Origin of the sequence: Pseudomonas sp. LjRoot277, from assembly GCF_964253845.1 — a bacterium.
Classification (GTDB): Bacteria; Pseudomonadota; Gammaproteobacteria; order Pseudomonadales; family Pseudomonadaceae; genus Aquipseudomonas.
The window spans coordinates 2,435,122-2,489,327 of sequence record NZ_CAXURI020000001.1 but is presented as its reverse complement, the minus strand read 5'-3'; the positions used below and the strand labels follow the sequence as shown (position 1 = coordinate 2,489,327).

The following is a 54,206-nucleotide window of genomic DNA, read 5'->3' as shown; positions in this document are numbered from 1 at the left end:
AGCGCTGTTCATCCAGCACTTCAAGGCGACCTACGAGCGCCCCTTGATGGAGATCTTCGAATGAGCGCCTTGCTGTCGAACGCGATCCTGCTGAGCCTGTTCATCTTTTCCCTGGCGATGATTCTGACCCTGATCCGACTGTTCAAGGGGCCGTCGGCTCAGGACCGGGTTCTGGCGCTGGATTACCTGTACATCATCGCGATGCTGATGATGCTGGCGCTGGGCATTCGTTATGCCAGTGACACTTACTTCGAAGCGGCGCTGCTGATTGCGCTGTTCGGCTTCGTCGGCTCGTTTGCCCTGGCGAAATTCCTGCTGCGTGGCGAGGTGATCGAATGAGCGCTGAACTGTCTGTGTGGGTGGAAATTCCGGTGGCGATCCTGCTGGTGCTCAGCAGTCTGTTTGCGCTGATCGGCGCCATTGGCCTGGTGCGGATGAAGGACTATTTCCAGCGCATGCACCCGCCGGCGCTGGCGTCGACCTTGGGCGCCTGGTGCGTGGCACTGGCTTCGATCATTTACTTTTCGGCACTCAAGTCCGGGCCGGTGCTGCATGCCTGGCTTATTCCGATTCTGTTGTCGATTACGGTGCCGGTGACCACGCTGTTGCTCGCGCGGGCGGCGCTGTTTCGCAAGCGCATGGCGGGGGATGATGTGCCGGCTGAGGTGAGTAGTCGGCGCACGGAGAGCGGAAGATAGACATCTTGCTTTGCCTCAGATCCAGGCAACGGCCAACAACCCGGCCCCCAACACCACACACAACGGCGAATACGCCCAGGTGTCGAGCCGGGCAAACTTCGAATTCTTCACCTGCTTGAAGAACCCTATCAAATTCGAATCGCCGACCGCCCTGGCGAACATCAGCATCGCAATCGCGCTGATCACCCATTGCAGCGACCAGTGATGCACCGTCGGCAGATACAGGCCGACTCGCAAGCACACCAGCATCGCAATCAGCAGCAACCCGACCGCCACCAGCAACGTGGCGAAGCCCGAAGGCTTGAAGGCCGGCCTGGATCCCCCGCCATCCTCCGCGGATATTCGCGGGACCGCCGCCTCGCTACCTAACTTGCCACCTGCCGCCCAGTACAGGTGGATCAGGCTGATCAACAGGAAGATGGCAGCCATCCATTGCGCGATCAATAGGCTCATGTTCGGACTTCCAGCGTGAAATGTCGCAGCAGAATGAACTTCCTTGAACGATTTTGTAAGGGTATTCGTCATCGGCGATGATAAAGTGCCGCCCCATGAAACTCGCCCGAACTGATCGCACATTGATGGCCTGGATGCTTTATTGCTGCGTCCTGTTCAACGTGTTCGCCTGCAGTATCGGTCACGGGCAAATGGTCGGGATGCAGCTCAACGGCATCGGCGGCCAGTTCTGTACAGTCGACCCGGCCACCCAGCTGCCGGCCTCGTCGAACACCTCCGAAGACAAACTGCCGACCTTGTCCAAGGCCTTCGGCTGCCCGTTGTGCTCCACCGGCGGCATGGGCCCGGCGCTCAATTCCAGCCTGACCCTGGCGATCCTCCCGCAGCAACACAGTCCGCCCTTGGCCGTCGTCGCCAATGCTGACCTCCCTGCCCGCTTCACCTGGCCCTCGGCCAATCCTCGCGCTCCGCCTGTCGCCTGAATTTCTTCGTCTTTTCCGATCAGCCCACCTCGCCAACGCGTGGCGTTGGCGTGTGCGCTGCTTCCTAGTCAAGCATTCAGGATTCATCGATGAAACGCATTCCTTTACTGGCAAGCCTGTTCGGCTGCCTGTCTGTAAACGCCTGGGCGCAATCCACGATCGACCTCGCGCCCATTACGATTGACGGCGAAGCGGCAGCTGAGCCGGGGCTGAGTCTGGATCAGTCCAGCGGCATGGCCTCGCGGCTTGGCCTGAGCGTGCGCGAAACCCCTGCCTCGGTGGCCGTGGCCAACCGCAACGACATCGAGCGCCACGGCGCGCAGAACTTCCAGGACGCCGCCAACACCCTACCGGGCGTCAACGCCAGCGCACCGCCGGGTTTCGGTGGGTTCGTCTCCTATCGCGGTTTCACCAGCAGCCAGATCACCCAGATGTTCAACGGCATCAATGTCTCTGGCGGCCTCGCCCGGCCGGTAGACGCCTGGATCTATGATCGAGTGGAACTGGTGGGCGGCCCGTCATCGCTGATCAATGGTGCGGGCTCCGTGGGCGGTTCGCTGAACTACGTGACCAAACTGGCGACACGTGAAGAGCAAGCCATCGAAGGCCGGGTCAGCTACGGCAGTTACGACACCACCGAGACCGCATTCGGCCTCAACCACGCCCTGAGCGATGCCAGCGCGGACGTGCAGCACTACGCGCGGCTCGACGTCAGCCACAACACCGGCAACGGCTACATCGACCGCCAGGAGCGTGATGCATGGAGCGTGGCGTTCTCGCTACTCAGCGACCTGACGCCCGACCTGTCCCACACCCTGGCCCTGGAATATCAGGATGAACACGAAGACAGCCCTTACTGGGGCACCCCGGTGCTCAACCCCAAGGCCGGCGAATTGAAGATCGACAAGCACAACCGATTCAACAACTACAACGTCGAGGACGGCCGCTACGAGCAGCGCACAATCTGGGTGCGCTCGATCATCGACTACCGGATCAACGACAGCACCACCCTGCGCAACACCCTTTACCACCTCGACAGCCAGCGCGATTACCGCAACCTCGAAACCTACCAGTACAACGCCGACAACAGTGCGGTGAATCGCTCCACGGCGTATCAGGTCCGGCATCAGGGCGAGCAGAACGGCAACCAGTTCGAACTGCGCCACGACAACACGTTGTTCGGGCTGGACACGACCTGGTCCGGTGGCTTCGAGTACAAGGTCAACCAGACCACCAACTCACCGCTGAACGTCAAAGGTGCCAGCACCGTCGACCCGAATCACTTTCAGCCGGGTCACTTCTACGACATCCCCGGTACCAAACCGGGGTTTGTCAGCGACAAGACCAACGAAGTCACCACCAAAGCCCTGTTCGCCGAGAACCGTTTGGCACTCACCGACAAACTCGCGCTGCTGACCGGCCTGCGTTACGACGACATCGACCTGGACGTGACCAACCACCGGGTCGTGACCGCCAGCAATCCTCGGCACCTCAAGCGCAGCTGGGAGCCGGTGACCGGTCGGGTCGGCTTGACTTACCAATTCATTCCCCAAGCCAACGTCTACGTGCAATACAGCACCGCCGCCGAACAGCCCAACGGCACGCAAGACTTCGACGTGTCCACCGGCAAGCAATGGGAAGTCGGCAGTAAATTCGATTATCTGGACGGCCGCGGCTCGGCGACAGTGGCGGCTTACACGATCGAGCGAAAGGACTTCGCAATCACCGATCCGCTGGACCCGACCAGCAGCATTCCAGTGGGTCAGCAGACGTCCAAAGGGATCGAACTGGCCAGTTCGTTCAGGATCACCGACAAGCTGTTGGCCGAAGGCAACTTCGCCTGGGTCGATGCGCAGTACGACGAATTCAACGAGAAGAATGCGGCGGGTGTGGTGGTTTCACGCAAAGGCAACACTCCGACCAACGTGCCGGAGCGGGTCGGCAATCTGTGGCTGACCTATGACTTCGCGCCGCAGTGGCAGGGCGGTGTCGACGCGCGGTATGTGGCCTCGGTGTTTGCCGACAGCGCCAACACCCTGACCGTGCCGTCGTACACGCTCTACGGAACGTTCCTCAGCTACAAGGTCGATCAACACACCACCGTCACCGGCCGGGTGCGCAACCTCACCAATGAGGTGTATGCCGAGTTTGCCCATGTGTCACCGGCGTATTACCTCGGCACACCGCGTACCTTCGAGTTGGCGGTGCAAACCCGATTCTAAAAGCAAAAACAAAAGTATCGCGAGCAAGCTCGCTCCCATAGTTGATCGCGTACTCCTGTGGGAGCGGGCTTGCTCGCGAAGGCGGCATCAGCCTCACCCCATCACTTCAACTCGGCAGAGACTTTATCCGCCACATCCTTGGGCACCCAGGCCTGCCACACGTCCGGGTGCGCCTTCATGAACGCCTGCGCCGCTTGACGTGGCGGGGTGTGTTTTTCGCTCATCTCGGCCAGCGCCCTGTTCAATGGATCGATCGGCAAGTCGACCTTGGTGAAGAACTCGGCAATCTGCGGATACTGCTTCTGGAATGGCGCGGACACGCCAATGGACAGCTTCGAGGGCAGTGAGCGAGTCGGTTTCGGATTCGGGTTGTCGGCGTCGGTCAGGGTTTTCCAGGCATCGGCGTCGAACGGCGGCTCTTCGAGCTGAATCAGTTTGAAGCGGCCGAGCAACGGCGTAGGCGACCAGTAATAGAACAGCACCGGTTTGCCGCGACGAATCGAAGAACTGATCTCCGCATCCAGCGCTGCCCCTGAACCGCTGCGAAAATTCACATAGCTGTCATCCAGCCCATACGCCTTGAGTTTCTGTTTGTTGACTACTTCCGACGTCCAGCCGATCGGGCTGTTGAGGAAGCGCCCCTTGCCCGGCGTTTCCGGATCGCTGAACACGCCCTTGTATTTCGGCAGGTCGCTGACACTGCGCAGGCCCGGCGCCAGCGGCTTGATGCCTTTCGCCGGGTCGCCCTTGATCACGTATTCGGGCACCCACCAACCTTCGGTGGCGCCCTTGACCGTATCGCCGAGACTCGCGACTTTGCCTTCGGCCTCAGCCTTGACCCAGACCGGACTGCGACCGGCCCATTCTTCGCCAATGACCTGAATGTCATTGTTGGCCAGTGCGGTCTCCAGGGTGATGGTTGTCCCCGGCAAGGTGTCGGTCGGCAGCCCGTAGCCCTTCTCGACGATGATCCGCAGGATATCGGTAATCAGGCTGCCGCTTTCCCAGTTCAGGTCGGCGAAGTGGATCGGCGCCTGGGCAGCGAACACCGGAACGGGTGAAGCCAACAAACCGAAAGTGGCCAGGGTAGCGGCCAGCAACCGTCGAAATCCGTTCATGCTTTTGCACCTCGCGCTGTTCACAGCAATAGCAGGATGGCCTGGCAGAAGACCGCAAAGCCTCTGAATACTCAGTCCACTGACTGTAGTAGAGGTTCCTGCTTTCGAGGGAGGTCAATCAGTTTTCGGGAGGTTCCTGCAAGCGCGCCAGCGCTCTTCGTACCATGCTGGCGTACTCCGCCGGACGCAACGTATAGATCTGTGACGCCACCCAACCCAGCCATGCACCTTGCAAAACAGCCTTCTGGCCGAACAGCCGCTGGGCTTCGGCTTGCGCACTGGCCTGGTTCTGTTGGTGGAAGTCGGCGCGGGTCAGGGTCATTATTCGCTGGCCTTGAAGGTGACCAGTTCCCCTTTGCGCCACTTGGCCGCCTTGGCGGTCACGGCTTTCAGGGTTTTGGTCAGGCCTTCCTGCAACTGTTGGTGAGCGGCGAACACCATCACCACGCTATGCCCTTCCTTGAACACGATCCCGTGACCATCAGCGGTGGTGACGAAGGCGTAATCACCCAGGCCGTAAACCGTCAATTTGATTTCGCGGAACTTGATGTCCAGCTTGCCGCCTTCGCGACTGGGTAATACAGAGGCGCTGAAATGATCGCCGACCTTGAGTTTAAGCCCTGGTTTGTCATCAACCACCAGCGCCTCTTCGGTATCGATCTCGGCAATGTAAATGCCTTCAGCGTTCTGTTCGGTGATGTAAACAAAACGAGACTGGAACTGTTTAACCAGCTTTGCGCGCAAATCACCCAGCACGAACAAAGCATGCATATCGAGATTACTTACTGCCAAGGAAACATCCCCACATCTGAAAATGATGCTGCACGCAGGAAAACAGCGCACAGCAGAAAAAAGCGGCAATGCCGAAGGTGTAGCCAAATGACCCGGGTTGAAATCCTGAAACGAGCAGAGGGCTCATCCATCGCGAGGTTTGAGAAGACTACTGGAACAACACTCACGTCGTCTTGCCTGGCGTTCGTCAGAGGTTGAAGGAAAAAGCCCTTCTGACGGCCAGAAAAACGGGACTACCAACTTTAGGGAAAAAACTCTTTAAAAAAAGCACTTTTCCGACATATCGCCAGCAAAAAATTGCTTTAGATGAACATCGATCGCCAAACACTGACGGTGATTCTAGAGCAGCGATGCTCATCGAGACTACCCAAAACCACGTACGCACGTCGGTAAAACAACGAAAAGGACTTCATATGTGCACGCTGACACATTTTGCTCACCCTCAGGCGCCCAATACAAACAGCTCGAGGACACTGCCCCCAGGGATGTTTCAACCACATGAATACTACCCTGAAGAGCTCGCCCGGCCACGCTTTCAGGTCATTTTGGCCGGCAATGCCTTTTTTCATATCAAGGAAATTTCCACCGGCCGCGTCAGAGGTTTCCGCGGCAATCATAACGAAGCCTGCGCCCTTGCCCGCTCGCTCGAATTACGCGGTTGACGGTCCCGCCACATTCATTTCCATAGACGCTTCGTCATGCCGGCGACTTAACTCAGCCGCCAGCATGCAACTACTGCCATACTGCCCGACCAATGAAACCCGTCCCCAGGGTGGGCGGCGTTCAAAACAACAGAATATTTCAAAGGAAGGCTGCTACGTGACGGAATTTGATATCGGTGAATTTTTTATCCGGGGCGAAGCCAGAGAAGTCGAAGGCGAATTCCAGGCAGTCATTATCATGCGCGCCAAACCACCGCTAACCACCGTGACCTATCACCAGGTCGAGAAGGATCGCTGGTTCAAGACCTCGGACGTCGCCGCCGTTGCCGCCCAGGATGCCGCCAAGGCGCTGAAGGTTGCGGTCGATGAAGGCGCATTGAAAGCCTGATAGTCGGTTTGCAGTCTATGCTCATTTTTGCTTACGAACATCGCCATCGAACTCCTGAAGCGCGGCTCCCTCAGATGCAATGAAGCCGCGCCTCAGATCTCGCACTCGACGCGACCCGCAAGGAGATGAACATGGATTCACCGACACATGACTTGAAAGGCTTGTTCGACCAACTCGGTCTGGACTCCAGCGAGAAGGCCATCGACGATTTCATTGCCAGTCATTCACCCCTGGCCGACGACAAGAAACTCATTGATGCCGAGATCTGGACCCCGCAGCAAGCCGGCTTCCTGAAAGAACAATTGCGTGAAGACGCGGATTGGGCGCGGGTGGTCGACGACCTGAACCTGCGCATGCATCAGATCCACTAGCCTGCATCGCGACTAGTGCATGCATTCCCCTGTAGGAGCTGTCGAGTGCAACGAGGCTGCGATCTTTTGATGGTTTAAAAGCGAAGATCAAAAGATCGCAGCCTCGTTGCACTCGACAGCTCCTACAGGGAGGGGCCTCAACGAGGGCTTTCCGGCTTGTAACCCAATCGCAAACCACCCCAATGCCGGCCCTTGAGCATGATCGGCACCGAGAGGTCGTGCATCAGCTCACCGGTATCGCGGGTGTAGGTTTGCAGCAGTACAGCCTGCTGATGGCTACCGCAGCGAATCCCGGTGCGATCGGCGAATTTGCGTTTGGTGCGGTTTTGCAGGGTATCGACCTGCGCATCACCGGTCAGGGGTTGACTGAAGACCTTGTTGTGGGTCGGCACATAGCCCTGCTGCGTACAGGCGATGGCGAACACCAGGCCTTCATGGCGCGGCAACAAGGGTTCCTGGATCGTCGGCAAGACTTGATCGGCGTAACGATCGAAGCGGGTCTGGAATTTGGCCGGGCTGGTGTTGGGAATGGTTTGGTAATTGCGGTCAAACAGGTCATCGAGGCTGACCCGGCCCTCGTCGATATCCGTTTCAAAGCGCGCCGCAATCTGACTTGCGCCTTCGCGGGCCAGGTCATAAATCCGTTGGTGATAGTCATCCAGCCCGACTTCGGCGAGGCGTTCGCTGATGGTTTCGGCCTGACCTTCCATTTGCACCGCGGCCTGGGCCAGGCGCTGGGTCTGCTGGTCGCTGATCGCCAGGTCGCTGCGCATCTGTTCGATGGCGTGAAACAGGCTATCGAGTTGTTCGCGGTTGGTGTCGGCGCCCCTGGCGATTTCCCCGACCTGGCTTTCGACGCCGGCAGCCAGACGCGCAATGTTCTCCAGATGCTGACCGGTGTGTTCGACCTGCTCGACACCGGTGTCGAGGTCGCTGGACAGTTGACGGATCTGCTCCACCACTTGCGCGGTGCGTTGCTGAATATCAGCGACCATTTCCCCGACTTCGCCGGTGGCCGTCGCCGTGCGCGCGGCCAGACCGCGAACCTCATCGGCCACCACCGCAAATCCGCGACCATGCTCCCCGGCCCGCGCCGCCTCGATCGCCGCGTTCAATGCCAACAGATTGGTCTGGCTGGCGATGGACTGGATCACCAGGGTGACCCGCTGGATATCATCACTGCGCAGGCTCAGGGCTTCGATCAGTTCACGGCTGTTACTGGCGCGCTGACTGAGTTGATGCATACGGGCGATGGACTCGATCAGTTCCGTACGCCCTGCCGCGCTGCTGCGATGTGCCTCGCTGGCCGCACTGAGCGCTTCCCGGCTGAGTGTCGAGGTGGCTTGTTCGGTCGCGATCATCACTTCGGCGTTGCTGACAATCTGCGCCGCGGCACCGAGCTGCGATTGCAGTTTGTCGGCCAGTTGCTTGACCGAAAAGGCCACACCGGCGGCAGACAACGCGTTATGACTGGTGGTGTAGGAAAGATCGCGAGTCAACTCGGCAATCGCGCTGGCGCTGTCGACGGGGGTTGCCTCAGGGAGGGCGCGCGAGCGCAAGCGAGGTAGCCAGATCACCAGCACCGCCAATGGCAGGCCAAGGTAAAGCGACCAGCCGCCCAACGTCATGCCGCACAACAAGAGCATCAGGGCGATGCTTTGCAGGGTCGGCGTCAGCCAAAGGTTTTTCGGCAAAAACACGGGTGCAGATGCTGCTGCAACCAGAGATCCGTCACGCGTCATCTTCGTCACCCCACCCATAATTCTAATTGTTGTATCGGCATTAAACGCCACTACAAGGCCATTATCTATGGTCCATTAGTAGTGGGCATTGCAGCAGATCAATAGAAGTGCGCGGGTTTTTCGCAGACGAAAAAAAGCATCGCGGGCAAGGGCTAGGCGCCCCCCCACTCCTGACAGGAGTGAGGCTTGCCCGCGATGCGGGGCGTTACGAAATCAGGCCTGACGCTGGTGCTTGTCGATCTGTTCGTGACGCTCTTGAGCTTCGATGCAGTACTTGGTGGTCGGGCTGATCAGCAGGCGCTTCAGGCCAATGGCCTCGCCGCTGTCGTCGCACCAGCCAAAGCTGTCTTCCTTGATGCGTTCCAGAGCCTGTTCCAACTGAGGCAGCATGCGCTGGTCGCGATCGATCGCGTTCACCAGCCAGGTGCGCTCTTCTTCAACAGAAGCAGCGTCGGCCGGATCGGCCGGGGTGTCCAGGCTTTCGATGGCGATGCGGTTCTGTTCGATGCGCTCATGGGTTTCGACTTTCATGTTCTGCAACAGCTCAGAGAAAAAAGCATGTTGCTCGGCATTCATGTAGTCATCCGCCGGCATGGCCAGCAACTTGTCCTTTGTCATTGATATCTCTATAAAAAAACGTGCATTAAGGCGAATTAGGGAGCGTTCCGGCGGACCTGGGTTGGCCATCGGAACGGCGCCGTGTAATTCCAAGCGCCACCCGGCACTCAATTTACGAGGGGCGGCAGTCTAAGGCCGACTTGAGGCCTCAGCAACTGAAAAGACAGCGAATTTGTCCGACAAAGCCCTGAAAGTGCTCGATGGCAGTCTTTTCGGTGGTTATCGGAGTGCGTTTATAGCAAGAAATTCAATCGTGCGGCTGTATATAGAAGACAAATGGCTACGCCACGCGGGTCAGGCGTGGCGTATTGGCTGCTTTATCCGAGGCTCAGCGCTTGAGTTTGCGCTTGTTGCGGTACTGATCGATGACCACTGCGACCACGATGATCAGGCCTTTGATAATGTCCTGAATGTAGGCATCGACGCCGACAAAGGTGAAACCGCTGGCCATGACCCCGAGGATCAGTGCGCCGATGACCGTGCCGGTGATGCGCCCTACTCCGCCGGCCAGGCTGGTGCCGCCGATCACTGCTGCGGCAATCGCGTCCAGCTCGTAAGACATGCCCATCCCGGCCTGCCCGGTCGCGGCCCGTGCCGACGCCACCACACCCGCCAGGCCTGCCAGCAACCCGGCGATGCTGTAGACGATCACCAGATGCCGCTTGACGTTGATCCCCGAAGTACGCGCCGCCTGCATGTTGCCGCCGATGGCGTAGGTGTATTTGCCGTACTTGGTGTAACGCAGGGCGATGTGAAAGATCACCGCGACCACCAGGAAAATGATCACCGGCATCGCGCCGTGTCCGATCGCCGTGTAGGAATCCGAGAGCATGCTCACCGGTTGGCCTTCGGTGTAGTAACGCGCGAGGCCACGAGCCGAGACCATCATGCCGAGGGTGGCAATGAACGGCGGGATACCGGTGATGGCAATGATGCTGCCGTTGATCGCCCCCGCCAGCAGCCCCACCCCGAGCCCGGCAATCACCGGGATCCACACTGGCAAGTCAGTCAGCGACGGGAACACCGCCCGGGCGAAATCCGACGTCTGGGCCAGACTGGCAGCGATCATCGCCGACAGCGCCAGCACCGAGCCGGAGGACAGGTCAATGCCCGTGGTGATGATGACCTGGGTCACGCCGATCGCCAGCAGACCGATAATCGACACCTGCAGGATCATCAACACCAGACGCTGGGAGTTCATCAGGAAGCTCTGGTCGCGCACGATCCAGCCAAACACTTCAAAGACCAGGCCGATGCCAATCAGCACCAGGAAAATACTCAACTCGGTCGGAAAGCGCCGGCGACTCTTGACCGGTGCCGTTGCTGGCTTGTTTTCCAGTATCGCGTTCATAAACACTCACCCTTCTAAAAAATCCGGCATCGAATACATACCCTGTGGCGAGGGAGCTTGCTCCCGCTGGGCTGCGAAGCGGCCCCAAGTTCTCGGACTTACCGTAGATCTGGCGAGCGCTGCGCACTCGAGCGGGAGCAAGCTCCCTCGCCACAGAACTGCGTTCTCCCTTGTTTAGTGAACCGCGGACATGCCCGAGGCCAATTGCATCACTCGTTCCTGGGTCGCTTCGCTGCGGTCGAGGGTGCCCATCAGGTCGCCCTCGTGCATGACCATCACCCGGTCGCTCATGCCGAGCACTTCCGGCAGTTCCGAGGAAATCATGATCACCGCCATGCCTTCGCTGGCGAGGTAGGAGATGAGCCGGTAGATCTCGGCCTTGGCGCCGACGTCGATACCGCGGGTCGGCTCGTCGAGAATCAGGATCCGTGGATTGGTCATCAGCCAGCGAGCCAGCAAGGCTTTCTGCTGATTACCGCCGGACAAGGTGTCGATGCACTGCTCCAGCGACGGGGTTTTCACCCGCAGCTTCTTGCACATGTCTTCGCACAAGGCGCGCAGGGCTTTTTGCTGGATGAAACCGTGGCCGGCGTAATGCGGCAACACCGCCATTTCCATGTTCTCCAGCACCGACAGGCACGGGAACAGGCCGCTGAGCTTGCGATCTTCGGTCAGTAACGCGAAGCCCTTCTCGATCGCCATGTGCGGATCGCTGATGCGCACCACTTCGCCGTCGAGACGAATCTCGCCACCGTCGCTCGGGGTAATGCCGAAAATCGCCTCGGCGACGTTGGTCCGTCCCGAGCCCATCAACCCGGCGATGCCGAGGATCTCGCCGGCATGCAGATCGAAGGAAACATCCTTGAAAATGCCGTCCAGTTTTAGGTCGCGCACCGACAGCAGCAGATCGCCGATCGGCTGTTCGCGCACCGGGAACAACTGGCTCAGCTCGCGGCCGACCATCATCGAAATCAGGCTGTCGCCGTCCATGCTGTCGGCCCTCTGCAAGCCGATGTAAGCGCCGTCACGGAACACCGCCACTTCATCGGCGATGCTGAACACTTCGTTCATTTTGTGGGTGATGTAGATGATGCCTTTGCCCTGACTCTTGAGGTCGGCAATGATCGAGAACAGATGCGCAACTTCCTTGTCGGTGATGGCCGAGGTCGGTTCATCCATGATCAGAATGTCGGAATCGTAGGACACGGCTTTGGCGATCTCGACCATCTGCCGTTCGGCGATGCTCAGGTTGCCGACCTGTTCCTCCGGATCGAGATTGATCCGCAGGCGTTCCAGCAGTTTCGCCGTGCAGCGGTGCATTTCACGGTGGTCGATCATGTGGAAACCGTTGAGCTGCTCACGGCCGATCCAGATGTTCTCGGCGATGCTCATGTGCGGCATCAGGTTGAGTTCCTGGTGGATCATCGCGATCCCGGCCTGGAGCGCAGCCAATGGCGTTTCGAAAACCACCGGTTTGCCCCGCAGGCGCAGTTCGCCGGCGTCCGGCTGGTAGATGCCGGCGATGATTTTCATCAGGGTGGATTTGCCCGCGCCGTTCTCGCCCATCAAGGCCAGCACGGTACCGGGGCGTACCCGAAGCTGCACATCGGACAAGGCCACCACACCGGGAAATCCCTTGCTGACGTTGATGATCTCCAGCAGGTACGGCTCATCGACAGGTGTTGCAGCTGGCTGGATACCCACCAACGGGGTGCTCGAAGCAGTCGCTGAAGCGAACATGATCAGGTACTCCATCAGCAAGGTCGCGGTCGCAACCTTGCGTGTTTATTGTTTTTATTGAACGGACGGACTATTTGAACTGGTCAACGTTTTGCAGCGTAATCAAGCGATACGGCACCCACACGGCCGGCTCGACCGGCTCGTTTTTGGCCATTTTCACTGCCGTCTCGATCGAACCATCGGCCTGACCCTTGGCGTCCTGGAACACCGAGACGACCAGAGAGCCCTTCTTCACCGCGTTCAAACCGTCAGGCGTACCGTCGACACCGGCGATCAGGATACTGCCCTTTTCCACTCCGGCCTGTTGCAGGGCCATCGCGGCGCCAATCGCCATCTCGTCGTTGTTGGAGACGACCGCGTCGAACTTGCGGCCCTGGGTCAGCCAGTCGTTGACCAGGGTCATGCCCTTGTCCCGCGACCAGATGCCGGTCTGCTCTTGCTCGATCTTGATGTTCGGGTACTTGGCCAGCACCTCTTTCACGCCCTTGGTGCGGTTGGTGGTGGAGTTGTTCGCGAGGTCGCCCAGCAGAATCACGATGTCGCCCTTGCCGCCCATCTTGTCGGCCAGATATTGCATTTGCATTTGACCGGCCTCCAGGTCGTTGGAGGCGACAGTGACCACGCCTTTGGGCAGGTTCAGGTCATCGGGACGGCGATTGACGTACACCAGCGGAATGCCGGCCTTGACCGCCGATTCGGTGATTTTTTTGGTGGCCGCGGTATCCACCGGGTTGACCACGATGGCGTCGACCTTCTGGCTGATGAAGCTTTCTACCTGGCTCAACTGCCGGACCACGTCGCTGCGCGCGTCTTCGAACTGCAGCTTGACGCCATCGGGATAGGATTTGGCTTTTGTGTCCATGGATTCGCGCAGGTAGGTCAGCCAGGTGTCATCGAATTGGGACATGCTGACGCCGATCTTCATGTCAGCGAGTGCAGCGCCGCTGGCGAACATCAGGGACAAGGCGAGTGAGGCGAAACGGATCTTGGTCTTCATGAAAAGTCTTTCTCCACATTCTTGTTGGTTTTATGGATAAGGCGTGACGATTTCAGTAAGCAGGCAAGCGGGAAAAGGGTTGAAACAGGTTGCGAGGCAGGTCGCTGAAAATGACTTTATTAGAAAATAATTTCTATATCAACTCATTTTAGAATTTTATTCTGATTTTATTCCATGGCTCCCAAACGGGCTCAATGCCACCACTTGATGCCGCTCGGCGCTCAGTCGCGCAGCGTCTAGCACGCGGGTGGTCGCCAGTGCATCACGGGCATCCACAGGCAGTGGGCCACCGCTCTGCAACGCGGTTTGTAGCTGTAAATAGAACTGATTCCAGCAACCGCGCTCGGAGGGAACCCGCTCGCGCACTTCGCCCTGTTCGAACCAGCCCCAGCGGCGATGTTCTTCAACGCCCCAGCGTTCTCCTTCGGATTTCGGCGAGAACCCGGCGAGTGCCGATGCTTCTTGCCCGTCCAGACCATCAACGCTGTAGCAACCTTGGCTGCCGGTTACCCGAAAGCGCGGGCCGGGGGTGTTTTGCAGGCAACTGCCGCCCAAGTGGGAGGTGACGCCACTGGCATGGGTCAGGGCCATAAAGAAGCCGTTATCGAAGGCCTGGCCTTTTTCCAGGTAATCCAGCTCGGCGTAGACCCGTGTCACTGGGCCGAACAACAGCAACGCCTGATCCACCAGATGGCTACCGAGATCGCGCAGGAAGCCACCGCCACTGCCGTTGTTCACCGCCTGCGGCGAGTAACGCTCGATCCGCGATTCGAAACGGGTGACCTGGCCCAGCGCACCGGATTCGATGAGTTTGCGCACGGTCAGGAAGTCCGAATCCCAACGCCGGTTCTGATAGACGCTGAGCTGCACACCCTGGCGCTCGGCCATGGTGATCAGGGTTTGGGCTTGCTGCGCGTCAGCGGCGAACGGTTTGTCGCTGACCACCGCCACACCGTGTTCGATGCCATCGAGCACCAGCGCCGGACGGCCCTTGAGCGGTGTGGACACCACCAGCACATCGATCCCGGCCTCCACCAGTTGGCCGATGCTGTTGAACGCTGGCACCCCTGGGTGCTCGGCCGCCAGCAACTGTCGGCGTTCCGGTGAACGGGTGACCACACCGACGAACGTCGCCGCCGGCAAACTGCTGATCAGCGGAGCATGGAAAAACCGGCCACCATGGCCATAACCGACAAGTCCGATACGCATGAAAACATTCTCCTTATAGAACGCGGACCCTGTGGGAGCGGGCTTGCTCGCGAAGGCAATATGTCAGGCGACATCAATGTTGAATGTGCCGCCGTCTTCGCGAGCAAGCCCGCTCCCACAGGTTTTGTGTAAGGTCGGTTATTGGCAGAGTTCGCTTTTGACGCGTTCGAGCATCATCCGGTTGGACTCATCCGGCCGGTCTTCCCAGGCAAACACCGAGACGGTTGCAATGCCATCGAACTTGATCTCGCGCAGGGTACCGAAAAACGCGTCCCAATCGACTTCGCCCTGACCGATGTCCAGATGCTGGTGCACGGTGGCGGTGACACCCGGCGGGTTGACGATGTAGCGCAAGCCCGAAGATGCCTTGTGGTTGTAGGTGTCGGCGATAATCAGGTGGCTCAGCTTCGACCCGGCATACTTGAGCATCGAAGTAATATCGCCTTTGCCGTCGTCATAGAAGAAGGTGTGCGGCGCCGCGTAAAGGTAGTTGATCCAGTCACGGTCCAGACCGCGAATGATGTCCACCGACTCGTTGTTGCGCTCGCAGAAATCATATGGGTGCGCCTGAATATCGAGCTTGATACCTTCGCGCTCGAACTCCGGGATCAGCTCATCCATGGAGCGCATGAACTGGTTCTCGCACACCAGCGGATTGTCCGACTGGCCGGTGAACTCGGTGTTGACCAGTTCGCAGTCCATCTCCACGGCAATCTGGATCGCCCGCCTCCAGTTGCGCACTGCGGCCACGCGCAAACCTTCGTCGGCGGCGGCCCAGTGGTACATCGGTAACAAGGAAGAGAGTTTGACCCCGGTATCACTCAGGGCTTTGCGAAATTCCTTGATCCGCGCCTTGTCGACCCGCGGTGCTTTGTAGAACGGCAGGAAATCTTCCCGGGGCGAGAGTTCGATGTGTTCATAACCGAGTTCAGCGACCTTATCGACCATCTTGCCCAGGGACAGGGTGCGGTACATGTAGGGGTCTAGTGCGATGCGCATGTTTTTGTTCTCCTTCACAAGGCCTCAGCCTTGACACAACCCCCTGTGGGAGCGGGCTTGCTCGCGAAAGCGGTGTGTCAGACGACATCAATGTTGACTGTTCTGACGCCTTCGCGAGCAAGTCGAATCGTCGCACCGCCGCTCCCACATTGGATCGGGGTTTAGCCGTAGAAATGTGGGCGGTCAGGGAGAGCAACTTTGACGATCTGGCCGCTGTTCTGTGCTTCGATGCACGCGTCTGCTGCGACGGCAGCGGCGAAGCCATCCCACGCCGAAGGACCGCCAACCTGCCCGGCCCGCACGCCATCGATGAACGCCTGCAACTCAACGTCATACGCGGCGATGAACCGGTCCTTCCAGTCCATCAGAATCGCGTTGGACAACTTCGCCCCGCTGCGCAACTGAACCTGCGACGGCTCTGGCAGTTTGGCGATGCCGGTCTCCCCCACCACTTCGCACTGGATGTCGTAGCCGTATTGGCAATTAACGAACACTTCCACGTCGATGCGCGTGCCCTTGGCGGTTTCCAGCAGGACGATCTGCGGGTCTTTCAAATGGGCGTGGGCCTTGCTGGTCTTGCGCGGGAACACCACCTGTACCGACACGTAGTCGTCATCGAGCAACCAGCGCAACACGTCCAGTTCATGGATCAGCGTGTCGGTGATCGCCATGTCGGTCTTGTAGTTTTCACCCACGGTCGGGTTGCGGTGCGCGCAGTGCAACATCAATGGCTCACCAATCTGACCACTGTCGATCACGGCTTTCAGTGCCCGATAGCCTTCGTCATACGGGCGCATAAAACCGACCTGCACCAGGCGTTTGCCGTGGGCCACTTCGGCCTCGACGATTTTGCGGCAGCCTTCAGCGGTGACCGCCAGCGGCTTCTCGCAGAACACCGGCTTACCCGCTGCAATCGCCGCCAGCACGAACTCTTCGTGGCTCGGGCCCCAGGAGGTGACGAGGATCGCTTCGACCTCCGGCGCCTTGATCAGCGCGTGGCCGTCGGGATAGACCTCGGCGGTCAGCTTCAGGTCGGAAACGACCTTCGCGGCTTGCTGCAAGTTGATGTCGGTTACAGCTACTACCTGGCTATTGAGCAATGTCTGGCTGCAACGACGAATGTGATCCTGGCCGATGGCCCCGGTGCCGATGACGCCGATCCGCAGTGAATTAGAGAGCAAGGACATGAAGATTCTCCTGTGAAAATTTGTTGTTGGTATCAGGGGCAATCAGTACTGACGGGCCTTGGCCAGTCGTTCATTCAGGGTCTTGGCCACCGCATCGGTGCGGGCGCTGGTGGAGACTTGCGCCACGCCGACCCGCCACCACGACAGGTATTTGTGAATCATGGTTTTGGGCAAGACCTTGATGTCGATCAGCGTCGACACCGTCTGCAGGCGCGCATCGGCCAATGCCGCGTTCAGTTCTTCGACCGTGTTCACCTTGTAAGTTTTGCAGCCATAGGCCGCCGCGCTCATGGCGAAATCCACCGGCACGAAACCGCCGTCGAGCTTGCCGGTTTCCGGGTTGCGGAACCGGAACTCGGTGCCGAAGCTGTCCATGCCGTGTTCCATCTGCAGGTTGTTGATGCAACCGAAAGTCATGTTGTCGAGCAACACCACGTTGATCTTGCGGCGCTCCTGAATCGAGGTCGCCAGTTCGGAATGCAGCATCATGTAAGAGCCGTCGCCAACCAGCGCGTAGACCTCTCGATCCGGCTCGGCGAGTTTCACGCCCAGTGCGGCGTTGACCTCGTAACCCATGCAGGAATAGCCGTACTCGACGTGATAGGTGTTCACGCCCTTGCTGCGCCAGCTGCGCTGCAAGTCGCCGGGCAGGCTGCCGGCGGCGGCGACAATCACCGCGTCATCGGCGAGGGTTTCATTGAGCACGCCGAGCACGCGGCTCTGGGTCAGGCAGGAACCGGTCAGCTCGATGAATTCGCGCAGCACCGCCGGGTCCATGTGGTCGTTGATTTCCGGGATGAAGTCTTTGTCCTGGTATTCGACCTGATAGATACGGTCGACTTCCTCGTCCAGTTGCGCCTTGGCCTGTCGCGGTTGATCGCCCCACGCAGAACGGTAATCGCCCAAGGCTTCAGCCAAGGCTTGCAAGCCGACTTTGGCGTCCGCCAACAGTTGCACGCCGTCGAGCTTCAAGGCATCGCAGGGGCTGATGTTGAGGTTGAGAAATTGCACGCCCGGATGCTGGAACAGGGATTTCGACGCGGTGGTGAAATCGCTGTAGCGGGTGCCGACACCGATGATCAGATCCGCATCCTTGGCCAACAGATTCGCCGCCAGGCAGCCGGTTTCACCGATCCCGCCAACGTTCAGCGGATGACTGGACACCACCGCACTCTTGCCAGCCTGGGTTTCGGCGAAAGGAATATCGAAGCGTTCGGCAAACGCTTGCAACGCGGAATTGGCGCCGGAGTATCTGACCCCGCCACCGCAAATGATCAGCGGCTTGCGCTTGCCTTTGAACAGCGCCAGCGCATCACCCAGCATCGCTTCAGTCGCCGGACGACGCTCGATGCGGTGCACGCGTTTTTGCAGGAAGTAATCGGGGTAGTCGTAGGCCTCGGCCTGCACGTCTTGCGGCAAGGCCAGGGTCACCGCGCCGGTTTCGGCAGGATCGGTGAGCACGCGCATGGCGTGGATCGCCGCCGTCATGAGTTGCTCGGGACGGTTGATGCGGTCCCAGTATTTGCTGACAGCCTTGAACGCATCGTTGGTGCTGATGCTCAGGTCGTGGAACTGCTCGATCTGTTGCAGCACCGGGTCGGGTTGACGACAGGCATAGACATCACCGGGCAACAACAGCAAGGGAATGCGGTTGGCAGTGGCCGTCGCGGCGGCGGTCAGCATGTTCGCCGCGCCCGGCCCTACCGATGAGGAGCAGGCGTAGATCTTGCGCCGCAGGTGTTGCTTGGCGAAACCGATGGCCGCGTGGGCCATGCCTTGCTCGTTGCGACCCTGATGGACGATCAGGTCGCCGCTGTCCTGCTCCAGGGCCTGGCCCAGGCCCAGCACGTTGCCGTGGCCGAAAATGGTAAAGATCCCGGCGACGAATTTGCTTTGAACCCCATCGACCTCGATGTACTGGTTATCGAGGAATTTCACCAGGGCCTGGGCCATGGTCAGTCGTGTCGTAGTCATGCTTGCACCTTCCTTTGAAGCTAAATCCGGTGTGTGCTGTGAAATGCGATCAACTGTGGGAGCGGGCTTGCTCGCGAAGGCTGTGTGTCAGGCGACATCAATATTGGATGTGCCGCCGTCTTCGCGAGCAAGCCCGCTCCCACATTGGATCTCCTTCAACCTGATAACAGTGTCAGGCCAGGGATTTTTGCAGGTGATCCATGCTCGCGCCGATCGCCTGCTGGATATCCGCCAGGCCATGGACGCTGTCGGCAAACGGCTCGAACGACAGGTAGCCGCTGTAACCGCTGCTTAGCAAGGTGTCGATTTGCGCCGCGTTGCCAAGGATGTCGCCCTCGCCCACCAGCACCCGGTGCCCGTCGCGAATGGTCGCCAACGGTGCCTCGGCATCCTCGACACCGGAGATGTGCACCAACCCGGTCAGCTCGGGGAAGAACTCATGCTCGCTGGCCAGGTGATGGTGAAAGGTGTCGTGAACCAGACGGAACACATCCAGCCCGCCGATGGCCTTGATCGCGTCCACTGCCGTGCGTTTACGGCGCAGCGAGCATTCCTCGAAACCCAGCGGCTCGATGAAACCGAGAATGCCGTGTTCGCGCAGAATCGGCGCCAGTTCAGTCAACGCCGTGCGCAGACCCGAAGCACGTGCGGCCTCATTACGCGGGTCCTCACGGTCATTGAGCGGACACATTACCAACCCTTGAGCGCCGCAATCACGTGCATAAGTGGCCAGCTTCAAGGCCTGTGCACGGCGCTCGTCATTCCACACATCAAACGGATACAGCGCGTTGATCGACAGCACCGTAATGCCTTTGGCGGCACACAACTCACGGACGCGCTCGGGTGCGGTGCCGTCTTCGATCTCGACACCTTTAAGGTCGTTGCGAATTTCGATGGCGTCGGCCTTGAGGGTCACCGCCAACTCGATGAACGCCGGCAGGGACAAACGTGGGGCGACCATACGGTTCAGGGCGAAACGCAGGGGTTTGCTCATTATTGTTGTTCTCCGCACAGGTGAATTAGTTGGCCGTCGGCATGCTGAACTCAGGGCCCTTGGCGATGCTGTCGGGCCAGCGCTGCATCACGCTTTTGTAGCGGCTATAGAAGCGGATACCTTCTTCGCCGTAAGCGTGGTGATCGCCGAACAGCGAACGTTTCCAGCCACCGAAGGAATGCCAGGCCATCGGCACCGGAATCGGCACGTTGATGCCGACCATGCCGACCTTGATCGTGCGGGCGAAGGCTCGGGCGATGCCGCCGTCGCGGGTGAAACAGGACACGCCGTTACCGAACTCGTGGGCGTTGATCAACGCGACGGCGCTGGCGAAGTCCGGCACCCGCACGATGCCCAGCACCGGGCCGAAAATTTCCTGTTGGTAGATGCTCATCTCGGTCGTGACGTTGTCGAACAGCGTCGCGCCGACGAAGAAGCCGTTCTCGGCGCCCGGCACCTTGAAGTTGCGGCCATCGACAATCAGCTGCGCGCCCTGGGCCACGCCTTCATCGATGAAACCTTCGACTTTGGCCTTGTGCTCGGCGGTCACCAGCGGCCCCATGTCGCTGTCGCCTTTCAGGCCGTTGCCGACTTTCAGTTGATCGATACGCGGCAGCAGTTTGGCAATCAACTGGTCGCCGACATCGCCCACCGCCACGGCAATCGAAATCGCCATGCAGCGCTCGCCGGCCGAGCCGTAAGCGGCACCGATCAAGGCATCCGCAGCTTGATCCAGATCTGCGTCAGGCATGATGATCATGTGATTTTTCGCCCCGCCCAGGGCCTGCACGCGCTTGCCGCGCGAGGTGGCTTGCTGGTGGATGTACTCGGCAATCGGCGTCGAGCCGACAAAGGAAATCGCCTCGATGTCCGGGTGTTGCAGCAACGCGTCGACGGCGGTCTTGTCACCCTGAACCACGTTGAACACACCGTCCGGCAAACCGGCTTCGCTCAACAGACGGGCCATCAGCACACTGGCGGACGGATCGCGCTCGGACGGCTTGAGGATGAAGCAGTTACCGGTGACGAGCGCCAGCGGGATCATCCACAGCGGCACCATCACCGGGAAGTTGAACGGCGTCACGCCGGCACACACGCCCAGCGGTTGACGCAGGTTCCAGTTATCGATGCCGCCACCGATGTTGTCGCTGAACTCGGTTTTCAGCAGGTTCGGCGCACCGCAGGCGTACTCGACGATTTCGATGCCCCGGGTGACTTCGCCCTTGGCGTCCGAAAACACTTTGCCGTGTTCGCGGCTGATGATTTCTGCCAGCTCATCGTGATGTTGGTCGAGCAATTCCTTGAACTTGAACATCACCCGCGAACGGCGCAGGGACGATTGTTCGGACCAGGCCGGAAAGGCTTTCAGGGCCGAGGCGACGGCTTCGTCTACGGTCTTCTGGCTGGCCAGCCCGACGCGCGCCTGGACGCTGCCGGTGGCCGGGTTGAAGACGTTACTGAACCGTTCGCTGCTGCTGTCTTGCACTTGACCGTGGATGTAATGGCCGATGACCGGGGCGTTGCTCATTGATCGTGTTCTCCGTGCAGAGGTTGGAATTCAGGCTTTTTAGTTCAGAGATCCAGCAGCCAGCTGTGCTGCGGATCGTTATGGAACTGCCAGACACGTTTCGGGCCGGCCATCACGTTCAGGTAATACGACTCGTAGCCGTACGGCACGCTGACCGGGTGGTAACCCTTGGGCACGACCACGAGGTCGCTGTTTTCCACGGCCATGGCCTGATCGATGCTGCGATCGTCGGTGTAGACCCGCTGAAACACGAAGCCCTGGGGCGGATTAATCTGGTGGTAATAGGTTTCTTCGAGAAAACTCTGGTGCGGCAAATCGTCGGTGTCGTGCTTGTGCGGCGGGTAGCTCGACGAGTGACCCGACGGCGTGCGCACTTCCACCACCAGCAGCGAATGGGCCGGTTCGGTGTCCGGCAGAATGTCGCAGACGTAACGGGTGTTGGCGCCTTTGCCGCGCACGCTGCGCTTCATGCTGTCGGGTTTGATCAGCCGTGGACCGAGGCCGTTGCTCGTTGAACCGGGCGCGGCACACACGGCAATTTGCACATCGCTCAGGGCGACGACTTGCGCCTGACTGCCGGGTGGCAAGTACGCGGCGAAGGGGGATTTGTCTTCGAACACCGACTGACGATCACCGATGTTGTCCCAGTCGAACGCACCCTGCCCTGGCGCTTCATCTTTGATGCTGACCCGGCCGCTGAGCAGCACCAGGCACAGTTCTTTATCACCGGCCGAGACCGGCAGGGTTTCGCCCAGGCTCAAGCGGTAAGCGGCGAAGCCGACGTATTCCAGCTCACCTTTGCCCAGCTCGACCATGGTCCGGCCACGGGCGTTGCTTTTGACCAGCAGGCTCATCATGCAATCCTCTCGTCGAGCAGCGCACGCAGGGTGTCGTAGCCTTTTTTGGCGTAGACATAACTCGGCGCCACCGCTGGGTCCTGTTCGGCTTCGACCACCAGCCAGCCGTGGTAATCGGCCGCCAGCAGCACGTCGAGCAAGGCGCCGAAGTCGATGTCACCGTCGCCGGGCACGGTGAACGTGCCGTTGATAATGCAGTCAGGGAAGCTCCACAGGTTGTTGCGGGCCAGTTGCACCACCGGTTTGCGCACGTCCTTGAAATGCACGTGGCAGATGCGTTCGATGTGTTTGCGCAGCACCTGCAACGGTTCGCCACCGCCCATGTAGCAATGGCCCGAATCGAACAGCAGACCGACTTCGCTGCCGGTCAGCGCCATCAGTTTGTCGATGTCTGCCGGGGATTCAACGTAGGCGCCCATGTGGTGGTGATACGCCAGGCGCACGCCTTGGGACAGGGTGAAGCGCGCCAGTTCAGTGAGCTTGTCGGCGTATTCCTGCCAAGCGTGTTCGGTGTGGAAACGCGGGCGTTCAACCAGCGGAATGCGCTGGCCTTGAATGGAGTCGGCGACTTCACCGTACACCAGCACCTTGGCGCCGTTCTTCGCCAACAGCTCGACATGACTGCCGATGGCGTCGATTTCTTCGGCCACCGAGCGACGGGCCAGACGGCTGGAATACCAGCCGGACACCAGTGCCAGGTCGTAAGGGCGCAGTACATCGCCGACACCCTTGGCGTCCTTGGGGAATTTGCCGTTGAGTTCGAAACCTTCGTAGCCGATTTCCTTGCCTTCGCTCAGGGCGGTGCTCAGCGGCGTCTCGCCACCGAGGGACGGCAGGTCGTCGTTGCTCCAGGAGATCGGGTTGATGCCAATTCGAATAGCGGGCATGGCTGCACCTTTTATTGTTTTTACATAAATCAGTAAGAACGACGCTGATCCCCTGTGGGAGCGGGCTTGCTCGCGAAGGCGGTGTATCAGGTGACATCAATGTTGAATGTGCCGCCGTCTTCGCGAGCAAGCCCGCTCCCACATTGGGTTTGCATCAACCCATCACGCACGGGCTGTGCGCCAGGCATCGATCAGTTCGACGAACGTGCCCTGCACCTGACGGATCAGCGCTTCATCGTCGATTTCACCGGCCATCCACGCGCGGCTCGGCTCCTGGAAAATCGTCCGACCGACTGCAAACCCACGGCAAGTCTGGCTCTGGCTGGCTTGTTGAAACCCTTCAGCCAGTGCCGCTGCCGGTGCATTCAGCCCCAGCAACACCACGCCTCGGCAGTACGGATCACGTTCCTGAATCAGCTCGTCGAGTTGCTTCCACTCCTCGGCACTCTGCGCTTCGATCTTCCACCACGCCGGGTAAATGCCCAGGTTGTAGAGGCGTTTCAGCGCGCGATACAGCACGTCCGGATGGGTCGACGGGTGATCCTTGGGCGGGATGATTTCCAGCAGCAGCTCATGACCGCTGACCTGGGACGCCTGGTACAAACCCTTGATCTGAGCTTCCTGTTCCAGACGCAGCAGCGGCTCGTCGTCGGGGTGGAATTGCACCAGGCACTTGATGATTTGTTCCTGTGGCCAGGCGATCAGGTTGCTGCCGATGGAACGCCCATGTTCGAAGGCCAGTGGCCGCGAACCCTGTACTTCCACCGGACGCGCCACCCACCAGCCGCGACCGGTGGCGGCGTTCAGCGAGTCCTGGCCGAAGCGTTGATCGGCCAGCAGCCCGACATCGGCCTCGATGCCCTGCTCGCGCAAATCGGCTTCGACCCGCTCCACAGCCTTGATAAACAGTTGCTTGAGTTCGCCGATGGCGTTCAGGTCGCGACCGCCCTTGTGGGCCAGTTCCACCAGTTGCCCGCGATGGTCGAAAGCAAAAATGAACAGCTGCTTCCACTGTTTGCGCGGCACGCTGACCTGATGCAGACGCTGCAACACCGCGTCCTGATCCGGCCGGGTAATCGGCACCGGGCTGTTAAATAGATAGTCGAGTTCAGCGCGGGTCGGCATGGCCGGGGCGCAGGCATGGCGCGATACCACCAGACCGCCGCAGGCATTGGCCAACTGGCAGCAGCGCTCGTCGCTCGCATCCTCCAGCCAGCCGCTCAAGAAACCGGACATGAACGCATCGCCGGCCCCCAGCACATTCAACACTTCCACCCGAACGCCGGGATAAATGGCGCCGTCTTCAAGACGTGCCGGGATCACCCCGTGAATCACCGTGCAGCCCTGCGGGCCGAGCTTGACCACCAGGGTCGCCGCGCTCAGGCGCCGCACATTGCGCAGCGCGGTGAGCAAATCCTCGGAGCCACCGGCAATCAGGAATTCTTCTTCCGTGCCGACGATCAGGTCGAAACGCGGGAGGATTTTCTGCACATGCTGGCTGACGTTCTGATCGGCGACGAAACGGGTTTCGCCGTCGGCCTTGCCGGCCAGGCCCCAGAGTACCGGGCGATAGTCGATATCCAGCACCCGTTTGACGTTGTGCTTCTCGGCGTAATCCAGCGCCTGGATGCTCGCCTTGTAGACGCCGTCGGTGGAGAAATGGGTGCCGGTGATCAGCAAGGCTTTACTGGAAGCGATGAAGGCTTCACTGATGTCTTCGGCCCGCAGCGCCATGTCGGCGCAGTTTTCGCGGTAGAAGACCAAAGGAAAGGTTTCGCGATCCTTGAGGCCCAGCAGGACCATGGCGGTCAGGCGCTCCGGATCGACCCTGATGCCGCTGACATCGCAACCTTCGCGGGCCAGGGATTCCACCAGGAAACGGCCCATGTGGTCGTCCCCTACCCGGCTCAGCATCGCCGATTTCAGGCCCAGCCGAGCCGTGCCGAAAGCGATATTGGCGGACGATCCGCCGAGGTATTTGGCGAAGCTTGAAACATCTTCCAACCGCGCCCCGACTTGCTGCGCATAAAGGTCGACGCCCAGGCGCCCCAGGCAAATCAGATCCAATTGACGCCCACTGGCAAAACGAGTCTGGCCCATGCTGGCTCCTGTTATTTTTATCAGCCTGCGTTCGGGGCGATGGCCGCGCCGAACACTCTTGGTGGATGCAGACTAAAACGTCCGGGACCGAATAATCAATAATTATTCTAAATATTTTTTACGTGGAATATTTTTTCCAATAAACTTTGGCACAGGCGTTCCAGAGGCAGTGCATCGTTTCAGCACCCTTCACACTGACCGCAAGCTCAAGATTTTATTCCGGCCTACCCTGTAGACTGCGCACAGCCAACCTATTGTCAGGGGATGACGCCATCTGTCCTCCCTATAAGAACAAGCCAGAAGGATTCCTTATGACCCGCACCGATCAGCCGGCGACGACCGAGAGCACGCCCGACAGCGATCTCGCCAGCCCCCCGATCAATGCCGAACGTCTGCTGCAGCTGATCACCAACGAATACGAAAGCCTGCCGCGCCAGCTCAAACGTATCGCCAGTTACATGAGCCAGCAGAGCGACCGGATCATGGTCGACCGCATCAGCGACATCGCCCGCGAGTGCGAAGTACACCCGTCGGCGATCGTGCGGTTTTCTCAGCGCTTCGGGTTCAGCGGCTTCAGCGAAATGCAGGCGCTGTTCCGCGAGGCCTACACCCACAAGACCACGCCGGTGCAGAACTACCAGCAGCGCATTCGCAGCATGATCGCCAACAAGTCGCAGAAGGCCAGCGGCGGCGATCTGGCGCGCGAGTGCATCGATGCGACCCTGTCGGGCATCGAACGGCTGGGGCTGGAACTCGATGACCAGGCCTTCGACAAGGCCGTCGACCTGGTGGTGAATGCCGACAACATCTACGTGGTCGGGGTGCGCCGTTCGTTCGCGGTGGCCGACTACCTGGTCTACAACCTGCAACACACCAACAAGCGCATCCATCTGGTTTCGGGGCTCGGCGGCAGCTACCGCGAGCAGATGCGCAGCGTGCGCGCCAATGACCTGGTGATCGCCATCAGCTTCACGCCCTACGGCAAGGAAACCCAGCACTGCCTGCGCATCGCCCAGCACCATCAGGCCAAAACCCTGATCATCACCGACAGCAACCTCTCGCCTCTGGCAAAACGCGCCAACACCGTGCTGCTGGTCAACGAAGGCAGTTCGTTTGCCTTCCGTTCGTTGAGTGCGACGCTGTGCCTGTGCCAGGCGCTGTTTATCGCCGTGGCGTATCGGCTGGAATTGAAGGTCGATGAGATTCACGAGCAGGTCGGCTTCGAAGATTAGCGCCCACGCCGTTTGCAGCTCGCTGAAGCTAAACTAAGGTTGTCCATCCCGAAATGGACATCTGAAGGAGCGGTTCAATGAAGCTGATCGGCATGCTGGATTCACCCTATGTGCGGCGCGTCGCCATCTCTGCCAAACGCCTTGGCATCCCGCTGGAACACCAGTCGGTTTCGGTGTTTCGGCATTTCGAGCAATTCCAGCAGATCAACCCGGTGGTCAAGGCGCCCACCCTGGTGCTCGACGACGGCGAGGTGCTGATCGACTCGACGCTGATCATCGATTATCTGGAAGCCTTGGCCGGTCCTGGCAACAGCCTGATGCCCAGCGATCTCGCTCAACGCCTGCGCTCATTGCGCCTGATCGGTCTGGGGCTGGCGGCGTGCGAAAAGTCCGTGCAGCTCTACTACGAACGCAACCTGCGGCCAGCGGAGATTCAGTTTGAACCGTGGGTGGAGCGGGTCGAAGGACAATTGGCGGCGGCGTATTCGGCGCTGGAACGGGAGCTGGAAATGCAGCCGCTGAAGACTGACGGGACGATTGCTCAAGACGGAATTACGTTGGCGGTGGCGTGGAGTTTCACCAATCTGGTGGTGCCGGATCAGGTGGATGTGAATCGGTTTCCACAGATCAGTGCGTTTACCGAATATGCCGAGGGGCTTGAGGTGTTTGTGAGTACACCGATCGAATAGATAGATTGAGAGCGCCTAATCTGGCCCCTTCGCGAGCAAGTCGAATCGTCGCACCGCCGCTCCCACAGGAGAACGCGGTCAACTGTGGGAGCGGGCTTGCTCGCGAAGAGGCAGTCACATTCAACATCTAGGTGGCTGCCAGTACGCTCACACAAAAACGCCGCTTCCACCAAAGGCAGAAGCGGCAGAGGCATTGCCCCAGCGTAAGTCAGTGCATGAACAGGGCGATCAGGATGATGATCGGGATCGGTACGCCGAGAAAGAACAGCAGTAGTGAGCGCATGGTAGTTCTCCTGGGTTAGCGAACAGGCAGTGAAGTGGTGGTCACGTAAGCGTCGGATTCCAGATACACCACGGCATCCCGACGACGGCCACCAAAGGTGGCAGCGAGGCTGGCGAAAAACGCACCGATCAGTAGCGCAATGAACATCCACAACGAAGCCCACGCAGCGACTTTGGCGGCGGTGTCGGCGGCTTGTTGGGCGGCGAGTTTGGCGTCGGCCACGGCTTTTTGCGTGCGGGCATACACTTCATCAACGCGACGTTCCGCGTCCGCTTGAGTGAGGTTGGTCCGTTGGGCAACCAGTTGCGCCAGGTAGATGCGGTCTTCGGCAGCCAGTTGACCGTCGTTGCTCAGGCTGCGCACGAAGATGCGCGTCACGGTGCCACGAACGGCGTCATCACTGACCGCCACCGGGCGGTCATCGCGGAACAGACTGTCGACGAAGTAACCGTACGGGTCACCGTCAGTGTTGCCGGCAGCCGCACCGGCAGCTTGAGTCGCGGCACTCGCGGCGCCGCCAACCACGCTCGCCCCGGCCTGCACGCCACCGCTGACAAGGCTGCCGACCGAGCCGACCACCAACGTCGCCGTCACCAGCGTCGCCACGCACCAGGCCAGGAAACCATGGGCGGTGTCACGGAAGTAAACCTCATCACCGTGCATGTACGCCCACTTCACCCGCAGACGACCGGCGATGTAACCGCCAAGCCCGGAAGCGACGATTTGCGTAACGGCCAGCCAGACAATCGTTGAAATGCCCAGGCCCTTGGCGCTCACCCCTTCATTGGCCCACGGCGATACCGCCGAAAAACCCAGGCCAAAGCCGAGCAGCACGAGAATCAACGACAACGCCGCCGCAGCAGCGGCCCCCGCGAAGATCGCTCCCCAGGACACACCAGAGAGCGTGCTCGTTTCTTCGAAGGCAGGATAGAAACCATCAGAGGATCTATTCATTGTTATATCGCTCCAGGCAGGAAGGATGGTGTTACAACTCTTCAACGGAGGAATTGCAGTCACCGTGCCAGTCACCAACTTTAAATAAGACTCTGGATTTCAATGATTTATAAAGTTTGAACTTCCAATGTCCATGCAATTTGCAAGGAACTGTCTGTAGCGGCGGGTTTTATGCATTGACCAGAAACGGTGTTTTAAATGGAAAGATCAAAAGATCGCAGCCTGCGGCAGCTCCTACATTTCGAACGCGATCTTTTCGTTGTACATGAAGTTTTATTTAGAAAGCCTGCCATCATTTCTTGGCAAAATGCCGCTCAACGTTGAGTACTCCTAACCAGGCCCGCCCTATGACCCGCATCTTGACCATCGAAGACGACGCCGTGACCGCCCGGGAAATCGTCGCCGAACTGAGCAGCCACGGCCTCGACGTGGATTGGGTCGACAACGGCCGCGAAGGTCTGGCGCGCGCGGTCAGCGGCAACTACGACCTGATCACCCTTGATCGCATGCTGCCCGAGCTCGATGGTCTGGCGATTGTCACCACGTTGCGGACCATGGGCGTGGCCACACCGATTCTGATGATCAGCGCCCTCTCCGACGTCGATGAGCGTGTGCGCGGCTTGCGCGCGGGCGGTGACGATTACCTGACCAAACCGTTCGCCACCGATGAAATGGCCGCCCGGGTCGAAGTCCTGCTGCGCCGGCAGAACACCGTGACCGCCCAGGCCACCACGTTGCGGGTGGCGGATCTGGAGCTGAACCTGATCAGCCATGAAGCCAGCCGCGACGGCCATTTGCTGACGCTGCTGCCCACCGAGTACAAGTTGCTGGAATTCCTGATGCGCAACACCGGGCAGATTCTGTCGCGGATGATGATTTTCGAAGAGGTCTGGGGTTACCACTTCGACCCCGGCACCAACCTGATCGACGTGCACATCGGCCGGCTGCGCAAAAAGATTGACCCGCCAGGCAATGTCCCACTGATTCGGACCGTGCGAGGCTCGGGTTATGTCATTGCTGAACCCCTCTAACGGCTGGCGTTCATCCAGCAGCCGTCTGCTGGCGCTCTACAGTTCGCTGTTCGTGCTCTGGAGCGGGATTCTCATGGGGGTCATGTACTACGAGGTTTCCGCTTACCTGGACAACCTGGCCAAACACTCGCTGATGCAACGCCAGCATTTGTTTTCGCACTTTCAGGGCGAACAATTGACGGACGCCCTCGCCGTCAGCATGACCTTCGACATTCGCGGCATCGACGCTTATGGCCTGTTCGATACTCAGCACCGCTACCTCAGCGGAGCGCTGCGTCACATGCCCGAAGGCCTGCCGCTGGATGGCAAGATTCACATGCTTGGCGACTGCGCCGATTCTGACGACCCAAGCCTGCCCGCCGACAGTTGCGACGCGGTAGCGACCCAGACAAAGGACGGTCGCTGGCTCGTGCTGGTGCGGGATAATGGTTCGTTGTTTGCCGTGACCCGGATCATTCTTCACGCATTGTTATGGGGTGTGACACTGACCATCTTGCCCGGTATCGCTGGTTGGCACCTGTTGCGACGGCGTCCGTTGCGGCGGATTCGTGCGATTCAGGCCAGCGCCGAGGCCATCGTCGCCGGCGACCTGACCCGTCGCCTGCCATTGTCCAATCGCCGCGATGAGCTGGACATGCTCGCCGCCATCGTCAACGCCATGCTCGAACGTATTGAACGCTTGATGAACGAGGTGAAAGGCGTCTGCGACAACATCGCCCACGACCTGCGCACGCCGTTGACGCGCCTGCGGGCGCAGCTGTACCGGATTCAGCAACAGGCTGATGAGGGTTCGACGCTGGCGGTGCAACTGGACTCAGTGCTCGGTGAAGCGGACACCTTGATGGCGCGCTTTCGAGGGTTGTTGCGGATTTCCGAGCTGGAAGATCGTCAGCGCCGCTCGGGTTTTGTGCAGCTGGATCCGGTGCCGTTGCTGCAAGAGCTGCACGACTTTTATCTGCCGTTGGCGGAAGAAGGCGAACTGGTGTTCAAGCTGCAACTGCCTGACGTCTTGCCGCCACTGAATGGCGACCGCGCGTTGCTATTCGAAGCGGTGGCGAACCTGCTGAGCAACTCGATCAAGTTCACGCCGCCGGATGGCGAGGTGATTTTGCGTGGGATCAATGAAGGGGGACATACGCGGATTGAAGTGCTCGATTCGGGGTCCGGGATTCCGGAGGCAGAGCGGGAGGCAGTGTTCCAGCGCTTTTATCGTGCCGATGGTGGTAATCAGAAAAGCGGGTTCGGGTTGGGGCTGTCGATCGTTGCGGCGATTGTGGGCTTGCATGGGTTTACGCTTGAAGTCGGTACTAGTGAACTCGGCGGTGCGCGGTTAGTACTGGATTGCCAGCAAAGCTTGATTCCCCCCGCTTGATCGTTCCCACGCGCGAGGGAACGATCATGCCAAGCCCACCACCCCCTCTTCATGCATCTGCCGCAACAACACCGCCCCACTTTCCATAAACTCCGGCGACCCAGCCATCCCGGCCTCCACCGCCAATCCTTCCAGTTGCTCACGCCCGTCCAGTTGGGGAAATTCCTCAATCCGCTGCAACAACCGCCAGGCCAACGGGCTCAGTGCGGAAAACTTCACACTCCAGTCCTCAGCCCGACGCACCAGCAGCAATGTCGGCTGAGCCGGCGCTGTCTCCGGTTGATAATCCGGCCCCACCAACTGCACCGGCCAGGCATACGCCAACGGCCAGGCCAGCGGCGAAACCTGCAACGGTCGGTCGAGCAACAACCCGGCATCGCTCAGCGGCAACGGTTCAGCCTCGGACTGCTGCAACGCCATCTCGATCCACTCGTAATGCGCCAGCTCCACCATGAACGGCGGCCACGACCCTTCGGTCAACGCTTGCGGTTCCGAGGCCAGGAACTCGACAAACTCCTTGGCGATCTCGCCGAATTTCGGCGTGTGCGCGCGGTAGTCGCGCAGGAAAATCCGTACCAGTGAACGCCAGTGTTCATCGCCGAGAATCTTGATCAGCACCGGAAAAGTCCCGCTGAGCAATGACGACAGGTTCGCGAAAATCAGGTCGCGGTAAACCTGCGCCCGTGTCACGTCCATCCCGGCCGGTGGCGCGCAATGATCGGGATCGCGCAGGTAAAGGCCCAGGGTGTTTTGCTGCTGAAACAGACTCGGCTTATCCACGGTTCACCCCCTCGGTTTGCAGGCGGCGAATGGTCTGCAATTCGGCCACCAGTTCGGAAAATGCCGGAAAGTTGAAATCCCGTTCCAGCAGTGTTGGCTGCGCGCCGAATCGAGCGTAAGCCTCAGCCAGCAACGACCAGACCACCGGTTTGACCGAAGCGCCGTGGGTGTCGATTTTCAAGGTATCGGACTCATCGAAATGCCCGGCTACGTGCATGGCCACCACCCGGCCCGAATCGATGCTGGCCAGAAAGGTCTGCGGATCGAAACCGTGATTGATCGAGTTGACGTAGACGTTGTTGACGTCCAGCAGCAGGTCGCAATCGGCTTCGCGCAGCACCGCGTTGGTGAAGGTCACCTCGTCCATGTCTTGCTGTGGCGCGGCGTAGTAGGAGACGTTTTCCACCGCCAGGCGCCGACCGAGAATGTCCTGGGCCTGGCGAATTCGTGCGGCGACGTGATGCACCGCATCTTCGGTAAAGGGCAGCGGCAGAAGGTCGTAAAGGTGACCGTCATCGCTGCAGTAGCTCAAGTGTTCGCTGTACAGCGGCACCTTGTAGTGATCGAGGAAAACCCGGACTTCTTGCAGAAACCCGACGTCCAGCGGGGCCGGGCCGCCCAAAGACAGGGACAAGCCATGACAGGACAACGGATAACGCTCGGCCAGGGCACGCAAAGCATGGCCATGAGCGCCGCCGATGCCGATCCAGTTCTCCGGCGCGACTTCCAGAAAATCGAAATCGCCCACGCGGGCGGCTTGAAGGTCTTTCATTAAACCGCGACGCAAACCGAGCCCGACGGTCGCCTTCGCTGATGTGATGGGGGTGTGCATGATGTCGATCTCAATGATTGTCAGCGCGTTACGCCAGGTCGTACTTCTCGCGCACCAGATGGCCAATGCCGATGCGATCCAGCACGGTCATCGGGCACAGGAACGTCACGCGGATGGTGCCCGGCAAGCGGCTGATGTCGATCGAACCGGTGATGGTCGCGCGGTTGAGTACTTCGTCGTACGGCAGACCGGTGACCGAGGCGGCGCGTTTCAAGCCGTTCTCTACCGCGACGTTGAGGTTCTCGCCGCTGCCGATAAAGGTGATCGGCCCGCTCTGCTCGATCTCGTGCTGACCCCAGCGCTCGCCCAGTTCGCGGACTTTCTGCCGCTGCTGGGCATTCATCGGCCGGGCCATGGGCGGCAAGTCGTCAAGGTTTTGCAGCAGAATCGGCCCTTCCAGCGTCAGGTGCTTCACCACTTCCACCACCACTTCGGTTTCCCCGGAGCAATCGGTGGCATGCCCGGCGATCTCGCCGTTGCCCTGCTGGGCGTGCATGTCGCCCATGTACACGCCGGCGCCTGGCACCTTGACCGGGCAGATCAACACGCAGCCCTCGCGGATCGAGTTGGTGTCCATGTGACCGTCAGTCTTGGCCGCGTGCAGTTCTTCGCGGGTCATGCCAAAGCGGTGCGGCGCGCCGATCAGGTATTGGCCGAAATCGGCGCAGTTATGGGAGTCGGGCAAATCACGCGACGGTGTGGTGCCGATGTTGCCGAGGAACGGCCGCATGTGCGCCGCGACGCCGGGGATGTCGGCGCGCGCCAGGGACAGGATCGAATGTTGCGCGGCGAATTCCGGCAGCGCCGACATCTCGGCTGCGTTACCGGCCAGTTGATTGGCGACGTCCTGATTGACGGTCAGGCTGACCTGGTTCTGCGCATCGAACACGATCACGTAGCCGTGGCTGAAACGGAATGCACTGACTTCGGCGCCACAGGTGTTACAGCGAATCGCGTCTTCGCCGATGCCTTCGACATGGCTGGCCGGGTGTTCGGTGCCGCACTTGGCGCAGAATTTGGAGACGAACGGATCGCCGTGGTAGCGACCTTCAACGAATTTCATCACCCCGGACGAGGTGGCAAGTGAGGTGACGCGCATGCTTTTGATCTTGATCGCCACCGCGTCGCCGATTTCCGCACCGGCGATGGCCACCGGTTGCGTCACTTCGTGGCCACCCTCGAAGGCCGGCGTGATCATCGGCCCCCAGCAGCCCGGCGGTGTACCGGTGATCAGGGTGCCGCCGTCGGCCAGTGGCCCGAGCATCGGCTGGCTTGGGCCGATGATGCCGCTGGTGTATTGGTCGACGCGCAGGCGATTGACGGGGGTGGGTTTCAGGTCGGTTTCAGGCAGGAGCGTGGTCATTGTTGTCCCCTTCACGGTGTATAGGGTGCCAAATGGCCTACGCAGTTCATCGCAGGTTTGTATCTCGCCTGTGTTCGGCAGTGGCCCTGAGTTAGCGGGCTGTGTATCGGGAGGCCAGTTAGATACAGTGAAATACACGCCACAAATCCCTTGTGGGAGCGGGCTTGCTCGCGAAGGCGGTGTGTCAGGCAACATCATTGTCGACTGGAGGTCCGCCTTCGCGAGCAAGCCCGCTCCCACAGGGGTCCAGTGTCAGTCAGGGAAATATAACTTTCGTCGCTCAAGGCAGCGGTGCACGGACCCCGGACTAAACTTAGTGCACGCAGGGCGTGCTTATCGTCCTGTTCATTCCCACGACCACCGTCCAGAGGTGAACGCCTCGAAAAACAAGGCCTCTGGACGGTGATCCTGCTGAAGGAGCAAACGTGATGGACGAGGCCAGACTCAATGATTTCATGGGCAAACTGGTGAACGACATGGGCGGCGCGGCGATGCTCGCCAACGTCATCCTCGGCGAAGAGCTCGGACTGTACCGGGCCATGGCCGACAGTCAGCCAGTCACCCCGGAAGCCCTCGCTGAAAAAACCGGCTGCAACCCTCGCCTGATACGCGAATGGCTCAGCGCCCACGCCGCTTCCGGTTACATGGAACACCGCGACGGCCAGTTCCGTCTGCCCGAAGAGCAGGCCATGGCATTGGCGATCGAAGACTCACCGGTCTATATCGCGGGTGGCATCGGGGTGGTCGCATCGTTTTTCCATGACAAGGACAAACTGGTCAACGCCATGCGCGGCGACGGTGCCCTCGCCTGGGGCGATCACCATCCGTGCATGTTCAGCGGCACGGAGCGGTTCTTCCGGCCAGGTTATAAAGCGCATCTGGTCGCTGAATGGCTGCCGGCGCTCGAAGGCGTGGTCGCCAAACTGGAGGCTGGCGCCAAAGTGGCGGATATCGGCTGCGGCCACGGCGCATCCACCGTGATCATGGCCCAGTCGTTTCCGGATTCGCGGTTCGTCGGTTTCGACTACCACGCGCCCTCCGTCACCGTCGCCACCCAGCGCGCCGAAGAAGGTGGCGTGGCCGGGCGTGCGCGATTCTTCCAGGGCACGGCAAAAAGCTTCCCCGGCGATGACTATGATCTGGTTTGCTACTTCGACTGCCTGCATGACATGGGCGATCCGGTGGGCGCGGCGCGGCACGCTTATGAAGCGCTAAAACCGGACGGCACGGTGCTGCTGGTAGAACCGTTCGCCAATGACTCGCTCGACGACAACGTCAACCCGGTTGGCCGCTTGTTCTACGCCGCTTCGACCTTCATCTGCACCCCGAACTCGCTGTCCCAGGAAGTCGGCCTCGGACTCGGCGCCCAGGCTGGCGAGGCGCGGCTGCGCAAGGTCTTCACCGAGGCGGGGTTCAAAACGTTCCGGCGGGCTACGGAAACACCGTTCAACCTGATTCTGGAGGCGCGTAAGTAAATTATTGCTGACCGCTGACGGGTGACTGCTTACTGTAGGAGCTGCCGCAGGCTGCGATCTTTTGATCTTGATTTGACGATGCTCAAATTGCTGAAGATCAAAAGATCGCAGCCTGCGGCAGCTCCTACAGGTCCACCGGAGTGTTGAACATGCTCGACAGCCTCATCCGCGAACAGCTCGACCACCTTCAGCAGTTAATGGCTGACCAGCCGTTTGTGGTCCTGACCGGCGCCGGCATCAGCACCCCGTCGGGCATTCCGGATTACCGCGACAACCAGGGCGTGCGGCGTGGCCGACAACCGATGATGTATCAGGAATTCCTCTCCGCCCCCGAATCCCGGCGTCGCTATTGGGCGCGGGCGATGCTCGGTTGGCCGCGGGTGCGCCAGGCTCAGCCGAACGTGGCCCACGAGGCCTTGGCCCGTTTGCAAAGTTCGCAGCAGATCAGCGGCCTGATCACTCAAAACGTCGACACCCTGCACGACCAGGCCGGCAGCCATGACGTCATCGAACTTCACGGCAGCCTGCACCGGGTGTTGTGCCTGGACTGCGGGACGCGTAGCGAACGGGATTCGATCCAGCAATTGATGGAGGCGCAGAATCCGTATCTGGCAGGCGTGGATGCGGTGCAAGCCCCGGACGGTGACACGCTGCTGGATGCGGCGTTTGAGGCGCGGTTTCAGGTGCCGCATTGCCCGCACTGCGCGGGTGAACGGATGAAGCCGGACGTGGTGTTTTTTGGCGAGAACGTGGCGCAGGTGACGGCGGCCAGGGCGATGGCGGCGGTCGAAAAGGCTGCGGGGTTGCTGGTGGTCGGGTCTTCGTTGATGGCGTATTCGGCGTTTCGGTTGTGTCGGGCGGTGGCGGATCAGGGGAAACCGTTGATTGCGATTAATTTGGGGAAGACTCGGGCGGATGACCTTCTTGATTTGAAGATTGAGGGGTCTTGTGAACGGCTTTTGCCGGAATTGGCGCAGAGGCTGGATCGATGATGTCTTGAGCTCGGAGTTCGACTTTATATCCACCCCTCACCCCAGCCCTCTCCCCACGGGGTAGAGGGGGAAAGGGGGCAGATCTCCAGTGCTTTCAAGTCCTGAGTTCGACTCAGTATCTCAGGTCGATGTAACTCCCGAGAACACCTCGGTCAGTCCCCTCGCCCCTCGGGGAGAGGGTTAGGGGGTGGTTCTCTCAGAATGTCGAACAACGCCTGAGCCGCAGCCGACAGTTCCACCCCTGGCTTCGTCAGCACCCCAATCGCCCGCTCCACCACCGGATCACGCAAGGTAATGCACCGCGCCCCCAGTTCCAGCATCTGCCCAACACACAACGCCGGCACTGCACTCACCCCCAATCCACTCGCCACCATCCGCCCAACCGTCGCCAACTGATGACTTTCAAACTCCACCGGCAATTTCATCCCACGCGCCTGCAAGTGTTCTTCAAGCATCACCCTAACCGTCGACGGACGCTGCAAGGTGATGAACGGTTCCTTGAGCAAGGTTTGCCAATCGATGTCTTCCCGTTCGGCAAAAGGAGAATCTTTCGGCACTACGGCAACGAAACGGTCCATGTACAACGGCGTGAATGCCAGTGAAGAACTCTGATTCGGTTCAAACGCCACCCCCAGCTCAACCTGCCGATCGCGCACCATTTCCAGCACCTGCTCGTTGATCACGTCATTCACCGTGACGTTGACCTTGGGATAGCGCGCGCGGAAGGTTTTCAGGATCGGCGGCAGCAGGTTGCCGGCAAATGAGGGCATCGCCGCCAGCGTCACGCGACCGCGCTGGAGGGTGAAGCGTTGGCGCAGCTCATCCTCGGCGTTATCCCAGTCAGCAATCAGGCGACGCGCCAGTGGCACCAGTGATTCTCCCTCCGCGGTCAGCGCCACATTGCGCGTATTGCGGGTGAACAGACGTCCGCCCAGCCCCTCCTCCAGCGCCTTGATGGTCAGGCTCAAGGCCGATTGCGACAGGTGCAACCGCTCGCAGGCCACGGCAAAACTCAAACTCTGGGCCACGGCCAAAAATGCCCTGATCTGCTTGACTGTCATGAGCACTGGCTCCAACGTAGTACGGATGATCGATTGGTGAGTTTTATCTATCAATCAACCTTAAAAATCAACTTAACAAATGAATACTACGGCGAGACACTCCATCCCCATACGGCTAGCCAGCCGCCCACAAAGAATAAAAGAGGTGCATATGGCAGGTTTCGACAAGCGCGTGAGTTCCTACGAGGAAGCTCTGGCAGGTCTTGAAGACGGCATGACCGTGATCGCCGGCGGCTTCGGTCTGTGCGGGATCCCGGAAAACCTCATCGCCGAGATCAAGCGCAAAGGCACACGTGACCTCACCGTGGTTTCCAACAACTGCGGCGTCGACGGTTTCGGCCTCGGCGTGCTGCTGGAAGACCGGCAGATCCGCAAGGTGGTGGCGTCCTACGTCGGCGAGAACAAAATGTTCGAGGAGCAACTGCTCAGCGGTGCCATCGAAGTGGTCCTGACCCCTCAAGGCACCCTCGCCGAAAAAATGCGCGCAGGCGGCGCCGGCATTCCCGCTTTCTTCACCGCCACCGGCGTCGGCACTCCGGTTGCCGACGGCAAGGAAGTCCGCGAATTCCATGGCCGCCAGTACCTGATGGAAGAGTCCATCACCGGTGACTTCGCCATCGTCAAAGGCTGGAAAGCCGACCATTTCGGCAACGTCATCTACCGCCACACCGCCCAGAACTTCAACCCGCTGGCCGCCACTGCCGGCAAGATCACCGTGGTCGAAGTCGAAGAAATCGTCGAACCCGGCGAGCTGGACCCGGCGCAGATCCACACCCCTGGCATCTACGTCGACCGGGTCATTTGCGGCACGTTCGAGAAGCGCATCGAACAGCGCACCGTGCGTAAGTGATCCCCTGCCCCCGGACCGAATGAAGGAATAACAACAATGGCACTTTCCCGCGAACAAATGGCTCAACGCGTCGCCCGCGAAATGCAGGACGGCTTCTACGTGAACCTGGGTATCGGCATTCCGACCCTGGTCGCCAACTACATTCCTGAAGGCATGGAAGTCATGCTGCAGTCGGAAAACGGCCTGCTCGGCATGGGCCCCTTTCCTACTGAAGAAACCATCGATGCCGACATGATCAACGCCGGCAAACAAACCGTGACCGCGCGTATCGGCGCGTCGATCTTTTCCTCGGCCGAGTCCTTCGCGATGATCCGCGGTGGTCATGTCGACCTGACCGTGCTGGGCGCCTTTGAAGTCGACGTGCAAGGCAACATCGCCTCGTGGATGATTCCCGGCAAACTGGTCAAGGGCATGGGCGGCGCCATGGACCTGGTGGCCGGTGCAGACAACATCATCGTCATCATGACCCACGCGTCCAAGGACGGTGAGTCCAAGCTCCTGTCCAAATGCAGCCTGCCGCTGACCGGTGCCGGTTGCATCAAACGCGTGCTGACCGACCTGGCTTACCTGGAAATCGAAAATGGCGCGTTCATTCTCAAGGAACGCGCACCGGGCGTCAGCGTCGAGGAGATTGTCGCCAAGACCGCCGGTAAACTGATCGTGCCGGATCACGTTCCGGAAATGCAGTTCGCTGCCCAGTGAGGAATCATTCCATGCAAGAAGTCGTCATTGTCGCCGCCACCCGCACCGCCATCGGTAGTTTCCAGGGAGCCCTGGCCAACGTGTCCGCAGTTGACCTCGGCGCTGCGGTGATCCGTCAGTTGCTGGCGCAAACCGGCTTGGACGTTGCTGAAGTCGATGAAGTGATCATGGGCCAGGTGTTGACCGCCGGTGCCGGGCAAAACCCTGCGCGCCAGTCCGCGATCAAGGCCGGCCTGCCCTTCACCGTGCCTGCGATGACCCTGAACAAGGTCTGCGGCTCGGGCCTCAAAGCGTTGCATCTGGCCACTCAAGCGATTCGCTGCGGCGATGCCGACGTGATCATTGCCGGCGGCCAGGAAAACATGAGCCTGTCCAATTACGTCATGCCCGGTGCGCGCACCGGTCTGCGCATGGGTCACGCACAAATCGTCGACACCATGATCAGCGACGGCCTGTGGGATGCGTTCAACGATTACCACATGGGCATCACTGCCGAGAACCTGGCTGAAAAATACAGCCTGACTCGCGAGCAACAAGACGCCTTCGCCGCGGCTTCGCAACAGAAAGCCACGGCCGCCATCGAAGCCGGGCGTTTTGTCGATGAAATCACGCCGATCCTGATTCCTCAGCGCAAGGGTGATCCGCTGTCCTTCGCCACCGATGAGCAACCACGCGCCGGCACCACCGCCGAAGCACTGGGCAAACTGAAACCGGCCTTCAAGAAGGACGGTTCGGTGACCGCCGGTAACGCCTCGTCGCTGAACGACGGCGCCGCCGCCGTAATCCTGATGAGCGCGGAAAAGGCCAAGGCTCTTGGCCTGCCCGTGCTGGCGAAAATCGCCGCTTACGCCAATGCTGGCGTTGACCCGGCGATCATGGGCATCGGCCCGGTGTCGGCCACTCGCCGCTGCCTGGGCAAGGCCGGCTGGTCCATCGACCAACTGGACCTGATCGAAGCCAACGAAGCCTTCGCCGCACAATCTCTGGCGGTGGCCAAGGACCTGGAATGGGACCTGAACAAGGTCAACGTCAACGGCGGCGCTATCGCCCTGGGCCACCCGATCGGTGCGTCGGGTTGCCGAGTACTGGTGACGCTGCTGCATGAAATGATCAAGCGTGACGCCAAGAAAGGCCTCGCCACCCTGTGCATCGGTGGTGGTCAGGGCGTGGCACTGGCGATCGAACGGGCGTAAAGCGTTCAACAGACGGCGCGGGGACCCACGAATATCCGTTCGCCGCCTGGCAAAACACCCGGTGCCTTGTGGCGAGGGGGCTTGCCCCCGTTGGGTTGCGCAGCAACCCCAAAATCCCGGCAATTGTCGAAGATTTTTGGGGAGCGCTGCGCACTCCAACGGGGGCAAGCCCCCTCGCCACAGGTGGTCGGCGTCTACATGAGCTGACTGACATCAGATGCACCGGGTTCTTTTTTCGTGTTGTCAGGCAAATTTCACCAGATTCAGCACCGGCAGCGGCCCGCCTGGAAACTGCACCAGCCGCGCCCCGATGCTCAATTCCCCAAGATCAATCCCGAAGAAGCCCAGCTGTTCGATCAGCGCCGCCACTTGAGCTTTCGCATCGGCATCATCACCCGAGAGAAACAGCACCCGCTGTCCGCCCTCCGCCGCCGGATCGCTTTCCAGATAACGCGCCTGAAGGTGATTGAACGCCTTCACCACCCGCGCACCGGGCACCCATTCGGCAAACACTTCACTGGACATGCGCCCCTGCAAATCCACCGCCTTGAACGACGGTGCCTCGATTGAGTTGTTGGCATCGATGACAATCCGTCCGCCAAAATCCGGCAGGCCGGCGAGCGCAGTCGGCAACTTCGACCAGTTGACCGCGACCAAAACGATGGCTTGTGCGGCGGCCTCCTCGCGGGTTCCGGCACGCGCCGTTGGCCCGAGTTCTTCCACCAGCGAAGCCAGGCTTTGCGGGCCACGGCTGTTGGCGATCACCACTTCAATGCCTTGACGCGACAGTGCTCTGGCAAAAGCTGCGCCTATTGCGCCGGCGCCGATGATTCCGATAGTGCTCATGGTTGTTCACTCCGAGGGTTGTCGTTGGGGTGAATACTGCGCTTGCCATTAGCACTTGATTAGCGGGTAATGTTTTGAATGATTTTCAAGCATGACTAGCAGGTACCTGCCATGGAAACCCTCGCCAACCTCGAATCCTTCGTCCGCAGCGCCGAGACCGGCAGTTTTTCCGCCGCCGCACGGGTACTCGCGCTGACCCCTGCGGCTGTCAGCCGCAACGTGGCGATGCTCGAACGCAACATCGGCGTGCGCCTGTTCCAGCGCTCGACCCGCAAGCTGTCCCTGACCGAAGCCGGGGAACGCTTTCTGACGAGTATCGGCGGCAATCTGGAAGCGCTGCAGACAGCGATCAGCGCGGTAAGCAGCGACCAAGGCGAGCCGGCGGGCGTGCTCAAGGTCAGTCTGGCGCCGACATTTGGCATCGGTCATGTCTTGCCGCTGCTACCGGCGTTCCTGGCGCGATACCCGCTGATTCGCCCGGAATGGCACTTCGAAAACCGCCCTGTGGATTTGATTGCCGAAGGGTATGACGCGGCCATTGGCGGCGGATTCAAATTGACGCCCGGGGTGGTGTCGCGGACGTTGGCGGCGGCGGATGTGGTGGCGGTCGCCTCCCCCGCCTACCTCGCAGGACGCAGCCTGCCCGACAGTCCGGCAGACCTGTCCGGACACACCGGCATTGTGATGCGCGGCACCCGTACCGGGCGGATTCGCCAATGGCTGATGCACGATGGCGCGGGCAACGAAGCACCGGCCAATCTGAATGAAATTATTGTGCTCAATGACCCGGCCGCCATGCGCGAAGCGGCGATACTCGGCCTGGGCGTGACGCTGCTGGTGTTGCCGGATGTGCTGGCGAATATCCAGCGTGGCGAACTGGTGCGCCTGCTGCCCGATTGGCACGCCGACGCGGGGCCCATTTCGCTGTATTACCCGAGCCGGACGTTGATGCCGGCCAAGACCCGGGTGTTTATTGATTTTGTGGTCGAGGCGTTTAAGCACAACTGATATTTGTATACAAAATCACGACCTCTATAGAGCAATCACTCCCCCGCAATGCTAACGTTGCCGCCTCACTCAGGTCGGAGGTGCGTGCGTGCTGTTACTCAAACTGCTGGTCATCCCAGGATTTCTCTTGCTGATTTCCCTGGCCGGGAAACGCTGGGGACCAAGCGTCGCCGGTTGGCTGTCGGGATTGCCGGTGGTGGTCGGGCCGATTCTGTTCTTTCTCGCCATCGAACAAGGCCAGGTGTTCGCCGCTCAATCGGCGACGGCAGCGCTTTCAGCGATGTTCGCGATGATTGCCTTTTGCGTGACCTACGCTCAGGTTGCACAACGCGCGAAGTGGCCGTGGGCGCTGGTGATTTCGCTGTTGGTCTGGGCCACGGCGGCCGTTGTGCTGTCGTTGATTCCCCCGTCCCTGGCACTCTCGGTGATCGCCGCCGCGACTGCACTGCTGGCGGCGCCGTATCTGTTTCCCTCGGTACAGCCGATTGTTTCGGGCCCGGCGCCGAAGTCCGACAAATTGCTGTTGCGCATGATTGCCGGCGCCCTGCTGACCCTCGCTGTCACGTTGTTGGCCAGCACCGTTGGCGAACGCTGGAGCGGCCTGCTCGCGGTGTTCCCGGTGCTGGGCAGCGTGATGGCGGTGTTCTCCCAGCAAACCCGCGGGCCGGCCTTTACCGCCGCATTGTTGCGGGCCACCGCTACCGGCATGTATTCGTTCGCCGCGTTTTGCCTGGTGTTGGCGCTGGCCTTGCCAGGCATGGGTTTGAGCGCATTCGCCCTGGGCGTCGCGGTGTCAGTGGGTATGCTCGGGGTGACCAAGCGTTTGTTGGCCAAGCCGGCGAGCCCGGTACCGGACGCTGGACGTACGGCGATCAAACGCTAAAGTGTCGATAACACGTTCGATAGTTTCGAACGAGTAAAGCAAAAAGCTCGCACGTCAATCGAACAGGTTTACTTCAACATCAGCCTCAGTTCAAAACCAACCACTGACTGAGGCCTCCACCATGAAGTTCTTTTTCCATCCGTCGCCCAACCCGATGAAAGTCGCCCTGCTGCTCGAAGAACTGCAAACGCCCTACGAGTTGATCGGCGTCGACACCTTCAAGGGCGAGCAACACCTGCCGGCCTTTTTGGCGATCAACCCGAACGCCAAGGTGCCAGCCCTGGTCGATGGCGACGCGACCGTATTCGACTCCCAGGCGATCCTGCTGCACCTGGCGCAAAAACATCAGCGCTTCCTGCCGACCTCCGTCGCAGGTCAGGCCGAGCTACTGTCCTGGCTGATGTTCCTCGCCACGGGCCTGTCGCCATTTTCCGGTCAGGCGGTGCATTTCCTGCACCACGCTCCGGAAGACCTGGCGTATGCGAAAAACCGCTACCTCAAGGAAGTCGAACGCCACTACCGCGTGCTCGATCAGCGACTGGCCGAGCATCAGTACCTGGCCGGCAACACCTACAGCATCGCCGACATGGCGCTCTGGGGTTGGGCCAATTACGCGCCGTACATCCTCGGCGAGAACGGCCTGGCGGCGTACCCGAACGTCAAGCGTCTGTTCGATGAAATAAGCGCCCGTCCGGCCGCCCAGCGGGCCCACGGTCTTAAAGAGAAACTGGTGCTGAAGGCCGACTTCGACGAAGAAACCCGTCGCAACCTGTTCCCGCAGAACCAGGCGCAGTAACCCATTTACAGCATTCGAAGGTGATGAAATGAGTGATCAAGTCGCGTTTATCGTTTACCTGCCGGCCAAACCGGAACGTTTCGCCGAAATGAAAGAACGGCTGCTGGACGTGGTGCACCAGATGTCGGCCGAGCCGGACTTCGTCAACACCTGGGTCCACCAACTCCAGGACGATCCGAACACCTTGGTGCTCTACGAAACCTGGAACTGCAGCAAGGACGACTTCATCACGCGTCACCTGAGCAAGCCGTATCGACAGGCGTATGAACAGCTGCTTCCGCAGTTGCTGGTCCGCGAACGTCGCATTGAGTTTCTGGATGTGATCAAGAGTTATCCGGTGCGACGTGGGGTCTGAACGGACCTTCCAGCGTGACCACGAGCCGCGTGAATGCTGCTAAACAGCGAGGGCGCAAGCGCCCTCACTACCCGCCTGGCGACTACCCAGGCTTGTGGTTGTCCAGTACGCGATTGACCGCTAACTCCCCCAACATGAGGACCCGTTGCAGCACCAGCATCGTTTGGCGTCGTGGGCCGTCCGTCAAGTCGGTGAGATCGTTGACCATGGCGCTGGCTGATGCCAACGATTCGCAGGCCTCGACGAGCAACGTTTCGTCATCCACCGCTGCGTCGATGGTGAAAATGGTGCTGGGCTTGCGGGGCGGTATCTGCGTTTTCGACGCCCCGGGATTGAGGTAGAAGCTGAGTGCGCGGTCGGCCGCCTCTGTCATTTTCTTGGGGTCAAGATCACGAAAGACGTCGTAGGGTACCGGACCGGTATTCGGGGGGTTGGGCGTAACTTTGAACATAGATGGAACTCCGATGCTGCTGAATTGGAGCCATCACCATCTCGCTACCAAACGGAGGGTGGCGGCCATACGGAGGTTGGTAGACCGGGCATCGGACCGGCGCCCCCGGAGGAGCCCTACGCATGGCCACCATGAAACCGCAGCCCTGGGAAAGGACCGCCAAAGGTGACGCTATGCGTCGATGCTACGGGTCTACCAAACCCGATCACTGTTTTTCAGTGACAGGGAAACGATATAGCCCGCCCCACAGCCGCACAAGCCGGCGGATTCTGGCGTACGCGTAGGCAACGGCGCAAGGCGTTGTAGCCGTTAGGACGTAACAGCGGGTGTCCTTAAACGTGTACGTTAAACGCGTGTAAGCGTTCAAAAAATTGAGGAAGCGTCCGACATTTTTTAGGGGTTGGCTGTCGCAAGCGAGAGGTTTAGTGCGGCCGCACCTACCGCCCACTTGAAATCCTGCTGCGGGTGCGGTGCACGTTTTCGAAGTCGCGCATGTGGGTGACGGTGGGCCAGGCCGATGACGTATAGCCGCGGCTGGTTGGATCTGTTCCCTGCGCTGGCCAAAGGAACATGACCGTCCGTTAAACTGCGCTGGAATGCGCCGCAACCTCCATGGGATGATCGCCCCCTACCGCGAGACCGACCATCCCATGGAGTTTCTGAATGTCATTGTTGAGTAAAAAAGCCGCTGTCCTGTTCTTGACGGCGGTTGCCAGTCTGGGAGCGCTGAATGCGCAGGCCGCCAAGGTCACTGCCAGCGATACCGCGCCCGCACAGAAAGTCTCGATGCTCGGCGGCAAGTTCACGTTCAACCTGCCTAAAGGCTTCGTCGCCAACCCGTTGCCTGCCGGCGACGCGGCCACCGGCACCGCCGGGGCAACGGGCACCATGTACACCAATCAGGCCACTAAAACCGTCGTGATCGCTGCTGAAAACACCATCCCCGGCGGCCTCAACGTCAAAGACAACGACGGTCAGTTCCTCGACTCCGTGGCGTCTGACTTCGCCACCCAACAAGCCACGGCGCTGCGGGACTTCACCAAGCTCAGCGAAAAAAGCCTGACCCAGAAAGGCACTGGCTTGGGGCTGCGGCAGATCGACAGCACCGCCACCCAGGGCGGCGGCAAAACCCTCGACACCACAGTGATGGCCGCGTCCAACACGCGCATGGCGATCATTCAGGTGATTTCCCGTCTCAGCGACAATGCTGGCCACGAGACGCTGGTCAAACAGATCGTCACCGGCAAGTAAGCATCAGGGATTGAGACGCTGCAACCAGGCGCTCAAGTCCTGCATTTCGGCAGCACTGATGCTGTGACCAACGCCAGGGTAGGCATGAAATTCAGGCTTGAGTGACAGGCTCTGCAACAGGCTGTCGGCGTCCGTGCCGTCAACGTACGGTAGGCGTTTATCCGCCGTGCCATGACCGATGAAAATCGCCAGCTTCTGGCGCTTTTCATCCGGTTTCAATTCGGACTGGAGCACCGGCAAAATCCGCCCGCTCAACGCCGCGATCCCGCCCACCGCCTCTGGGTGACGCAGGGCCACCTCGTACGACATGATCGCGCCCTGGCTGAAACCCACCAGGAACACCTTGTTCGGTTCGGTGTGATATTTCTTCGCCGCCTGTGCGACGAAATCCTGCAGCACCTGGCCGCTGGACTTCAGATCATCGGTCTCACCGTTGTAGGCCGCGTTGCCCTTCTGGCGAAACCACTTGTAACTGTCCTCCTCCATCACCATCGGTGCGCGTACCGACAGGTAGTTGTATGACGCGGGCAGTTCATCCTTGATGTCGAACAGGTCCTGCTCGTTACTGCCGTAACCGTGGAGGAAAATCACCAAGGGCTGATTGCGCGATTCGGGGTTGGCCTGCTCCAGGTACTTGAGCGGCAGATCAGTTTGCAGCGGGGTTTGAGCGTGGACGGCGGCCGACGCCAGGAGTGTCAGCAGAGCGAAAAACTTCAACATAAACCTTCCTTCACAAGTGCAGGATTCGGGGCAGAGCCTAACACTGTGAATCGGGATGTCGATAATTGGCTGGACATCTTCGCCGCTTCATCGGGCCTCTTCGCGAGCAAGCCCGCTCCCACAGGCGACCGCATCCATCCACACAACTCGGTCAACTGTGGGAGCGGCGGTGCGGCGATCCGACTTGCTCGCGAAAGCGGCCTCGAAAACGACTAAGATCCTCAGTCGTTAATCAACTTCCCGACCCGAATCGGCTCGCGCCCCGCGACCTTCGCCTGCCAGGTGCCCGGCTGCGTATAGCGCCCGCGATCAATCGCAAACAACACGCCACTGGTCCCGGCGCAAACAGTCGTGACCCGATCATTCAGCGGATCGACCACTTCAAACAGCGCATCCCCCTTCTCCACCCATTCACCCGAATCGCGCAGGAAACTGACGACCCCGTGATGCGGCGCGAACAGGTATTGGGTGCCTTCGAACGGCATGCCTTCACAGCATTCGCTCGGTGCCGCAGGCCAAGTGCCTTGGATGAAACCCTGCTCGGCGAGGAAGCCGAGAATCGCCTCGCAATTGGCCTGAGCCTGATCGACTCGCGTATCACCCATGCTGCCCAGCTCCAGCGTCGTCGCCAGGTTGGCCGGCGGGATCGCGGCCTCAGGGAAAGCCCTTGCCAGACGCAACCACGGCGTTGAACACGACTCATCGAATGAGCTGCCGCCGGAATCTTCACAGAGCAACGCAACCCCAGCCTTCAAACGCGCCGCCAGGGATTGCCACTGCGGCCAGTGTTGCGGCAAGGCATACAGATGAATCGCCGCGTCGAAATCACAATGCAGATCAAGGGTGATGTCGGCCTCACAGGCGTGGCGCAACAGCAAGCGGTGCATGGCTTCAAGCTGCGAGGCCGGTGCCGGCAGGCCGTCGAGTACCTGACCCATGGTCTGGCGAATCAGCGCAATGTTGGCAGCCGCGTCACTGCCCAAGCGATCGCCGATCAACTCGGCCACCGGTGCGCTGAGTTCGACGAAGGAGCGGTTGAAGTTCTTGCCGCTGCCCAGCTCGAAGCGGCCCATGTGGCTGCCTTGCAGGTGCTGATCGAGGCCGATGGGATTGGCCACCGGGACCAGTTCGATCACGCCCTGCAACTGGCCCAGGGCTTCGAGTTCGCTCAGACGCTTTTTCAGTTCCCATGCCGTGCGCATGCCGGGCAATTCATCAGCGTGCAGGCTGGCCTGGATGTAGACCTTGCGAGTGCCCGCACCATAACGAAACACGCTGAGGGTACGTTCGGTGCCCAGGTGGCTCCAGGGCAGTGAATGATCGATGCGTTGCATGAGCAGCTCCTACATGGGATCTATGTCGCAGAATAAATCACATAAAAAAAGTGGCAACCGCGTCAACGGTTGCCACTTTTTTGAACGGCGGGATTACTGGCCGTAAACGTCAAAGTCGAAGTACTTGTCTTGCACTTGCTTGTACTTGCCGTTGGCGCGGATTTCGGTGATGGCGGTGTTGAATTTCTCTGCCAGGGCGGTATCGCCCTTGCGCACAGCGATACCGGCGCCGCCGCCGAAGTACTTGGCGTCTTCGTAAGTCGGGCCCACGAAAGCGAAGCCTTTACCGGCGTCGGTTTTCAGGAAACCGTCGTCCAGGTTGACCGAGTCGGCCAGCATCGCGTCGAGACGACCGGCAACCATGTCCAGGTTGGCTTCCTGCTGCGAGCCGTAACGAACCAGATTGATACCGGCCGGCACCAGCACTTCAGTGGCGAAGCGGTCGTGGGTACTGGCGCGCAGCACACCGACTTTCTTGCCTTTGAGTTCGGTCAGCGGGTCTTTGATGTCGGTGCCTTCCTTCATCACGAAGCGCGCCGGGGTGTGGTAGTACTTGATGGTGAAATCGACGTTCTTTTTACGATCGTCGGTGATGGTCATGGACGACAGGATCGCGTCGATTTTCTTGACCTTCAGGGCCGGGATCAGGCCGTCGAACTCCTGCTCGACCCAGGTGCACTTCACTTTCATCTGCTCGCACAGCGCGTCGCCGATGTCCACGTCGAAGCCGGTGAGTTTGCCATCAGGGGTTTTCATCGAGAATGGCGGGTAACCGGCTTCGATACCGAGGCGGATCGGCTTGGCGTCTTCGGCCACAGCCGTCAGGGACAACATCGACAGTGCCAGGGCACCGAACATCACTAGCTTCTTCATTTATAACTCCTGTGTGCGGAGGCTTTTATTGGCAGCTTTCGGTAGGTGAAGACCGAAGTGGCCGGCAGTCTAGAGCGGCTCAAGGAGGGCAAATTGTGTTTAAGCGACAAATACTTATATAAAAGTGGCCGACGGATTCGAGTCCCTTGAAGCGTGCGCCAAGCCGGTGCAAAGACTGTAGGACAAGCCCTTTTTTCAGACAAAACCTACAAGCAAAAACTACAAGAGAGCCCTTATGCCCACGTTGAGGCGCACCGGTGTTTGCGATTTGCCTGGGGGCGCAGTTGCTGGCGCTGAGTCTGGGCGGGAATGTGCGGCGGATGGATCGTACGGAAACCGGATGGACATTGCGGGCGACGCTGGATGGGTGGTGGGCATCCGTTTAGAAGCAAATCGCAGCCTCGTTTCACTCGACAGCTCCTACAGGGGATCGCGTAGATCTTTTCGACTACATCAACATTCGCAACCGATCACGGTGCTGGCAGGCCGTTGCATCGCAACACTCAACTCAAACCCTTCATCCAGCCACCCGGTCACCCCGCCGATCATTTCCTTGACCGGGTAACCCAGCGCCGCCAGTTTCACGGCAGCCTTGTTGGCACCGTTGCAGTGGGGCCCCGCGCAATACACCACGAACACGCTGGTTTTCGGGTAAGCCGCCAGACCTTCAGCGCTCAGCAGTCGCCCCGGAATATTGATCGCTCCCGGCACATGCCCACGCTCAAACGCGAGCGGGCCGCGCACGTCTACCAGGACAAAATCCACTTCACCAGCCTGTTGGCTGCCGTGGACGTCGGAACAGTCGGTTTCGAAGGTCAGACGGTTGCTGAAATGCATCAGGGCGATGGCCGATGGGGCGGCGGGAATCTCGCGGACCAGGCTGGTCATGGGCTGTACTCCAAAGTCTCGGTGGGTGTGAGAAGACTTTATCCGCCCGATGCTTGCGGCTACAGTGGCGCACAAGACACTCACCGGGAACTTTCCGCCAAATGCAGCCCACCCCTGGATTGGTCGCGATTCTGGCCTACGACGGCCTCTGTACGTTCGAGTTCGGCATCGCCGTGGAGATCTTCGGACTGGCGCGGCCGGAGTTCGACTTCCCTTGGTACGAGCACCGGATTGTCGCAGTGGATCAAGGCCCGATGCGTGCCATGGGCGGCATTCAGGTACTGGCCGATGGCGGCATGGAACTGCTCCAGGACGCCCGGACCATCATCATTCCCGGCTGGCGTGATCGCAGCGCCCCGGTGCCGGAGGCACTGATCGCGGCCCTGCGCCAGGCCCATGCGCGGGGTGCGCGGCTGCTGTCGATCTGCTCGGGCGTGTTCGTGCTGGCGGCCACCGGTTTGCTCGACGGTCGCGGCGCCACCACGCACTGGCGCTACACCGCTGAATTGGCCGAGCGTTTTCCGAACATTCTGGTGGACCCGGACGTGCTCTATGTCGATTCAGGTCAACTGATCACCTCGGCCGGCAGCGCAGCCGGTATCGATGCTTGTCTGCACTTGGTGGCGCGGGATTTCGGTACGCAAGTGGCCAACTCGGTGGCGCGGCGGCTGGTGATGTCGCCGCAACGCACCGGCGGTCAGGCGCAATTCATTCCGACACCGGTCAGTCCTACACCGCGTAGCGATTTGTCCCGCGTCATGCAGTGGGCACGCGAGCGTTTGCACGAACCGCTGGAGGTTCGCGAGCTGGCGAGTGAAGCGGCCATGAGTGAACGGACGTTTCTGCGCCGCTTCACTGAAGCCACCGGCATGCCGCCCAAGGCGTGGTTGCAGCATGAGCGCCTGGGTCGGGCCCGCGAGCTGCTTGAGAGCACGAGCCAGAACACCGACCAGATCGCCCAGCGCTGTGGTTATCGCTCGGTGGAGAGTTTTCGGGTGGCGTTTCGCAGTGTGGTCGGGGTGCCGCCGTCGGTGTATCGGGAGCGGTTTGGGCGGGAGGTTAAAGCAATAATTTGAGGTGTGTTTGAGGGCCTCTTCGCGAGCAAGCCCGCTCCCACATTAGACCGCGTCCGTCCAAACTACTCGGTCAACTGTGGGAGCGGGCTTGCTCGCGAAGGCGTCAGCCCAGACATCGCTGCACTCACGGCTTACGCAGCAGATAAGTATCCATAATCCACCCATTCTCCAACCGGGCCGCCTTGCGCACTCGCTCGATCTCATCCGCCACCTCCTTGAGCTTGCCGCTGATCAGGATTTCATCCGGCGTCCCCAGATAGGCCCCCCAGTAAATCTCTGTCTCCTGGTCCGCCACCCGATGGTAGGAATCTTCTGCATCGAGCATCACCACCAGGCTGTCGGCATTGCTCACCTGCCCCGCCGCCAGCCGTCGACCCGTGGTGATTTCAATCGAGCGGCCAATGCGGTTCAGCGGCACCTTATGCTGCGCCGCCAGCGCCTGGACACTGGTGATGCCGGGGATCACTTCAAATTCGAAGACGCAGCGGCCCGAGGCCAGAATCGCCTGCAAGATCCGGATCGTGCTGTCGTACAACGACGGATCACCCCACACCAGAAAACCGGCGCACTGCTCGTCAGTCATTTCCTCGCTGATCAACCGTTCGAAGGTCTGCTGCTTGGCCAGGTTCAGGTCTTCCACACTGGCCTTATAGTCCACATCACCGCGTTCGCGCTCCGGGGTGTGGGCTTCGACGAAGCGGTAGTCGCGATCGGTGATGTAGCGCTCGCAGATCTCTCGGCGCAGGTCGATCAGTTTGTCTTTGCTCTGGCCCTTGTCCATGAGAAAAAACACGTCGACGAGGTTCAGCGCTTTCACGGCTTGCATCGTGATGTAGTCGGGGTTGCCGGCGCCGATGCCAATGACCAGAAGTTTTTTCATCAACGTGTTCCCTCAGGGTCAGTGCCCAGCAAGCGTAAGCGCCAGCGGCCGTTGAACCGCAACTCGATGGCCGACAGCGGTTCAACGTCGATCAGGTTGAACGCTGCGCCTTGCAGCACCTGCGTCAGCGCGGCGCGCATGACAAACGGATGGGTGATGGCAACGATGTGTCCCGGTGTGGCCTCCAGCGTTTTCAGCCAAGCGGCCACTCGTTCACCGAGTTGCACCACCGACTCGCCACCGTGGGGCGACGAGTTCGGATCATCGAGCCAGATCTGCAACGCTTGGGCTGCGGATTTTTGCACATCGTCGATTCGCGCGCCTTTCCAGCTCCCGAAATCGCAATCCCTCAATGCCTCGACAATCTCCACGTCGCTGCCGAACAGCTCGGCGGTTTGCCGGGTTCGCAGTTCAGGTCCACACACCAGTCGCGGTGTCCCCTTGAACTGAGCACGACGCGATCCCTTTGCCGATTGCCAATCCATCTCTATGGGCTCATTCGTAGGAAAACACGCCAATTTTTGTGCGACGGTTCGAGCGTGGCACATCAGGGTCAAACGGGTCGCCTGCACGAAGGATCACTCTATCGATGGAAATTGAAACGGCGTCACGCCGAAAATAATTGCCCAATTGTGCCGCAAGAAGCGCGATCCAGGGCGTTTCGTTTGATCCGGCCATACAGGTTCTAAAACTTGATACACCTGAAAAATTCGGCGATATCCGACACCACTATGGGCAATGGCCTACAAGCTCAGTCGACTTCCGTGTAGCCCAAGGCCCACGGGCTTTTCGCCCTGTTTTGGGGCTTTAAGAAACCATGAAAAAATTCACTAGACATGTTGAGTCCGCTACACAAATACTGTTTTAGCAATTTATGAAATGAAACCGACATATCCATCCAGCAGGAGCCCGGATGCCTTCTCTCAGAGACCTGATCACCGATCCCGGCCTGGACCTTACGCCGTCGGAACGCAAAGTCATCCGTGCCTTGCTGGACCAGTACCCGCGTAACGGACTGGGCCCGATGTCACGTTTGGCCGAACATGCCGGTGTCAGCGATCCCACCATCGTGCGACTGGTCAAAAAACTGGGTTTCAGCGGTTATGCCGATTTCCAGGATGCCCTGCTCAGCGACATGGACCACCGCCTCCGTTCTCCCAGCACCCTGTTGCAACCTCGTGCTCATCTTCAGAAAGGCGACGCCTGGAGCCAATATCTGGCGCACAGCCATCGAGCGCTGGTGGACACCCATGCGCTGACCCAACCCGAAGATGTGCGGATTCTGGTGGAATGGCTGCTCGACACCCGCCATCAGGTGCATTGCTTCGGGGGGCGCTTCAGCAGTTTCCTCGCCAGTTATTTACTCAATCACCTGCGCTTGCTGCGTCCGGGCTGTTTCGCGCTGGAAGACGACGCGCAACTGCCCGACCGTTTGTTCGACGTGCAGCGTCAGGACGTGGTGCTGGTGTTCGACTATCGCCGCTACCAGTCACAAGCCCTGCGCGTGGCCAATGCGGCGAAAAGTCGATATGCACGCGTGGTGTTGTTCACCGACATCTATGCTTCACCGTTGCGGGAAATGGCCGACCTGATTATCAGTGCGCCGGTGGAATCGGTGTCGGCCTTCGACTCCCTGGTTCCGGCGCTGGCCCAGGTCGAGGCGCTGATTGCCTGCCTGACCCTGCGCAGTCCGGATCTGGCCGATCGCCTGGAGGGCATCGACGCCCTGCGGACCGACTTCGACACCCACCTGCTGGAGGATAAATAAGGATGTTCACGCTCCCCCACCACTCGCCTCGGGATTTGCCGTTCCTCACCGATCACACCGCGCTGTTGCTGGTGGACATGCAACGCGCCTGGCTTGAGCCGCAGTTCGACCCGCACCTCAACGGGCCGGACGCCGAGTACTTCCTGACCCGCACCCACATGCAGGTGGTGCCCAATCAACGCCGGTTACTCAGCGCCTTTCGCAGCGCCCGGCAAAACGTGCTGCACACGATCATCGAAAGCCTCACCGCCGATGGCCGCGACCGCTCGCTGGACCATAAGCTCTCGGACATGCACTTGCCCAAAGGCAGCCCGCAAGCACGGATCATCGAAGACCTGACCCCGGCAGAAAACGAAATCGTGCTGCCCAAGACCTCGTCCGGAGTCTTCAACTCCACCCACATCGACTACGTGCTGCGCAACCTCGGGACGCGACACCTGATCATCGCCGGCATCGTCACCGACCAGTGCGTGGACATGGCCGTGCGTGACGCCGCGGACCGCGGTTATCTGGTAACGCTGGTGGAAGATGCCTGCGCGACTTACACGCCCGCACGGCATCAGGCCTGCCTGAATGCAATCAAGGGTTACTGCTGGATCACCGACACCCAGACTGTGCTCGGCCGGTTGCAGGAGATGCAGTCATGAGCGAGCGCCTGTTGCCACTGCCCATGACCACCCTCGTCACCACCGACCTGATCGGTGTGACACGCGGGCGCTCCTTTCCCACGGACGAACTCGAGCACTATCAAAAGACGGGGTGTGGCTGGGTGCCGGCCAACAGTGCGCTGACCCCGCAAGACATCATCGCCTACGCCAACCCGTGGGGCGCTTATGGAGATTTGCGGCTGATGCCCGATCCGGTCAGCCGAGTGACGGTCAGTAACGGCCCGGATGCCA

The 54,206-nt window shown here is 60.0% G+C and carries 57 protein-coding genes and 1 pseudogene (2 of these 58 only partly in view); 27 read left to right on the top strand and 31 right to left on the bottom strand.

All coding sequences use genetic code 11. The annotated features are described in order from the left end of the window. The 3 genes in view from ACSQ87_RS11785 to ACSQ87_RS11775 are tightly spaced (each overlapping or abutting the next) and all read left to right on the top strand, a layout consistent with a single transcriptional unit that may run on beyond the window. Positions 1 to 64, top strand: the end of a protein-coding gene (locus ACSQ87_RS11785; RefSeq protein WP_223432172.1) for a Na+/H+ antiporter subunit E. It extends 425 nt beyond the left edge of the window; only the last 64 of its 489 coding nucleotides appear in the window; the start codon falls outside the window, past its left edge; the stop codon is at positions 62 to 64. Beyond that, the gene (locus ACSQ87_RS11780) at positions 61 to 339 is read left to right on the top strand and encodes a K+/H+ antiporter subunit F (protein ID WP_008151692.1); all 279 of its coding nucleotides are present in this window, start codon (positions 61 to 63) and stop codon (positions 337 to 339) included. Before ACSQ87_RS11785 ends, ACSQ87_RS11780 begins: the two co-directional genes overlap by 4 nt. Beyond that, positions 336 to 698, top strand: a complete 363-nt coding sequence (locus ACSQ87_RS11775) for a Na+/H+ antiporter subunit G (RefSeq protein ID WP_223432171.1) — start codon at positions 336 to 338, stop codon at positions 696 to 698. Before ACSQ87_RS11780 ends, ACSQ87_RS11775 begins: the two co-directional genes overlap by 4 nt. A 15-nt stretch (positions 699 to 713) precedes the next feature. Here the strand turns inward: ACSQ87_RS11775 and ACSQ87_RS11770 are convergent, their stop codons facing one another. Further along, positions 714 to 1,151, bottom strand: coding sequence for a DUF3995 domain-containing protein (locus ACSQ87_RS11770; RefSeq protein WP_223432170.1), 438 nt, complete (start codon positions 1,149 to 1,151; stop codon positions 714 to 716). Positions 1,152 to 1,246: 95 nt separating this feature from the next. Here ACSQ87_RS11770 and ACSQ87_RS11765 point away from each other — a divergent pair, with 95 nt between their 5' ends. Beyond that, positions 1,247 to 1,633, top strand: a complete 387-nt coding sequence (locus ACSQ87_RS11765) for a DUF2946 domain-containing protein (protein WP_223432169.1) — start codon at positions 1,247 to 1,249, stop codon at positions 1,631 to 1,633. Positions 1,634 to 1,722: 89 nt separating this feature from the next. Beyond that, positions 1,723 to 3,855 carry a TonB-dependent receptor gene (locus ACSQ87_RS11760; protein ID WP_223432168.1) on the top strand — a complete coding sequence of 711 codons (2,133 nt, stop codon included), beginning with the start codon at positions 1,723 to 1,725 and terminating at the stop codon, positions 3,853 to 3,855. A 101-nt stretch (positions 3,856 to 3,956) separates the two neighbouring features. On the opposite strand, the gene ACSQ87_RS11755 is transcribed toward ACSQ87_RS11760, so the two are convergent. The 3 genes from ACSQ87_RS11755 to ACSQ87_RS11745 form a co-directional block, all read right to left on the bottom strand. After that, positions 3,957 to 4,973, bottom strand: coding sequence for an ABC transporter substrate-binding protein (locus tag ACSQ87_RS11755; protein WP_223432167.1), 1,017 nt, complete (start codon positions 4,971 to 4,973; stop codon positions 3,957 to 3,959). Positions 4,974 to 5,091: 118 nt separating this feature from the next. Continuing rightward, positions 5,092 to 5,295 carry a hypothetical protein gene (locus ACSQ87_RS11750; RefSeq protein ID WP_223432166.1) on the bottom strand — a complete coding sequence of 68 codons (204 nt, stop codon included), beginning with the start codon at positions 5,293 to 5,295 and terminating at the stop codon, positions 5,092 to 5,094. Continuing rightward, entirely contained in the window at positions 5,295 to 5,765 is a 471-nt protein-coding gene (locus ACSQ87_RS11745) for a hypothetical protein (protein ID WP_008151679.1), read from the bottom strand. Before ACSQ87_RS11745 ends, ACSQ87_RS11750 begins: the two co-directional genes overlap by 1 nt. Before the next feature lie 413 nt (positions 5,766 to 6,178). On the opposite strand from ACSQ87_RS11745, the gene ACSQ87_RS11740 reads away from it, so the two are divergent. From ACSQ87_RS11740 to ACSQ87_RS11730, 3 genes are all read left to right on the top strand, one after another. Next, positions 6,179 to 6,427 (top strand): hypothetical protein, encoded by a 249-nt coding sequence (locus ACSQ87_RS11740; RefSeq protein ID WP_046048118.1) that lies wholly within the window; start codon positions 6,179 to 6,181, stop codon positions 6,425 to 6,427. A 157-nt stretch (positions 6,428 to 6,584) separates the two neighbouring features. Next, on the top strand, positions 6,585 to 6,815 hold the full coding sequence (locus tag ACSQ87_RS11735) for a hypothetical protein (RefSeq protein ID WP_008151675.1): 231 nt from the start codon (positions 6,585 to 6,587) through the stop codon (positions 6,813 to 6,815). Between the two features lie 131 nt (positions 6,816 to 6,946). Further along, positions 6,947 to 7,186, top strand: a complete 240-nt coding sequence (locus ACSQ87_RS11730) for a DUF2789 domain-containing protein (protein WP_150655494.1) — start codon at positions 6,947 to 6,949, stop codon at positions 7,184 to 7,186. Between the two features lie 137 nt (positions 7,187 to 7,323). On the opposite strand, the gene ACSQ87_RS11725 is transcribed toward ACSQ87_RS11730, so the two are convergent. The 14 genes from ACSQ87_RS11725 to ACSQ87_RS11660 all read right to left on the bottom strand — a co-directional run bounded on the left by ACSQ87_RS11725 (position 7,324) and on the right by ACSQ87_RS11660 (position 25,369). Next, positions 7,324 to 8,547 (bottom strand): methyl-accepting chemotaxis protein, encoded by a 1,224-nt coding sequence (locus ACSQ87_RS11725; RefSeq protein WP_411741505.1) that lies wholly within the window; start codon positions 8,545 to 8,547, stop codon positions 7,324 to 7,326. A gap of 594 nt (positions 8,548 to 9,141) precedes the next feature. Next, a complete protein-coding gene (locus ACSQ87_RS11720; protein WP_007907888.1) occupies positions 9,142 to 9,546 on the bottom strand; it encodes a TraR/DksA family transcriptional regulator in 405 nt (134 codons plus the stop codon). A 328-nt stretch (positions 9,547 to 9,874) separates the two neighbouring features. Beyond that, positions 9,875 to 10,897 carry an ABC transporter permease gene (locus ACSQ87_RS11715; RefSeq protein ID WP_008153855.1) on the bottom strand — a complete coding sequence of 341 codons (1,023 nt, stop codon included), beginning with the start codon at positions 10,895 to 10,897 and terminating at the stop codon, positions 9,875 to 9,877. A 174-nt stretch (positions 10,898 to 11,071) separates the two neighbouring features. Continuing rightward, positions 11,072 to 12,637, bottom strand: coding sequence for a sugar ABC transporter ATP-binding protein (locus ACSQ87_RS11710; protein WP_223432164.1), 1,566 nt, complete (start codon positions 12,635 to 12,637; stop codon positions 11,072 to 11,074). Positions 12,638 to 12,707: 70 nt separating this feature from the next. After that, on the bottom strand, positions 12,708 to 13,634 hold the full coding sequence (locus tag ACSQ87_RS11705; RefSeq protein WP_223432163.1) for a sugar ABC transporter substrate-binding protein: 927 nt from the start codon (positions 13,632 to 13,634) through the stop codon (positions 12,708 to 12,710). A 156-nt stretch (positions 13,635 to 13,790) separates the two neighbouring features. Then, entirely contained in the window at positions 13,791 to 14,843 is a 1,053-nt protein-coding gene (locus tag ACSQ87_RS11700) for a Gfo/Idh/MocA family protein (protein ID WP_223432162.1), read from the bottom strand. Between the two features lie 138 nt (positions 14,844 to 14,981). Then, on the bottom strand, positions 14,982 to 15,842 hold the full coding sequence (locus ACSQ87_RS11695) for a sugar phosphate isomerase/epimerase family protein (RefSeq protein WP_223432161.1): 861 nt from the start codon (positions 15,840 to 15,842) through the stop codon (positions 14,982 to 14,984). Positions 15,843 to 16,003: 161 nt separating this feature from the next. Beyond that, on the bottom strand, positions 16,004 to 17,029 hold the full coding sequence (locus ACSQ87_RS11690) for a Gfo/Idh/MocA family protein (RefSeq protein WP_223432160.1): 1,026 nt from the start codon (positions 17,027 to 17,029) through the stop codon (positions 16,004 to 16,006). A 42-nt stretch (positions 17,030 to 17,071) separates the two neighbouring features. Beyond that, positions 17,072 to 19,003: a 3D-(3,5/4)-trihydroxycyclohexane-1,2-dione acylhydrolase (decyclizing) gene (gene iolD / locus ACSQ87_RS11685; RefSeq protein ID WP_223432159.1), complete on the bottom strand. Its 1,932-nt coding sequence runs from the start codon at positions 19,001 to 19,003 to the stop codon at positions 17,072 to 17,074. Between the two features lie 172 nt (positions 19,004 to 19,175). Then, positions 19,176 to 19,997 (bottom strand): TIM barrel protein, encoded by an 822-nt coding sequence (locus ACSQ87_RS11680; RefSeq protein ID WP_223432158.1) that lies wholly within the window; start codon positions 19,995 to 19,997, stop codon positions 19,176 to 19,178. Positions 19,998 to 20,022: 25 nt separating this feature from the next. Continuing rightward, a complete protein-coding gene (locus ACSQ87_RS11675; protein WP_223432157.1) occupies positions 20,023 to 21,525 on the bottom strand; it encodes a CoA-acylating methylmalonate-semialdehyde dehydrogenase in 1,503 nt (500 codons plus the stop codon). A 44-nt stretch (positions 21,526 to 21,569) separates the two neighbouring features. Further along, the gene (iolB, locus tag ACSQ87_RS11670) at positions 21,570 to 22,379 is read right to left on the bottom strand and encodes a 5-deoxy-glucuronate isomerase (protein ID WP_223432156.1); all 810 of its coding nucleotides are present in this window, start codon (positions 22,377 to 22,379) and stop codon (positions 21,570 to 21,572) included. Continuing rightward, positions 22,379 to 23,269: a myo-inosose-2 dehydratase gene (gene iolE, locus ACSQ87_RS11665; RefSeq protein ID WP_223432155.1), complete on the bottom strand. Its 891-nt coding sequence runs from the start codon at positions 23,267 to 23,269 to the stop codon at positions 22,379 to 22,381. Before iolE ends, iolB begins: the two co-directional genes overlap by 1 nt. Before the next feature lie 162 nt (positions 23,270 to 23,431). After that, positions 23,432 to 25,369 (bottom strand): bifunctional 5-dehydro-2-deoxygluconokinase/5-dehydro-2-deoxyphosphogluconate aldolase, encoded by a 1,938-nt coding sequence (locus ACSQ87_RS11660; protein ID WP_223433653.1) that lies wholly within the window; start codon positions 25,367 to 25,369, stop codon positions 23,432 to 23,434. 311 nt (positions 25,370 to 25,680) lie between these two features. Between ACSQ87_RS11660 and ACSQ87_RS11655 the strand changes: the two genes are divergently transcribed. Continuing rightward, complete coding sequence (locus ACSQ87_RS11655; RefSeq protein ID WP_046049576.1) at positions 25,681 to 26,601, top strand: MurR/RpiR family transcriptional regulator; 921 nt, start codon at positions 25,681 to 25,683, stop codon at positions 26,599 to 26,601. 77 nt (positions 26,602 to 26,678) lie between these two features. Continuing rightward, positions 26,679 to 27,290 carry a glutathione S-transferase gene (locus ACSQ87_RS11650; protein ID WP_223433654.1) on the top strand — a complete coding sequence of 204 codons (612 nt, stop codon included), beginning with the start codon at positions 26,679 to 26,681 and terminating at the stop codon, positions 27,288 to 27,290. Between the two features lie 298 nt (positions 27,291 to 27,588). Here ACSQ87_RS11650 and ACSQ87_RS11645 read toward each other — a convergent pair whose 3' ends face one another. After that, positions 27,589 to 28,527 (bottom strand): hypothetical protein, encoded by a 939-nt coding sequence (locus ACSQ87_RS11645; RefSeq protein ID WP_223433655.1) that lies wholly within the window; start codon positions 28,525 to 28,527, stop codon positions 27,589 to 27,591. Positions 28,528 to 28,874: 347 nt separating this feature from the next. Here ACSQ87_RS11645 and ACSQ87_RS11640 point away from each other — a divergent pair, with 347 nt between their 5' ends. Beyond that, complete coding sequence (locus tag ACSQ87_RS11640; RefSeq protein ID WP_223433656.1) at positions 28,875 to 29,558, top strand: response regulator transcription factor; 684 nt, start codon at positions 28,875 to 28,877, stop codon at positions 29,556 to 29,558. Next, on the top strand, positions 29,536 to 30,930 hold the full coding sequence (locus ACSQ87_RS11635) for a sensor histidine kinase (RefSeq protein ID WP_223433657.1): 1,395 nt from the start codon (positions 29,536 to 29,538) through the stop codon (positions 30,928 to 30,930). Before ACSQ87_RS11640 ends, ACSQ87_RS11635 begins: the two co-directional genes overlap by 23 nt. Positions 30,931 to 30,954: 24 nt before the next feature. On the opposite strand, the gene ACSQ87_RS11630 is transcribed toward ACSQ87_RS11635, so the two are convergent. Genes ACSQ87_RS11630 through ACSQ87_RS11620 form a run of 3 tightly spaced genes read right to left on the bottom strand, consistent with a single transcriptional unit; the run spans position 30,955 to position 33,905 of the window. Further along, a complete protein-coding gene (locus tag ACSQ87_RS11630) occupies positions 30,955 to 31,710 on the bottom strand; it encodes an HvfC family RiPP maturation protein (protein WP_223433658.1) in 756 nt (251 codons plus the stop codon). Then, entirely contained in the window at positions 31,703 to 32,542 is an 840-nt protein-coding gene (locus tag ACSQ87_RS11625; RefSeq protein ID WP_223433659.1) for an HvfB family MNIO-type RiPP peptide maturase, read from the bottom strand. The genes ACSQ87_RS11630 and ACSQ87_RS11625 overlap by 8 nt, the downstream gene beginning before the upstream one ends. Before the next feature lie 28 nt (positions 32,543 to 32,570). After that, entirely contained in the window at positions 32,571 to 33,905 is a 1,335-nt protein-coding gene (locus tag ACSQ87_RS11620; RefSeq protein WP_223433660.1) for an acetamidase/formamidase family protein, read from the bottom strand. A gap of 428 nt (positions 33,906 to 34,333) precedes the next feature. Between ACSQ87_RS11620 and ACSQ87_RS11615 the strand changes: the two genes are divergently transcribed. Then, positions 34,334 to 35,380 carry a class I SAM-dependent methyltransferase gene (locus tag ACSQ87_RS11615; protein WP_223433477.1) on the top strand — a complete coding sequence of 349 codons (1,047 nt, stop codon included), beginning with the start codon at positions 34,334 to 34,336 and terminating at the stop codon, positions 35,378 to 35,380. Between the two features lie 149 nt (positions 35,381 to 35,529). Then, positions 35,530 to 36,372 carry an NAD-dependent protein deacetylase gene (locus ACSQ87_RS11610; RefSeq protein ID WP_223433478.1) on the top strand — a complete coding sequence of 281 codons (843 nt, stop codon included), beginning with the start codon at positions 35,530 to 35,532 and terminating at the stop codon, positions 36,370 to 36,372. Between the two features lie 152 nt (positions 36,373 to 36,524). On the opposite strand, the gene ACSQ87_RS11605 is transcribed toward ACSQ87_RS11610, so the two are convergent. Continuing rightward, positions 36,525 to 37,433 carry a LysR family transcriptional regulator gene (locus ACSQ87_RS11605; protein WP_223433479.1) on the bottom strand — a complete coding sequence of 303 codons (909 nt, stop codon included), beginning with the start codon at positions 37,431 to 37,433 and terminating at the stop codon, positions 36,525 to 36,527. 151 nt (positions 37,434 to 37,584) lie between these two features. On the opposite strand from ACSQ87_RS11605, the gene ACSQ87_RS11600 reads away from it, so the two are divergent. From ACSQ87_RS11600 to ACSQ87_RS11590, 3 genes are read left to right on the top strand one after another with little or no spacing between them, the layout of a single operon-like run. Beyond that, on the top strand, positions 37,585 to 38,283 hold the full coding sequence (locus tag ACSQ87_RS11600; RefSeq protein ID WP_223433480.1) for a CoA transferase subunit A: 699 nt from the start codon (positions 37,585 to 37,587) through the stop codon (positions 38,281 to 38,283). A gap of 36 nt (positions 38,284 to 38,319) precedes the next feature. Next, positions 38,320 to 38,985 (top strand): CoA transferase subunit B, encoded by a 666-nt coding sequence (locus ACSQ87_RS11595; protein ID WP_010455523.1) that lies wholly within the window; start codon positions 38,320 to 38,322, stop codon positions 38,983 to 38,985. Positions 38,986 to 38,996: 11 nt separating this feature from the next. Further along, positions 38,997 to 40,178: an acetyl-CoA C-acetyltransferase gene (locus ACSQ87_RS11590; protein WP_223433481.1), complete on the top strand. Its 1,182-nt coding sequence runs from the start codon at positions 38,997 to 38,999 to the stop codon at positions 40,176 to 40,178. Positions 40,179 to 40,421: 243 nt separating this feature from the next. Here the strand turns inward: ACSQ87_RS11590 and ACSQ87_RS11585 are convergent, their stop codons facing one another. Continuing rightward, on the bottom strand, positions 40,422 to 41,024 hold the full coding sequence (locus ACSQ87_RS11585) for an NADPH-dependent F420 reductase (protein ID WP_223433482.1): 603 nt from the start codon (positions 41,022 to 41,024) through the stop codon (positions 40,422 to 40,424). A 111-nt stretch (positions 41,025 to 41,135) separates the two neighbouring features. Between ACSQ87_RS11585 and ACSQ87_RS11580 the strand changes: the two genes are divergently transcribed. From ACSQ87_RS11580 to ACSQ87_RS11565, 4 genes are all read left to right on the top strand, one after another. Next, positions 41,136 to 42,032 carry a LysR family transcriptional regulator gene (locus tag ACSQ87_RS11580; RefSeq protein ID WP_223433483.1) on the top strand — a complete coding sequence of 299 codons (897 nt, stop codon included), beginning with the start codon at positions 41,136 to 41,138 and terminating at the stop codon, positions 42,030 to 42,032. A gap of 88 nt (positions 42,033 to 42,120) precedes the next feature. Next, positions 42,121 to 42,915: a hypothetical protein gene (locus tag ACSQ87_RS11575; protein ID WP_223433484.1), complete on the top strand. Its 795-nt coding sequence runs from the start codon at positions 42,121 to 42,123 to the stop codon at positions 42,913 to 42,915. Positions 42,916 to 43,036: 121 nt separating this feature from the next. Next, entirely contained in the window at positions 43,037 to 43,711 is a 675-nt protein-coding gene (locus ACSQ87_RS11570) for a glutathione S-transferase family protein (protein WP_223433485.1), read from the top strand. A 28-nt stretch (positions 43,712 to 43,739) separates the two neighbouring features. Then, positions 43,740 to 44,066 carry a putative quinol monooxygenase gene (locus ACSQ87_RS11565; RefSeq protein WP_223433486.1) on the top strand — a complete coding sequence of 109 codons (327 nt, stop codon included), beginning with the start codon at positions 43,740 to 43,742 and terminating at the stop codon, positions 44,064 to 44,066. Between the two features lie 82 nt (positions 44,067 to 44,148). Here ACSQ87_RS11565 and ACSQ87_RS11560 read toward each other — a convergent pair whose 3' ends face one another. Further along, entirely contained in the window at positions 44,149 to 44,517 is a 369-nt protein-coding gene (locus ACSQ87_RS11560; RefSeq protein WP_223433487.1) for a DUF6124 family protein, read from the bottom strand. Between the two features lie 663 nt (positions 44,518 to 45,180). On the opposite strand from ACSQ87_RS11560, the gene ACSQ87_RS11555 reads away from it, so the two are divergent. Continuing rightward, positions 45,181 to 45,768: a hypothetical protein gene (locus ACSQ87_RS11555; protein ID WP_223433488.1), complete on the top strand. Its 588-nt coding sequence runs from the start codon at positions 45,181 to 45,183 to the stop codon at positions 45,766 to 45,768. Positions 45,769 to 45,771: 3 nt separating this feature from the next. Here the strand turns inward: ACSQ87_RS11555 and ACSQ87_RS11550 are convergent, their stop codons facing one another. From ACSQ87_RS11550 to ACSQ87_RS11540, 3 genes are all read right to left on the bottom strand, one after another. Then, positions 45,772 to 46,488, bottom strand: coding sequence for an alpha/beta hydrolase (locus ACSQ87_RS11550; RefSeq protein ID WP_223433489.1), 717 nt, complete (start codon positions 46,486 to 46,488; stop codon positions 45,772 to 45,774). A 221-nt stretch (positions 46,489 to 46,709) separates the two neighbouring features. Next, positions 46,710 to 47,822, bottom strand: coding sequence for a succinylglutamate desuccinylase/aspartoacylase family protein (locus ACSQ87_RS11545; protein ID WP_223433490.1), 1,113 nt, complete (start codon positions 47,820 to 47,822; stop codon positions 46,710 to 46,712). 93 nt (positions 47,823 to 47,915) lie between these two features. After that, the gene (locus tag ACSQ87_RS11540; RefSeq protein ID WP_056746669.1) at positions 47,916 to 48,695 is read right to left on the bottom strand and encodes an ABC transporter substrate-binding protein; all 780 of its coding nucleotides are present in this window, start codon (positions 48,693 to 48,695) and stop codon (positions 47,916 to 47,918) included. A 248-nt stretch (positions 48,696 to 48,943) separates the two neighbouring features. On the opposite strand from ACSQ87_RS11540, the pseudogene ACSQ87_RS11535 reads away from it, so the two are divergent. Next, positions 48,944 to 49,063: pseudogene (locus ACSQ87_RS11535) on the top strand (glutamine amidotransferase-related protein); the annotation flags it as partial. Positions 49,064 to 49,148: 85 nt separating this feature from the next. Here ACSQ87_RS11535 and ACSQ87_RS11530 read toward each other — a convergent pair. Then, positions 49,149 to 49,583, bottom strand: coding sequence for a rhodanese-like domain-containing protein (locus tag ACSQ87_RS11530; protein WP_223433491.1), 435 nt, complete (start codon positions 49,581 to 49,583; stop codon positions 49,149 to 49,151). 101 nt (positions 49,584 to 49,684) lie between these two features. On the opposite strand from ACSQ87_RS11530, the gene ftrA reads away from it, so the two are divergent. After that, positions 49,685 to 50,659 (top strand): transcriptional regulator FtrA, encoded by a 975-nt coding sequence (ftrA, locus tag ACSQ87_RS11525; protein ID WP_223433492.1) that lies wholly within the window; start codon positions 49,685 to 49,687, stop codon positions 50,657 to 50,659. Positions 50,660 to 50,783: 124 nt separating this feature from the next. Here the strand turns inward: ftrA and cobF are convergent, their stop codons facing one another. After that, positions 50,784 to 51,539, bottom strand: a complete 756-nt coding sequence (gene cobF, locus ACSQ87_RS11520) for a precorrin-6A synthase (deacetylating) (protein WP_223433493.1) — start codon at positions 51,537 to 51,539, stop codon at positions 50,784 to 50,786. Further along, positions 51,539 to 52,111, bottom strand: coding sequence for a histidine phosphatase family protein (locus tag ACSQ87_RS11515; RefSeq protein ID WP_223433494.1), 573 nt, complete (start codon positions 52,109 to 52,111; stop codon positions 51,539 to 51,541). The genes cobF and ACSQ87_RS11515 overlap by 1 nt, the downstream gene beginning before the upstream one ends. Before the next feature lie 341 nt (positions 52,112 to 52,452). Between ACSQ87_RS11515 and ACSQ87_RS11510 the strand changes: the two genes are divergently transcribed. The 3 genes in view from ACSQ87_RS11510 to ACSQ87_RS11500 are tightly spaced (at most 2 nt apart) and all read left to right on the top strand, a layout consistent with a single transcriptional unit that may run on beyond the window. Next, positions 52,453 to 53,307 carry a MurR/RpiR family transcriptional regulator gene (locus ACSQ87_RS11510; RefSeq protein ID WP_223433495.1) on the top strand — a complete coding sequence of 285 codons (855 nt, stop codon included), beginning with the start codon at positions 52,453 to 52,455 and terminating at the stop codon, positions 53,305 to 53,307. Between the two features lie 2 nt (positions 53,308 to 53,309). Beyond that, positions 53,310 to 53,954 carry an isochorismatase family cysteine hydrolase gene (locus ACSQ87_RS11505; RefSeq protein ID WP_223433496.1) on the top strand — a complete coding sequence of 215 codons (645 nt, stop codon included), beginning with the start codon at positions 53,310 to 53,312 and terminating at the stop codon, positions 53,952 to 53,954. After that, positions 53,951 to 54,206 carry the 5' end (the start) of a glutamine synthetase family protein gene (locus tag ACSQ87_RS11500; RefSeq protein ID WP_223433497.1) on the top strand. Its footprint extends 1,076 nt past the window's final position, so 256 of the gene's 1,332 nt are visible here — the first part of the coding sequence; its start codon is at positions 53,951 to 53,953; the stop codon falls past the right edge of the window. Before ACSQ87_RS11505 ends, ACSQ87_RS11500 begins: the two co-directional genes overlap by 4 nt.

What these genes read in the sequence shown, in the direction of transcription:
- ACSQ87_RS11675 (WP_223432157.1), bottom strand. Translation starts at nt 21,525, where the DNA reads ATGAGCAACGCCCCGGTCATCGGCCATTACATCCACGGTCAAGTGCAA.
- ACSQ87_RS11585 (WP_223433482.1), bottom strand. Translation starts at nt 41,024, where the DNA reads ATGAGCACTATCGGAATCATCGGCGCCGGCGCAATAGGCGCAGCTTTT.
- ACSQ87_RS11610 (WP_223433478.1), top strand. Translation starts at nt 35,530, where the DNA reads ATGCTCGACAGCCTCATCCGCGAACAGCTCGACCACCTTCAGCAGTTA.
- ACSQ87_RS11595 (WP_010455523.1), top strand. Translation starts at nt 38,320, where the DNA reads ATGGCACTTTCCCGCGAACAAATGGCTCAACGCGTCGCCCGCGAAATG.
- ACSQ87_RS11505 (WP_223433496.1), top strand. Translation starts at nt 53,310, where the DNA reads ATGTTCACGCTCCCCCACCACTCGCCTCGGGATTTGCCGTTCCTCACC.
- ftrA (WP_223433492.1), top strand. Translation starts at nt 49,685, where the DNA reads ATGCAGCCCACCCCTGGATTGGTCGCGATTCTGGCCTACGACGGCCTC.
- ACSQ87_RS11710 (WP_223432164.1), bottom strand. Translation starts at nt 12,637, where the DNA reads ATGTTCGCTTCAGCGACTGCTTCGAGCACCCCGTTGGTGGGTATCCAG.
- iolD (WP_223432159.1), bottom strand. Translation starts at nt 19,003, where the DNA reads ATGACTACGACACGACTGACCATGGCCCAGGCCCTGGTGAAATTCCTC.
- ACSQ87_RS11540 (WP_056746669.1), bottom strand. Translation starts at nt 48,695, where the DNA reads ATGAAGAAGCTAGTGATGTTCGGTGCCCTGGCACTGTCGATGTTGTCC.
- ACSQ87_RS11625 (WP_223433659.1), bottom strand. Translation starts at nt 32,542, where the DNA reads ATGCACACCCCCATCACATCAGCGAAGGCGACCGTCGGGCTCGGTTTG.
- ACSQ87_RS11765 (WP_223432169.1), top strand. Translation starts at nt 1,247, where the DNA reads ATGAAACTCGCCCGAACTGATCGCACATTGATGGCCTGGATGCTTTAT.
- ACSQ87_RS11650 (WP_223433654.1), top strand. Translation starts at nt 26,679, where the DNA reads ATGAAGCTGATCGGCATGCTGGATTCACCCTATGTGCGGCGCGTCGCC.
- ACSQ87_RS11705 (WP_223432163.1), bottom strand. Translation starts at nt 13,634, where the DNA reads ATGAAGACCAAGATCCGTTTCGCCTCACTCGCCTTGTCCCTGATGTTC.
- ACSQ87_RS11645 (WP_223433655.1), bottom strand. Translation starts at nt 28,527, where the DNA reads ATGAATAGATCCTCTGATGGTTTCTATCCTGCCTTCGAAGAAACGAGC.
- ACSQ87_RS11775 (WP_223432171.1), top strand. Translation starts at nt 336, where the DNA reads ATGAGCGCTGAACTGTCTGTGTGGGTGGAAATTCCGGTGGCGATCCTG.
- iolE (WP_223432155.1), bottom strand. Translation starts at nt 23,269, where the DNA reads ATGCCCGCTATTCGAATTGGCATCAACCCGATCTCCTGGAGCAACGAC.
- cobF (WP_223433493.1), bottom strand. Translation starts at nt 51,539, where the DNA reads ATGAAAAAACTTCTGGTCATTGGCATCGGCGCCGGCAACCCCGACTAC.
- ACSQ87_RS11560 (WP_223433487.1), bottom strand. Translation starts at nt 44,517, where the DNA reads ATGTTCAAAGTTACGCCCAACCCCCCGAATACCGGTCCGGTACCCTAC.
- ACSQ87_RS11605 (WP_223433479.1), bottom strand. Translation starts at nt 37,433, where the DNA reads ATGACAGTCAAGCAGATCAGGGCATTTTTGGCCGTGGCCCAGAGTTTG.
- ACSQ87_RS11590 (WP_223433481.1), top strand. Translation starts at nt 38,997, where the DNA reads ATGCAAGAAGTCGTCATTGTCGCCGCCACCCGCACCGCCATCGGTAGT.
- ACSQ87_RS11680 (WP_223432158.1), bottom strand. Translation starts at nt 19,997, where the DNA reads ATGAGCAAACCCCTGCGTTTCGCCCTGAACCGTATGGTCGCCCCACGT.
- ACSQ87_RS11725 (WP_411741505.1), bottom strand. Translation starts at nt 8,547, where the DNA reads ATGATCGCGACCGAACAAGCCACCTCGACACTCAGCCGGGAAGCGCTC.
- ACSQ87_RS11695 (WP_223432161.1), bottom strand. Translation starts at nt 15,842, where the DNA reads ATGCGCATCGCACTAGACCCCTACATGTACCGCACCCTGTCCCTGGGC.
- ACSQ87_RS11715 (WP_008153855.1), bottom strand. Translation starts at nt 10,897, where the DNA reads ATGAACGCGATACTGGAAAACAAGCCAGCAACGGCACCGGTCAAGAGT.
- ACSQ87_RS11780 (WP_008151692.1), top strand. Translation starts at nt 61, where the DNA reads ATGAGCGCCTTGCTGTCGAACGCGATCCTGCTGAGCCTGTTCATCTTT.
- ACSQ87_RS11545 (WP_223433490.1), bottom strand. Translation starts at nt 47,822, where the DNA reads ATGCAACGCATCGATCATTCACTGCCCTGGAGCCACCTGGGCACCGAA.
- ACSQ87_RS11635 (WP_223433657.1), top strand. Translation starts at nt 29,536, where the DNA reads ATGTCATTGCTGAACCCCTCTAACGGCTGGCGTTCATCCAGCAGCCGT.
- ACSQ87_RS11730 (WP_150655494.1), top strand. Translation starts at nt 6,947, where the DNA reads ATGGATTCACCGACACATGACTTGAAAGGCTTGTTCGACCAACTCGGT.
- ACSQ87_RS11740 (WP_046048118.1), top strand. Translation starts at nt 6,179, where the DNA reads ATGTGCACGCTGACACATTTTGCTCACCCTCAGGCGCCCAATACAAAC.
- ACSQ87_RS11655 (WP_046049576.1), top strand. Translation starts at nt 25,681, where the DNA reads ATGACCCGCACCGATCAGCCGGCGACGACCGAGAGCACGCCCGACAGC.
- ACSQ87_RS11640 (WP_223433656.1), top strand. Translation starts at nt 28,875, where the DNA reads ATGACCCGCATCTTGACCATCGAAGACGACGCCGTGACCGCCCGGGAA.
- ACSQ87_RS11755 (WP_223432167.1), bottom strand. Translation starts at nt 4,973, where the DNA reads ATGAACGGATTTCGACGGTTGCTGGCCGCTACCCTGGCCACTTTCGGT.
- ACSQ87_RS11760 (WP_223432168.1), top strand. Translation starts at nt 1,723, where the DNA reads ATGAAACGCATTCCTTTACTGGCAAGCCTGTTCGGCTGCCTGTCTGTA.
- iolB (WP_223432156.1), bottom strand. Translation starts at nt 22,379, where the DNA reads ATGAGCCTGCTGGTCAAAAGCAACGCCCGTGGCCGGACCATGGTCGAG.
- ACSQ87_RS11565 (WP_223433486.1), top strand. Translation starts at nt 43,740, where the DNA reads ATGAGTGATCAAGTCGCGTTTATCGTTTACCTGCCGGCCAAACCGGAA.
- ACSQ87_RS11550 (WP_223433489.1), bottom strand. Translation starts at nt 46,488, where the DNA reads ATGTTGAAGTTTTTCGCTCTGCTGACACTCCTGGCGTCGGCCGCCGTC.
- ACSQ87_RS11750 (WP_223432166.1), bottom strand. Translation starts at nt 5,295, where the DNA reads ATGACCCTGACCCGCGCCGACTTCCACCAACAGAACCAGGCCAGTGCG.
- ACSQ87_RS11510 (WP_223433495.1), top strand. Translation starts at nt 52,453, where the DNA reads ATGCCTTCTCTCAGAGACCTGATCACCGATCCCGGCCTGGACCTTACG.
- ACSQ87_RS11615 (WP_223433477.1), top strand. Translation starts at nt 34,334, where the DNA reads ATGGACGAGGCCAGACTCAATGATTTCATGGGCAAACTGGTGAACGAC.
- ACSQ87_RS11620 (WP_223433660.1), bottom strand. Translation starts at nt 33,905, where the DNA reads ATGACCACGCTCCTGCCTGAAACCGACCTGAAACCCACCCCCGTCAAT.
- ACSQ87_RS11690 (WP_223432160.1), bottom strand. Translation starts at nt 17,029, where the DNA reads ATGTCCTTGCTCTCTAATTCACTGCGGATCGGCGTCATCGGCACCGGG.
- ACSQ87_RS11600 (WP_223433480.1), top strand. Translation starts at nt 37,585, where the DNA reads ATGGCAGGTTTCGACAAGCGCGTGAGTTCCTACGAGGAAGCTCTGGCA.
- ACSQ87_RS11530 (WP_223433491.1), bottom strand. Translation starts at nt 49,583, where the DNA reads ATGACCAGCCTGGTCCGCGAGATTCCCGCCGCCCCATCGGCCATCGCC.
- ACSQ87_RS11660 (WP_223433653.1), bottom strand. Translation starts at nt 25,369, where the DNA reads ATGGGCCAGACTCGTTTTGCCAGTGGGCGTCAATTGGATCTGATTTGC.
- ACSQ87_RS11700 (WP_223432162.1), bottom strand. Translation starts at nt 14,843, where the DNA reads ATGCGTATCGGACTTGTCGGTTATGGCCATGGTGGCCGGTTTTTCCAT.
- ACSQ87_RS11570 (WP_223433485.1), top strand. Translation starts at nt 43,037, where the DNA reads ATGAAGTTCTTTTTCCATCCGTCGCCCAACCCGATGAAAGTCGCCCTG.
- ACSQ87_RS11720 (WP_007907888.1), bottom strand. Translation starts at nt 9,546, where the DNA reads ATGACAAAGGACAAGTTGCTGGCCATGCCGGCGGATGACTACATGAAT.
- ACSQ87_RS11555 (WP_223433488.1), top strand. Translation starts at nt 45,181, where the DNA reads ATGTCATTGTTGAGTAAAAAAGCCGCTGTCCTGTTCTTGACGGCGGTT.
- ACSQ87_RS11770 (WP_223432170.1), bottom strand. Translation starts at nt 1,151, where the DNA reads ATGAGCCTATTGATCGCGCAATGGATGGCTGCCATCTTCCTGTTGATC.
- ACSQ87_RS11580 (WP_223433483.1), top strand. Translation starts at nt 41,136, where the DNA reads ATGGAAACCCTCGCCAACCTCGAATCCTTCGTCCGCAGCGCCGAGACC.